We start from the raw sequence: 57,671 nt of genomic DNA on the forward strand, positions 1-57,671 counted from the left end.
CGCCTCGAGTTCGGCGTCCCGTTCTCGGTACGGGTTCACCACCTCCCCGGGTGCTCGTTTGCGCTTGTGAATCGTGATGGCCCTGGTGGTGATCGTGGCGGGCATGTTCCCGGCCAGGCCGGCCAGCGCGGCCGGGGCGAACACCGGGAACTCGCGGACCTTCATGTTCTTCGCGTCGCCCTCGCAGCGGTCGACGGTCGCACCACGCTTGTACCCGGAGTTGAGCAGGGCCCGTAGGTCTTCGGTCTGCGGCGAGGAGGTACGTCCGAAGATCGCGTCCACCTCGTCGTAGAAGAACGACGGTGGCAGCTCCCCGGCATCGGTCGACTGTGCGATACGCCGGTAGATCGCCGCGGTGGTCGCAGAGATCGTCAGCTTCGGCTTGTGGGCGAGCAACGCACCGAGCTCAAGGTCCCTGGTCTTTCCCGATCCCGGTTCAGGTGAGGAGAAGATGATCCGCGGAGAGATATAGAAGGCGGTACTGGCGTGCGTGTGTGCGATCCACAGCGCATACGCCGGCGCGCAGTACTCGTTCGGATACACGCTGTAGAACCGCAGGAACGCCATCACGTCGTCGAGGACACCGGCACCGTTGACCGGAGCGATACTGTCGTCGGTGCAGTCGATTTCGGGGGTGTAGACCACCTATGCCACCTCCCCACGAAGTCGAGAAAGTCGCTCAGAATGCGATACAGCGTCCGTTCCGGCGAGACGGAGCATCGGCAACAGATCGCCTTCGGGCATCGTGTCGGCAGCCTCGACGAGCGACTTCCCCAGCAGCTCGTAGCGGCGACGGTAGGCGTCGGAGACCACTGCGCGGGCGTACGTCGCCGGAGCGAGATGGTTCGAGGCGGCGCCGGAGGTGATCGCGTCGAGGAGGATTTTCTTCACCGCGGTGCCGGAGTCACCACCGAGTCGGCCGGAGCGCTGCAGCTGGTCGCTGACTGCGGTGCCGTCGTGCGGTTGGCCGGCGCCGACGAGCCAGCGGATTGCGAACAGGATCACGCGGGCATTCGGGTCCTCGAGGTCGTCGTCGGCGATGAGGGGAAGCACCTCCCGTACGTCTTCGGTGGTGGCCCACATGAGGGAGCCGAGGAGAAGCACTTCGGTTGTCGGGTCCGGTCCGATCGGGCGGATAGCTCGGGTCACTCCATGCTTCCCTTCTGGCACTTCGGGCCGACATGGGCGGCACGGGATTTTGGGGCGACAAGCCAGCGGCCGCAGACGCGGCACTTGGTGGCGATACGGGCACCGTAGAGACGGGCTTCGGCGTCGATGCGAGCCACAGGATCGGGCTCCGGAGGGGTAATGTTGTGTTGACGCATCGGGCGTCCTTTCAGGGATCGATGGGGGCCGGGAACCACGGAAATTGGTTCCCGGCCTTGCTCGTCCGCGGCGTGCGGGGCTCCGCATCGAGCTGGGTCGGGACACTCGGTCAGGTCACGGGCTTCGCCTCCGCATCGCGGTAGTGGCGTCCTCTCCGAAACCGTCACGGTCGGTGACTTGCCGGTCGACGATGTGCGCGAGGATCAGGGCCACGTTCTCTGCGAAGAGGGCGACGATGAGGAAGAGCTCGAGGTCGGTCACTGTCCGGCCTCCGTGATGTACTGGTACGCCGCCATGATCGCGTTCGTCACCTGTTGGAAGTCCTCGAGCTGGTCGGGGAGGATGCACAGGTCGTGGAACATTTCGCCGCCCTGCATCCCGGTCGAGTCGATGGTGATTTCGACTTCGCTGTGAGGCCGCCCCTGTTCGATACTGTCGTGTCGCCACACTTGGGCGGTGAACACGCCGCGGGTGACCTCGGCGAGAAGGAAGTTGTGCCCGTCGCGCCAATCGGCATCGGGTCCGAGGGTTTCAAGATTCTGGTAGACGGTGGGGATCGGGTCGGCGAGGATCCCCTCGGGTGCGTCGTCGATGGTGTCGGCTGCGGATTCGTCCTCGGGCACCGGCTGGTCGGATCGAAGGATTTGGTACTCGACTTCGAGGCCGACCGTGGTGGTCATGCGTACGTAGTCGCCGGTGGTGACGGTGTATTCGATTGCGTCCCAGCCGAACCGCCGGGTCACATCGGCGTTGATCAAGGCGATCGCGCCGGGGAAGTCCTGGGCGTGGGCGACGATCTGCTGTAGCCCGGCGACGATCAGTCGCACCATGTAGCTCTGGGGGTCGGTAGACTGCATGTCAGAATCTCCTGCTTCCTGGTTGGTGGATTCGTTGCCCTCGATGCCCTGCCCGGCATCGGGGGCGTTCTCATTCGGTCGCTCGGTGTAGTCGTGTTCGACTCCGAGCAAGTGGTGCAGCCTGCGGGGGTAGTCGCACCGCTGGCAGGTCGGTTCGTCGCCGAAATAGCTGGCCATCACGCAGCGCCGGGACGATCGTCGGTGCGCTGCATGGTGTTCTGGTCGATCCACTCGTAGACATCGGCCCACTTGTAGAAGATCCGGCGATTCAGCCGAACGAACTTCGGTCCAGTCCCCCTATACCGCCATTGCGCAAGTGCGGCTTCAGTCATGTTGAAGAACGCCGCCACCTCTTTCGCTGGTGCGATGAGCGGAGTATTCCCGTCACTCATGCCGTTTCCTCTCACTGGATTTCTAGCGACGTCACAAGTAGATCAGTGAGGCGAGGTGCTGTCAAGTCGCGAGATTTCTAGTACCGTGTGACTGTGACCGAAACGAAGCCATTAGCCGAGGTTGTTGGCCAGAACGCCCGCGCTCACCGGATTCGCCATGACGCGAAACTCGATGACGTAGCGCGTGTAGCCAGGCACTACGGCTTGAAATGGAGCACGGGGCGAGTTGGGGACCTCGAGGGCGGAAGAATGCCCGCTACGTTGCCGACCTTGTTCGCGGTCGCACTCACACTTGGCGAGGTGACCGGAGAACCTATATCGATCGCGGATCTCACGTGGTTCGACGGTTGGATCGAAGTGAATCCGGGGCTGAAGGTCCGCGGTGACGCTCTTACACGTGCATTGCAAGGAGAGCCGGCCCGGTTGATGGCGAGAGATGTTATGGAACCGGGGGAAGCCAAGCAGATCGTGCAAAAGGCGATCGAGCAGATGCGCGCAGACAATGACCTTCTTCAAGGAATTGGCGCCAACCTGCGAATTGACGATCTGCAGAGAGCTGTCCACGACGCGGGGGTGACAGAACATCGAGTTGCAAAAGAGTTGGATGTGACTCAGAACGTGCTGGCCACGCTGTCGCTGCATCTTTGGCAGTCGACCTTCTCGGAGGAACGCGACCGCAGGGCAGGTCCCGATTCCAACGCGCAGAGGAAGGGTCAGATCACCAGGCAGATGAAGGACGAACTGAGATCAACTCTCGCAGGACTGCGCCGTGGCGACGGTCAGTAGCTACGACACCGCCAGCGGGAAACGCTGGGAAGTCCGGTACCGCACCCCAGAGCGCACCACCACCCGGAAACGCGGATTCACCTCGAAACGGCAGGCACAGGACTTCGCTGCCACGGTCGAGGTAGAGAAGATGACGGGGAGTTATGTCGCGCCATCGGCCGGCCGGGTGCTTTTCGGTGACGTCGCCGAAAAGTGGATCGCGAGCAAGGTCAACCTGTCGGCCTCGACCGCCTCGAGGTACAGGTCAGCGCTCGATGTGCACATCCTCCCTGCCTTCAAGACCACCCCACTTGCCGACGTCACACGAGAGCGGCTGCGGCGATGGGTAGCGAGCATGGCAGAGACCAGCTCGGCCGCGACCGTACGGAAGAACGTCGGCGTCTTATCGCAGATCCTCGACCAGACGGTCGAGGACTCGAGGATCGTGTCGAATCCCGCGGCCGGCCTCGACCTGCCCCGCATCGAACACGAGGAACGCCGATACCTGACGCCCCACCAGGTCGATCTGCTGGCGAAGGCAGCGGAAAGTCACGCCGTGCTCGTCTACACGCTCGCGTACTGCGGTCTGCGGTTCGGTGAGGCCGCCGCGCTCACCGTTGCGGACGTGAACCTCGACCGCGGCCGGCTACGTATCCACAGGTCTGCGACTGTCGTCGACAGCAAGGTCGTGGTGTCGAGCACGAAGTCGAACAAGGGCCGCGATGTACCGCTCCCCCGGTTCCTAGCGGAGATGCTGGCGAAGCACACCGAGAGCATGAGTCCCGAGCAGTTGGTGTTCCCCGACAGTCGCGGCGGACACCTCCGTGCGAACAACGTCCGGCGACGATGGTGGAACGACGCGGTAAAGGCATCCGGTGTCCCCGAGGGACTGACACCGCACGAGCTACGACACACCGCGGCCTCGCTGGCGATCAGCGCCGGAGCGAGCATCAAAGCGGTACAGCGGATGCCCGGTCACAGCAGCGCGGCGCTCACCCTCGATCGGTACGGGCACCTGTTCGACGACGATCTCGGAATGGTGGCTCAGCGGCTTCACGATCTCGCTCGACCACACTCCACGTGACACTGCTCGAGAACCGAGTGTGTCCAAACTGTGTCCAGAAACGCGGAGAGGGTATTTTCCCCGATTGGGGAAAATACCCTCTACCTGCACTTTTACTTGTGGAGCCTAGGAGATTCGAACTCCTGACATCTGCCTTGCAAAGGCAGCGCTCTACCAACTGAGCTAAGGCCCCGTCCGCCGCGTCAGCGACTGGGAACCGCGTGCCATTCGTCTTCGCTCCGAAGCATGCGAGCGATTCCGAGAACGATCAGAATCCCGGTTCCCACGAGTGCGAGAACCCTCATTCCGATCATCCTTTCGGCACGGGAGTGGGCCTAGGAGGACTTGAACCTCCGACCTCTTCGTTATCAGCGAAGCGCTCTAACCGCCTGAGCTATAGGCCCTCGAACCGAGATGGAACACTACCCCACCGGGGTCGCCGGAAACAAATCGCCTCGGCGGGGCAGCGTTCCGGCAGGTCAATCCGGGTCGGCGAGGGTGGCCTGAACGCCGCCTACGAGATCGGTGCAGAGGTTGTAGATGAACGCACCGAGGGTCGCGAGAGCCGTCAGCAACACCGTGTTGGCGATGCCGATGATCGTCGCGTAGCCGAACACCTGGCCGGCCGAGACGAGCGCACCGCTACCGACGTCGGAGACGATGTCGGTGAACGCACTGTTGAGGCGTTCCCATACCCCCATGCCGGCCAGCACGCCGTAGAGTAGGCCGACCGCGATCATCCACACGAAGAACAACGACACCGAGATCACCGACGAGATCTTCAGCATCGACCAGGGGTCGATACGGCGGATCTGCACGGTGGCCCGCAGCGGTCCGGCGGCGGGGATCGCCGTGGGCACCGCGGTGGTGGCGGGGGCGCTCACCTGCGGGGTCTCCCCCGTGCTCGGCGAACCGGTCGACGGATGCTTCACTGCGGACAGATCCGGCAGGTCCTTGGCGAGATCCTTGCGTTCGATGTGCCGTGTCGGGCCGTCGATTACCGCGGACTTCGCCTTCGCTGCAGCAGCCCGGTCGCGCGTCCCGCGCGCGGCGTCTCCGCCCCCGGCCGGGCTAGCTCCTCCGGCGGCATTGGGAGCCGCTGTGCCGGTCACGACGGGACGCGTCGACGGCTCCGGGCCTCCGGCCGCAGAGCCCTTGGCCGAGGCCCCAGCGGGGCGCTGAGGCGCTCCACCCTGCTTGGACAGACCCTGACCCACACCCGGAACGTTCGTCTGCGGAGCGTTCTGCGGGGAGCCCGACTGCGCCGACGCCGCTCCCCGCTGCCAGGGAGGGGTCGGGCCGCCGGAGCGGGGCATCTGGGCGGTGCGTTGCTGACCTGTGGCCGGCTGATCGGCCGCAGCCGATCCGTTCTTACCGTCCGCTGAGGCACCACCGGACTTCTGGGAGCCGCCCTGAGCAGGCGTGTCCTGCGCCGCCTTCGCCGTCGGCTCGGCCTTCCGGCCTGCTGCCGGCGGCTGGTCGGCCGGACCCTGCACGGGTGCCGGGTCCGCTGCTCCCGCTGCGGGAGCGGACGAACCCTCCGCCGGTGCCCCAGGAGCCTGCGAAGGCTGGGCCGGTGACGACTGCGACGGCCGGTTCTCCGGCGCCGGTTTCTGCTCCGAGGCCGGGCCCTGCTGCGTGCCCTTGTTCTCGGGCTTCACCTCGTTCTCTGTACGGTCCTCCGGCTTCCGACCGGTTTGCCCGCGATCGGCCCCGTTCGGTCCCTGGGGAGTGCTCACTTACGACTCCTTAGCTCCGGCTGCGTCGGCTTCGTCCGGCTCGTCGGCGTTGCGCGCGATCGCGAGCAATGTATCGCCCTCGGCCAGGTTCATGAGCCGCACGCCCTTGGTCTGACGGCCTGCCTTGCGCACCTGCTTCGCCGCAGTGCGGATGACACCGCCGCTCGAGGTGATGGCGTACAACTCGTCGTCGTCCTCGACGATGCGCGCCCCGACCAGGTTGCCACGCTTGCGGTCGTACTGGATGGTCAGAACACCCTTACCGCCGCGACCTTGGACCGGGTAGTCCTCCATCGGGGTGCGCTTGGCGTAACCACCCGAGGTCGCGACCAGCAGGTACGTGCCCTCCTTGACGACGTTGAGCGAGAGCAGCTTGTCCTCGCCGTTGAACCGCATGCCCTGCACACCGGAGGTCGCGCGGCCCATCGGACGCAGCGCCTCGTCGGTGGCCGAGAAACGGATCGACTGGCCCTGCTGCGAGACGAGCAGCAGATCGTCCTCGGCGGAGCACAACACCGCGCCGACGAGCTCGTCGTCGCCGCGCAGGTTGATCGCGACGATGCCGCCCGAACGGTTGGAGTCGAAGTCCGACAGGCGCGACTTCTTGACCAGGCCGTTGCGGGTCGCGAGCACCAGGTACGGCGCATCCTCGTAGGTTTTGAGGCGGATGACGCCCTGGATGCGCTCGTCGGGCTGGAAGGCCAGGAGGTTCGCGACGTGCTGACCACGCGCCGTGCGATTCGCCTCGGGCAGCTCGTACGCCTTCGCGCGGTAGACGCGGCCCTTCGTCGTGAAGAACAGCAGCCAGTCGTGCGTGGACGTCACGAAGAAGTGCTTGACGATGTCGTCCTGCTTGAGCTCGGCACCCTTGACGCCCTTGCCGCCGCGCTTCTGCGAGCGGTACAGGTCGGTGCGCGTGCGCTTGGCGTAACCGGTCTCGGTGATGGTGACGACGACGTCCTCACGTGCGATGAGGTCCTCGTCGTTGACATCACCGTCGGCCGCGACAAGCCGCGTGCGGCGCTCGTCGCCGTACTTGTCGACGATCTCCTTCAGCTCGTCGCGGACGATGGCGCGCTGCCGCTCCGGACGGGCCAGGATGTCCTTGTAGTCCTCGATCTCGCGCTCGATCTCGGCGAGGTCGTCGACGATCTTCTGACGCTCGAGAGCAGCCAGGCGACGCAGCTGCATCGCCAGGATGGCGTCGGCCTGGATCTCGTCGACCGTGAGCAGATCGATCAGGCCGGCGCGCGCGATGTCGACGGTCTGCGACGCGCGGATGAGCGCGATGACCTCGTCGAGCGCGTCGAGGGCCTTGACCAGGCCGCGCAAAATGTGGGCGCGTTCCTCGGCCTTGCGCAGCAGGTACCGCGTACGCCGGACGATGACCTCGATCTGGTGGTTGACGTACAACCGGATCATCTGGTCGAGGCGCAGCGTGCGCGGCACCCCGTCGACGATCGACAGCATGTTGCAGCCGAAACTCGTCTGCAGCTGCGTGTGCTTGTAGAGGTTGTTGAGAACCACCTTGGCCACCGCGTCGCGGCGGACAGTGACGACGATGCGCATGCCCACGCGGTCGGACGACTCGTCGTGGATGTCGGAGATGCCCGCGATCTTGCCGTCGCGGACCTGTTCGGCGATCGACGTGATGAGGTTGTCCGGGTTGACCATGTACGGCAGCTCGGTGATGACGATGCTGGTGCGGCCCTTGGAGTCCTCTTCGATCTCCACGACGCCGCGCATCTTCACCGATCCGCGACCGGTCGTGTAGGCATCGTGGATGCCCTGCGTGCCCGTGATCAGGCCGGCGGTCGGGAAGTCCGGTCCCTTGATCCGCTCCATGACCGCGGCGAGGGTGGTCTCCTCGTCGGCCTCGAAGTTGTCGAGCGCCCAGTAGATGGCCTCCGCAACCTCCCCGAGATTGTGCGGCGGGATGTTGGTGGCCATACCGACCGCGATACCGCCCGAACCGTTGATCAACAGGTTGGGGATACGGCTGGGGAGAACCGTCGGTTCCTGCGTGCGGCCGTCGTAGTTCGGCTGGAAATCGACCGTCTCGTGGTCGATCTCCCGCAGCATCTCCATCGCGAGCGGCGTGAGCCGGCACTCGGTGTACCGCATGGCGGCGGCGCCGTCGTTGCCGCGGGAACCGAAGTTGCCCTGGCCGTCGACGAGTGGATAGCGCATCGACCACGGCTGCGCCAGACGCACGAGCGTGTCGTAGATCGACGCGTCGCCGTGCGGGTGGTAGTTGCCCATGGTCTCGGCGACCGCGCGCGCCGACTTCACGTACCCGCGGTCGGGGCGGAAGCCGTTGTCGAACATCGCATAGAGCACGCGACGGTGCACCGGTTTGAGACCGTCACGCACGTCGGGCAGAGCACGGCCCACGATCACGCTCATCGCATAATCGATGTAACTGCTCTGCATCTCCTGCTGGATGTCGACGGGCTCGATGCGGTCGTGCCCCGGCCCCTCCGGAGGCAACGTGGTGTCGGTCATGAGCTCCTTCTTCTACTCGGCTCGCACGCCCGGCTCCGGCCTTCGGCCCGACGGACGTCTCGCAACCACACGAGTCTATAGGTGCAGGTCAGCCGATGCCGAGAAGGACAGGCACTTCACAGCCCGAGATCTGTCCGGAACCGAGTTCTCACATGTGGGATCCGGTGACCGGGTCGCGGTCCACCTGCCGTTCCGCCTCCGACGCCCACTGCCCGAGCCGGGCGTCGCGCACGGCGTCCTCCGGGTCGGAGGCGAGCAGCAGCGCGGTGATCGGCACGGCCAGGACGATGATGCCGAGGACGAACGCAGGGAACAGCAGCGACATCACAGTCATGCCTTCGGGCGCGGGCAGGCTCGGATCGAGGGTGACCCGCACGCCGGCCATGCCGGTGTAGTGCAGCGCCACGACCGCGCATCCCATGACGAAGGCCGCGACGACGCGGATCTCGAGACGACGCGTGCGGCGGGCCAGTGCGAGCGCGGCCGTGGAGGCGACGACACCGATGATCACCGAGGCGATCACGTACCCCGTCTCGTGTTCGATCGCGCCCCGGATGCGGATGGCGTACATGCCGCTGTAGTGCATCATGCTGACGGCGGCGCCCATGAGCAGACCGCCGATGAGCAACCGCACCGATTCGGGAATGCGGTGCTTGCTGACGTCGTGCACGTCGGCGATCCGCAGACCCACGAGGGTCGCGACGACGGCGAGCACGACAGAGAAGACCGTCGGTGCCAGTTCGTATCGGATGGTCGTACCCGGCACGGAGAAGCCCATCATGCCGATGAAGTGCATGAGCCAGATGCCCACGCCGCCGATGGACAACGACGCCATGAGGAGCCACCAGTTACCGCTGCGCCGCGGCTCTTCGAGCGACCGCCGGACACAGGACAATCCGACGAAGGAACCCATCACAGCGGTGGCGTAGGAGAGGAGGAAAACCCACATCCCCATGGAGAAGTGGTGTACGTCGTGCGACACGTGAGGTCCTCACAGCGGCGCGCTGTCACCACCGCGCTCGGAGGGCACGCGCCACGACCTACCCGATGCGGGCTGCACCCCGACTTTCCAGCAGCGTAAGCGAGCTTATCGCGCTGTGGGTGTTCACATCACATCACCGTTTCACATGTCGCCCGTAAGGACGGGAGACCGTCTCGGGGCCGTCCCCACCGAGCCAGATCGCCATCTCCCGCTCCTGCTCGAGGTCCTGTGTGCTCGCCGATGCCATCAGAGCTACGACCGGCACCGCGAGCAGCGCGACACCGATGATGAATCCAGGGAACAGCAGGGTCATGATGGTCATCCCCTCCGGATTCGGAGCGGACGGATCGACGGTCACCGCGATCCCGGCCATGCCCGTGTAGTGCAGTGCCACCACGGCGCATCCCATGACGGCGGCGGCCGGGATCCGCACGGCCGGCCGTTCCGCGACCCGCGACAGCCACAACGCGACGATCGACGCGACGACACCGATCGCGACGGACGCCGCGACGTACGACCGTCCCTGCTCGAGTTCGCCCTGGATCCGCACCGCGGCCATGCCGCTGTAGTGCATGCCGGCGACCGCGAAGCCCATGATCACGCCGCCGACGAGAAGCCGGACATCCGACGGCAACCCACGGATCCACTGCACGTCGGTGTCGAGGATCCGCAATCCGACCAGCGTGGCCGTCACGGCGAGCGCGACCGACAGCAGCGTCAGTCCGAGGTCGTAACGGATCGCGGAACCGGGTACGTCGAAGCCCATCATCCCGATGAAGTGCATCAACCAGATTCCGACGCCCCCGATGGACAGGGCTGCCATGAGTGTCCATCGGGTCCGGGCGACCGACGTCCATGCGTTCGCAGCCTTGCGCGCGCAGGACAGACCGGCATAGCACCCCACTGCGGACGTGATGTAGGCGAGTGCGAAAAGCCAACCGCCCATGGAAAAATGGTGAACCTCGTGCGACATGTTGCCCCCCCAGGAAGCGGCACGCACGGCACATCGATCCGTGTCGTGCCGAGTAGACCGACAGCGACCCCCGACGCTGCACAGAAGACTACTCCACTTCCGGGATTTCAACCAGATATGTTGACTTACAACATGTTCGGACGATATTCAGAAGGTCCGACCGTCGACGGGATCTACCGGGCCGTCGGCCGCCCACCGCTCGGATTCCTCTTCCAGTTCCGCCGCAAGACGATCCGGGGCCTGGAGCACCAGGACGATCGGAACGGCCAGCAGCAACAGGCCTACGACGAAGAGCGGGAAGAGAATGGAGAAGACCTCGATCCCACCGGAAACCACCACGGCGGGGTCGATCTCCACACGGACCGACGCGGCGGCGAGGAAGTGCACCGCGATCACGGCGACGCCGGCCAACGCGCTGCTCAGCAGGCGCTTGGGCCACGTGTCCGCCGTCTTCACCTGGGCCAGGAAGCCCACGGCCGTCGCGATCGCCAGCCCCACCGCTGCGGCGACCCAGAGCGGATCGAAGGTCAGCGATCCCTGGATCCGCACCGCTGCGAGGACCGAGAACGGCGCGCCCGCAAGGCCGGCGCCCAGCACGAGAGCACCCGTGACCGTCCGGGCGAGGGTGGCGGGAGCGTTGTCCGGGATCGCGACGAGCAGCGCCACGTACACCGACACCAGCGCGACGAGCATCGAGAACACGATGGTGACGGTGTCGAACCGCACCACACTGTCCTCGACGTTGAAGCCCGCCATCGGAAGGAACATAGCGAGCCAGACACCGACGCCACCGCTCACCAGGGCAGCGAGAATCATCCAGTACGAACGCAATCGGTCGCTGGAGGTGGTACGGACCCGTCGAGCACCGGTGACCCCGATGAACACCCCGATCGCCGAGGTCAGATAGGCGAGGACCGTGACCCACGAGCCCATCGTGAAGAGTTCGAGGCCCTCCCCCATTACTGGGTCACCGGCTGGTGCAGCTTCCGCAGAGCGTATTCGGTGACGGTGACCAGGGCCTGCTTCGCCGACTCACGTGCTCGCGCATCGATCGACACGATCGGCACATCCGCCGAGATCGCCATCGCCTGACGGATGTCCTCGAGCGGGTACCGGGGAGCATCGTCGAATTCGTTGATGGCGACGATGAACGGGAGATTGCGCGCCTCGAAGAAGTCGACGGCGGCGAAGCTCTCATCCAGGCGACGCGTATCGATCAGCACGATCGCCCCGATGGCGCCGCGGATCAGGTCGTCCCACATGAACCAGAAGCGGTGCTGTCCGGGCGTGCCGAACAGGTAGAGGACGAGGTCGTCGGCCAGACTGATACGACCGAAGTCCATGGCGACCGTGGTGGTCGCCTTCTGCGGTGTCGCAGAGAGGTTGTCGACGCCGTCGCTGGCGTTCGTCACGAGCGCCTCGGTACGAAGCGGCACGATTTCCGACACCGTCCCGACCAGAGTCGTCTTACCGACGCCGAAGCCTCCGGCGATCACGATCTTGGTCGAGGTCACGCGCTTCGTGGCGTTAGAGTTCGCGAAGTCCACTGAGGACCCTTTCAATCAGCTCACGACGCTCCGCGTCGCTCGAATCGTCTTTCAGCGTGGCCAGGATCTGTACGTGTCCGGCTTCGACGAGATCGGCGACGAGCACGCGTGCCACGCCGATCGGCACCCCCACGCGCGCGGCGATCTCCGCGACGGAGGGTGATTCCTTGCACAGCTCCAGGATCGTGGCATTGATGTTGTCCAGATCCCGGGACCGATCGTCGGTTCCCGGAATGGCCTGGATGAGCGCCTCCAACGCCAGTTCGACCGCAGGACTCGTACGTCCCGAAGTCAGGGAGTAGGGCCGGACCAGACTGGGCTGATCCGGCACGGACTCCGGCTTCCGCGATTCCATGGCCACCTCGACGTCAGGACCCTAGACCGACCCGCGGGGTGGCTTCGACCGAAGCACCCACTCGATCGACCAAGAGCGCCATCTCGTAACCGACCTGTCCGATGTCGCACTCGGAGGCGGTCAGAGCCGCCAGGTGCGAGCCGTCGCCGACGCTCATCAGCAGCAAGTAGCCGTGCTGCATCTCCACGACGGACTGCAGCACACCCCCACCGTCGAACAGCTGCGACACACCGTTGGACAGGCTGGCCAGACCCGAGGTCACCGCAGCGAGCTGCTCGGCACGATCCACCGGGAGGTGGGCGCTGGCGGCCATGAGCAGACCGTCGGCGGACACGAGCACGGCATGCGAGACACCCGGGACTTCGCGCGCGAAGTTGGAAACCAACCAGTCCAATGGACGAGCTGCGTCGGATCCATGATCAATATTCATCGAACTCCCTGTTCGTCGTTCTCGCGATTGCTGGAATTCGCCGAGGCGCGTCCGTTGCGGACACCCTGCTGATGGCGGCTCAAGTTGGCCCGGATGGCTTCCGGGTCTCGACGTCGAATGGTCCTCGGCAGCTCACCCGTTGCCGGTGCCCGAACAGCACCCGGCACCAGACGCTCGCCGGGAGCGCGCCGAGGAAGACCCGCGGTGGTGTGCTCCTCCACGGGGGACTCGGTAGCACGCTGTGCGGCTTCCCAACCCGCGTCCGCCGCGGAGTGCCACTCCCGCTTCCTGCGGTCCTCCGGAAGGCTCGTCGGGTCGACGAGCCAGTCCGACATCATCGTGGTGAAGATCGGGGTGTTCGCCGGCTGCGGACGGGCCGACGCGAGGTCGGACCGCGGCTGGAAGAACGATGCGGTCTTCGCCGAGTTGGTCCGGTAGCGATGGCGGGCCGCCTGCTGCGCGTCGCTGTGCGGCGAGACGGAGCCACCGTCGGCGATGCTCGGGCCGGAGACCGCTGCGGCCGAATCGGGTTCGGAAGCGTTGGTCGACGCAGCGGGTTGCTGCGGAAGCCCCGGCGTGCTGCCCGGCTGACGACGCGGCAGACCGGGCGTGCTTCCCGGACGACGCTGCGGGAAACCCGTCGAGGGTTCCTGCTGCCGACGGTCCGCATCCTGCTCGGGGGCGCGCTGTGCGTCCGGCGCGGGGGCGCGCTGTGGCAGGTCGGGACGGTTCGGTGTGTCCGAGCGACCCGCGGCGTCGCCACCTGCGAGCGGTCCCGCCGACGGCTGTTGCTGCGGCCGGTTCTGCGGAACGGACGGGGACGATCCGGAAGCCCGTCCCGGCAGGCCGGGAGTCGCGCCCGGCCGACGCTGCGGAAGACCGGGGGACGCGGGTCGCTGCTGCGGGGCGGGTGCACGATGCGCCGAACCCTGCTGGGGCTCACGGACCGGCAAGGACTGCGACTGCGACTGCTGGGAGTCCGTCGGCGACAGGCCCGGTGTGGCACCGGGACGACGCTGCGGAAGACCCGAAAGCCCATCCTGGCGAGACCGATCGGCGTCGGGTCGTGGCCCGGCACCGTTGCGGCCGTCGCCGTTGCGGCCGTCGAGCGGGTGACCGTTGGTCTCGTCCGGCCCGCGACGAGGACCGCGCGGAGGCAGCGACGACGCGAAGGCTGCTGCGGCGTCCGGCTCGATCCGGCGCGGCTGCGGCGACCGGGGTGGAGTCGGGAGACCAGGCGTCTCGCCCGGCTGACGCGTGGGCAGACCCGGAGTTCCACCCGGGCGACGCTGCGGAAGACCCGACGGGCCGAACTCGCGGGATGCCGGCGGTGCCTGATTGTCGCGCTGCGGCTCGTCGCGTCGCTCGTCGTCGTAGGACGGCTCCGCATCCCATGCGGCGGAAGCGCTCTCGTCGACATCGGCGGCGTAACCATTGTTCGCGTAGCCGTTGTCGTAGGCATCGTCGGACTCGTCCGCACGGACATCGTCGGCGGAGTCGAGCGACTGCGAGGACGCGTACTCGTGCCGGTCGTCGGCCGCGGGCAGACCCTGCGGGGCGACGGGCGCCGAGAGCGCCTGCCGTGCCGAGTACTCCTCCGCTTCGATCTCGATGCGCGGCTGGGGACCGGTGTGCGACAACGCCAACGGGGAGACCAGCAGGACGTCCGGGATGTGGACGCTCGCGGTGATACCCGGGTTGCGCGCGGTGTCGAAGGTCGGGCGCAGGCGCACGGTGAGACCGTGCCGCTCGGCCAGTCGCGAGACCACGAACAGACCCATGTGGCGTGCGGTGTCGGGACCGACCTCGCCGCCCTTGGCGAGACGCTGGTTGATGGACTCGAGTTCGTCGGCCGGGATACCGATACCGCGGTCGGCGATCTCGACGAGCAGGCCACCGTCGACGGCTCGCGCGAAGCTGAAGGTGACGTTGCTGTCGGGCGGCGACGCGCGCAGCGAGTTGTCGACCAGCTCGGCGAGCAGATGCACGATGTCGGTCGCGACCGCGCCGCTGAGGGCACCGTCGGGAGTCGAACCGATCTGCACGCGCTGGTAGTCTTCGACCTCCGACATCGCGGCGCGCAGGATGTCGCCGAGCTGCACGGGCGCGGAGTGACCGCGGCGCGTGCGGGTACCGGAGAGAATCAGCAGGTTGTCGCCGTTCCGGCGCATACGCGCGGCGAGGTGGTCGAGGCGGAACAGGCTCTCGAGTCGGGCCGGATCCTTCTCCTCGTACTCGAGTCGTTCGATGAGGCCGAGCTGCTGCTCGACGAGCGACTTGGAGCGACGTGCGAGTGTCTCGAACATGTCGCTGATCTGCAGGCGGAGGTGTGCCTGCTCGCCGGCGAGACGCAGTGCCTGCCCGTGCATGTCGTCGACGGCGCGGGCGAGCTGACCGATCTCCTCGGTGGTGTGCACCGGGACTCGGGTGAACTCGATATCCTCGATGTTGTCGCCGACCTTGATGCGGTCGATGGCCTCGGGCAGCTCCTGCCGCGCGACCTTCAGCGTGCCGTAACGCAGGCGGCGGATCGGGCCGACCAGTGAGCGGGACACGAGCAATGCGAGCACGAGGGCTGCGAGCAGGGCTGCGAGCACGATCGCGGTGTCGCGGAGAGCGGCCGAGCGGGTTTCCGCGGCGCGGTCCTGAATCGTGGTGCTGACCTGCGACGACGCTTCGTCGATGATGGTGCCGTAGATGTCGACACTGTCGAGCAGCGACGCGCGGATGTCGAGGATCGGGAGCGGACCGGAACCGGCCGCGTCGACCATGTCGGCACGTTCCTGGACGCCGGCCCGCAGTTCGGCGATCTGCTGATCGGCCATCAGGTAGGAGCGGGCGAGCAGGTCGAGCATCGCGAGCTCGGCGCCGGAGGCGGACACCAGCGCGGTGCCCGGCTGGGTCGGGTCGTCGATCAGCTGGAGCAGACCGAGAACCTGACCGAAGAGGTAGCGCTGCGAGTACCACGCGTTGATCAGCTGGTCGCCGTAGCCGATGATCTCGCGATCGTCGACCTCGCCGAGGATGGCCTCGACGACACGGTTGAGGCTGTCGCGCACCTCGTTGGTGACGGCACCGATCTCCTCGATCGGCACCGGACCCGCCTGAATCTTCGTGTAGAGCGACTGGGCCGTGGCGGCGGTGCGGCTGAGGTCGGCGGTCACGGCGGGATCGAGCTCGGGGTTCTCCGTGATCGCGGCGATCGTGCCGAAAGCGTCACCGAGAGCCGCCATTTCCTCGGGGGTCGCCGTTCCGACCGCGGCATCCGCGGTGGCGGTGGCGAACGCCGTCGAGAAATCCACGATGTCCGGCACGGCTGCGACCTGATCGGCTGCGGACGAGAAGTGGACGGCGTTGCTGAGCTCGTTCTCGACCCGAAGACCACCGAGGACCATTGCCACAGTCACGGGGACAGCGAGAACGGCGGTGACCTTCCTGCGAAGACCCCACCCCTCGATGTTCCACCACCGCTGCTGGGGCGGCGACTTGTCACTCATGGATCACAGCTCTCCTTCCACCCCGTCCGCGCCGGGCGACGAACACCAGTCGGCACTGCACTCCGTTGAGCGCGTTTTCGATCGAGTGCAGTCGAACGAGACGTTTCGGGTGAGGGCACCATATCGGGACATACAGCGGATACGGAAGAGTGAGTTCTTCCCGTACCCCGCGCTGCCCCAGCCCCCTCGTCGGCAGCCACACGTACAGATGGCCGATAGAAGTGTACTCACGAGTAACGAAGAAGGCTAACGGCCCTGCCCACTTCCGGGCGCACGACATGCGAATCCCCGCCGTGATGTACGACACAGCGGGGATTCGCATGCAGTTCTCCGGCGCTGCCGGCCGTGATCAGACGTCGAGGAAGCGGACATCCTTCGCGTTACGGGTGATGAAGCTCCGTCGTGCCGCGACGTCCTCACCCATCAGAACGCTGAACAGCTCGTCGGCGGCAGCGGCGTCGTCAAGGGTCACCTGACGCAGGACGCGGACGCTCGGATCCATGGTGGTCTCCCACAGCTCTTTGGCGTTCATTTCACCGAGGCCCTTGTAGCGCTGGATGCCGTCGTCCTTGTTGATCCTCTTGCCGGCCTTCAGACCCGCCTCGAGCAGGGCGTCGCGCTCGCGGTCGGAGTACGCGAACTCCGGCTCGCTGCGCTGCCACTTGAGCTTGTACAGCGGCGGCTGCGCCAGGAAGACGTGGCCTTCCTCGACCAGCGGCCGCATGAAGCGGAAGAGCAGCGTGAGCAGCAGCGTCGCGATGTGCTGACCGTCGACGTCGGCGTCGGCCATCAGGACGATCTTGTGGTACCGCAGCTTCGAGATGTCGAATTCCTCGTGGATGCCGGTACCGAACGCCGTGATGATCGACTGGACCTCGGCGTTCTTGAGGACCTTGTCGATCCGGGCCTTCTCGACGTTGATGATCTTGCCGCGCAGCGGAAGGATCGCCTGGTACATCGAGTCGCGACCCGACTTGGCGGAGCCACCCGCGGAGTCGCCCTCCACGATGTAGATCTCACACTTGCTCGGGTCCTTCGATCGGCAGTCGGCGAGCTTGCCGGGCAGACCACCGATGTCGGTCGCGCTCTTGCGGCGGACGAGCTCGCGCGCCTTACGAGCGGCGACACGCGCGTGCGCCGACGACACGGCCTTGGTGACGATCGTCTTCGCGTCGGCCGGGTTGGCCTCGAACCAGTGCGAGATGTGCTCGTTGCACGCCTTCTGCACGAAGGACTTCACCTCGGTGTTGCCGAGCTTGGTCTTCGTCTGGCCCTCGAACTGCGGCTCAGCGACCTTGACGGAGATGATCGCCGCGAGACCCTCACGGATGTCGTCACCCGTGAGGTTCGGGTCCTTCTCCTTGAGGAGTTTCTTGTCCTTCGCGTAGCGGTTGACGACCGTGGTCAGCGCCGCACGGAAGCCTTCCTCGTGCGTACCGCCCTCGTGGGTGTTGATGGTGTTGGCGAAAGTGTGGACGGACTCGGAGTAACCCGAGTTCCACTGCATCGCGACCTCGAGTTCGTGGCCGGTGCCCTTGGCGGTGAACCCGACGACGGAGTTGTGGATCGGCGACTTCGTGCGGTTGATGTGGCGCACGTAGTCCTCGAGACCACCCGGGTAGTGGTAGGTGCGGACCTTGACCTTGTGCACCTCGGGCTCGGTTGCCTCGACGGCCTGGTCCTCGGCGGTCTTCGGCGCCTCGGCGGTCTCCGGGACGTCCTCGTCGGTGACCTCTTCGGGAGCGACCCGCTCGTCGGTGAGAGTAATGGTCAGTCCCTTGTTGAGGAACGCCATCTCCTGCAGGCGACGCGCGACGGTCTCGAAGTTGAACGTCGTGGTCTCGAAGATCTCCGGGTCCGGCCAGAAGCGGACGGTGGTACCGGTCTGCTTGGTGGCCTCACCGCGGACGAGCTCGCCCGGCTTCGAGGCGGTATACGTCTGCTCCCAGTGGTAGCCGTCGTTGTCGATCTCGACCTCGAGGGTTGTGGACAGGGCGTTCACCACGGAGATACCGACACCGTGCAGACCGCCGGAGACGGCGTAGGCATCGGAGTCGAACTTGCCACCCGCGTGGAGCTGGGTGAGGACGACCTCGACGGTGGGCACACCGGAGGCGTGCATACCGACGGGGATACCGCGACCGTCGTCGACGACCTGGACACCGCCGTCGGCGAGGAGGGTGACCTCCACCTTCGACGCGTAACCGGCCATGGCCTCGTCGACGGAGTTGTCGACGACCTCCCAGATCAGGTGGTGCAGGCCACGCTCTCCGGTGGAACCGATGTACATACCGGGGCGCTTGCGCACCGCCTCGAGACCCTCGAGGACGGTGATGGACGACGCACCGTACTCACTCTTGTTGTTGTTCGACTTCTGGGCAGCCACGGGTGGGTAGCTCTCCTTCTCCGATCGGCCCCGCGCACGCGCGCGACGCATTCCTGTCCATCCTACGTGCCCGTGAGCCTTGCGCCGGGGCGGACACGAAAGCGGGCGTTCCGTACCGCTGACGTCCCCGTAGCGGCCTCTTCGCGACCCGGACAACGTGATTTCCTACGCGCTCCGATTTTCGCCCCTCGTACGGGCCGGGAGCGAGCCCGGGATCACCCGTAGGTGTCGCGCGGTCCGCGGCCGCGGATGTGGCGTTCGCCTTTCCGCCAGCTCGGAGCCGTCGGGCCGGTGATCCGCAGTTCCTTGACCACCCCGTGCCCCACGGCCGCGGCGATCTTGGCGAGAATCTGCGATTGCATCATCCGCAGCTGGGTCGCCCAGGCGGTCGACTCGGCCGAGACGTGCAGGATCCCGTCGCGCAGTGTGGTCGGCTGGGCATGGCTCGCGATGTCGTCGCCGACGACCCGCGCCCAGCTTCCCATGACGGTGCCCTCGGACACGTGCGCCGACCAGCCCCGCTGTTTGGACAGCGACTGCGCGAGCGAACCGAGGGTCTGGGGATCGCGGTCGTCCGGCCCGGGCCCCGACCAGCCACGACGTCGGCGTTTCGGGCGCAGCGGCCCGCGCGACGCGCGTCCCTGGCCGACGGCCTTACCGCTCGCCTTGGCGGCAGCTCGAGCCTCCTCGAGCGCGCGGCGGGCCAGATCGATGCCCTTCGGCTCCGGCTCGTCCGCGCTGCGCTCCGGCCCGGCACCGCGTTCGGGACCTGCTTGTTCGTCGTTCATCCGACCTCCCCGGTGAGCGGGTCCGTCTCCCGTTGCACCGATCCCAGCACAGAGATACGACCTTCTTCGGTGTCCTCGGCATGCACGGGGTATCGGGCGCCGTTCAGTTCGGCCGGCACGTCCTCCGGCACGGCCGCCGTGATCAGCACCTGTTCGGCGGTCGCGGCGACCTCGGCGAGGGCGGAGCGGCGCCGTCGGTCGAGTTCGGCGAAGACGTCGTCGAGCATGAGAACGGGATCGGTGCCGTCGGTGCGGAGCAGGGCGAATGCCCCGAGCCGCAGTGCGAGCGCGAACGACCACGATTCGCCGTGGCTCGCATAGCCTTTCGCGGGTTCGGCACCGAGCGTCAGGTCGAGATCGTCGCGGTGGGGTCCGACGAGGCAGACGCCGCGTTCGATCTCCTTCGACCGCACCTCCGTGAGGCGGTGGAGGAAGACGGTCTCGAGAAACTCCCGGTCGTCGGGCGCGGGCGTGCGGGCCGGGTCGGAGAACTCCGGCGGCAGCGCGTCGGCCAGGCTGCTGCGATAACGCAGGCTCGCCGGACGCGACTCGGGTGCGATCGACCGGTACGCCTCGGACACGTGCGGGGCCAGTTCGTGCAGCAACGCGATGCGCGCGGCGAGCAGCTCGGCTCCGTGGGCCGCGAGATGACCGTCCCACACGTCGAGGGTCGCCAGAGCGCCCGCCCCGTCGCTCGAGCGACTCCCTCGCCGCAGTGCTCCCCCCGCGGTCTTGAGCAGGGCGGATCGCTGGCGCAGCACCTTGTCGTAGTCGGCCCGAACCCCGCTCATCCGCGGGAAACGCGTGCTGAGCAGTTCGTCGAGGAACCGCCGGCGATCACCCGGGTCGCCGCGCACGAGCGACAGATCCTCCGGGGCGAAGAGCACCGTGCGGAGGATGCCGAGGATCTCTCGAGGACGCCGGGCGGGCGACTGATTGATCCGCGCCCGGTTCTGCTTGCCCTCGTTGATCTCGATGTCGATACCGAGCTCACGACCGTTGTTGACGACCAGCGCCCCGGCGAACGCCCGCGACGTGCCGGCCCACAGCAGCGGGCCGTCGGAGGACACCCGGTGCGACGACAGCGTCGACAGATATCCGAGGGCCTCGAGCAGATTGGTCTTCCCGTGTCCGTTGCGCCCGACGAAGACCGTCGCCCCCGGAGTGAGGTCGACGGAAACCGTTCTCCACGAACGGAAGTCGCGCAGCGAGAAGGTGCGAACGTACACGGGGGTCCAGTCTCGGGGCCGGTCAGCCCGGCAGGCGCACCGGCATCAGAAGATAGGTGTAATCGCTGTCCGGAGCGGCGAACGTACCCGAGGAATCCGGCACGGGCTCCTCGTCGAGCGCCGGCCGCAGCACGGCCGGACGACTCGAAGTGGTGAACCCGAACGAGACCTTGTCGGTGTGCAGCGACGTCAGACCGTCGAGCAGGTAGCCGGGGTTGAACGCGATGATCAGCGGCTCACCGAAGAACTCCGCGGGATGCGATTCCTCGGCGCGGCCGGCGTCGTCGCCACCGGCGGACAGCATCACGCTGCCCTCGGTGAACTCGAGTCGGACCTGCGCACCGCGCTCGGCGACCAGCGCGACACGCTTGATCGCGTCGACCAACGGTGCGATTTCGACGGTCGCCATCGCGGTGTGCTCGTTGGGGAGCAACTGGCGGAACTTGGGGAATTCGGCGTCGAGCAGGCGCGTGGTGGTGCGGCGACCTTCGGCGACGATGCCGAGCAGGCCCTCGGCGCCCACCGACGACCCGCTGCCGAGCGCGAGCTGGACCGGGGAGTTGGACGACCCGCCAACAGTTTTCGCGGCCTCGGAGAGGGTCTTTGCGGGCACGAGCACGGCCGAGCTGGTGGACTCCGCGGTGGGCATCCACTCGAGCTTGCGCACTGCGAGACGGAAACGGTCGGTGGCAGCGAGCACCATGTCGGTGCCCTCGATCTCCACTCGGATGCCCGTGAGCATGGGAAGCGTGTCGTCCTTGCCGGCGGCGACGGCGACCTGGCTGATGGCCTCGGCGAACAGATCGCCGGAGAGTGCACCGGTCTGCTGCGGGAGCGCGGGCAGCTGCGGGTAGTCCTCCACAGGCATGGTGGGGAGCGAGAACTTGGCGCTACCGCACGTGATGAGCACACGGGTGCCGTCGAGCACGACATCCACAGGCTTGTGGGGCAACGCGCGGGTGATGTCGGCGAGCAGCTTGCCGGACACCAGCACCTGACCGGGGGTGATGACCTCGGCCGAGACGTGGACCTGCGCGGATACCTCGTAATCGAAGCCCGAGACCGTCAGCCCGCGTTCGTCCGCTCCGAGCAGGACACCGCCCAGGACGGGAACGGGGGGTCGCGACGGAAGGCTTCGGGCAACCCATGCAACGGAATCAGCGAAGTCCTCGCGAGGCACACGAAACTTCATACTTCCCAGCTCCATCGCCCGGTGGATCCCTTCGATCGTGGTCTCGACAAGTCTACGAAGTCTGTCACAGAACCCCGACACCGATGAGAGCGGAGCCGGGGGATGCGGGTCCACGTTATGCCTTCCCTCGCTGCTTGGAAAGCCGGGAGGCTCGAGGCGTGAGCCTCATTCGAGGGCCTGTGGACCGACGCTCTCCACACACCTGTTTTGAAAGAAGATTTCTGAAGAGAACTCACAGAAGTAGTAATAGGGCCTGTGGAATCTGTGGACGAACGACCGTCTAGGCTGGTGGGGCAACGTTCTCGAGGGCGTCGAACTCGAGGATGAACTCGAGGAGTTCTCGAGGATGAATGTGGATTCCTCGAGACTGTTCATTCTTTGTCCACCGTTCGTCCACAAAGATCCCACGTTCTGCACACCCTTGTCCACAGGTGTGGGGACCGGAAATTTCTCGAGATACGGGACAGGGAGCGCCCTGTGGACGCTCCCTGTGGATGGAAACTCGAGGCTCGAGGAATCAGCGCTTGGACCGCTGTTTGATACGCGCGGTGAGCTCCTGCACCTGGTCGTAGACCTTGCGACGCTCGGTCATCTCCTTGCGAATCTTCTTGTCCGCGTACATGACTGTGGTGTGGTCGCGACCGAAGGTCTGCCCGATCTTCGGCAGCGACAGGTCGGTGAGCTCGCGGCACAGATACATCGCGATCTGGCGGGCCTGCGCCAGCGGCCGTGCCTTTCCGGGCCCGCACAGGTCGTCTATCGACGTCCCGAAGTACTCCGCGGTCACAGCCATGATCGTGGCGGCATTGATCTCGAGAGCCGAGGAATCCGGCATCAGATCCCGCAGCACGACCTCGGCGAGGGTGAGATCGAGCGGCTGCCTGTTGAGCGACGCGAAGGCCGTCACACGGATCAGGGCACCCTCGAGTTCGCGGATATTGCGTTCGATCCGGCTCGCGATCAGCTCGAGCACGTCGTGCGGCACGTTCAGACCGTCCATGCGCGCCTTCTTCGACAGGATCGCGATGCGCGTCTCGAGTTCCGGCGGCTGGACGTCGGTGATCAGGCCCCACTCGAACCGGGTCCGCAGTCGTTCCTCGAGCGTCGCGAGCTGCTTGGGCGGCCGGTCGGACGAGACGACGATCTGCTTGTTGGCGTTGTGGAGGGTGTTGAAAGTGTGGAAGAACTCCTCCTGGATGCCTTCCTTGCCCTCGATGAACTGGATGTCGTCGACGAGGAGGATGTCGGTCTCGCGGTAGCGCCGCTTGAACGCGACCTTGCGGTCGTCGCGGAGGCTGTTGATGAAGTCGTTCGTGAACTCCTCGGTGGAGACGTACTTCACCCGCATGCCCGGGAAGAGGCGCTGTGCATAGTGGCCGGCGGCGTGCAGCAGATGGGTCTTCCCCAGGCCCGAGGCGCCCCAGATGAACAGGGGGTTGTAGGCGCGCGCCGGTGCCTCGGCGATGGCCACCGCCGCGGCGTGCGCGAACCGGTTCGACGCACCGATCACGAAGGTGTCGAAGGTGTACTTCGCGTTGAGGCTGCTGCTGCCGATGGGCGGCGTCTCGGGCGGCGGGGGCTGGGTGAAATAGGACGGCCACGACTCGCGGACGGCGGTCATCGCCTCCCGGTCGTCGTCGACCTCCTCGAGTTCGCCGTGGTCGGCCTCGAGCATGTCGTGCTCGCGCGAGGAGATCAGGCGTCGCCGATAGGCCGCACCCTCACCGGGAAGCATGCCGTCCCGGGTGAATCCCCCGTCCATCGGCCCGACGCCGTCCCTGGCCACAGCCCCGTCCCGCGCGCCGGCGACATCCCGGGGCATCGGAGGGTCGCGACGCAGATCACGGCTGCGGGGCTCTGCCGTGCGCGGGTCACGGCTGCGGGGCTCTGCCGTGCGCGGGTCACGGCTGCGGAGCTCTGCCGTGCGCGGGTCACGGCTGCGGAGCTCTGCCGTGCGCGGATTCACAGGCTGTGCATCTTCCGGCAGACCCTCGAGGGGGAGCGTGTCGCGGGGTTCGGCGTAGGGATCCTCGGCGGGGTCGTCCATGCGTTCCCGCGGTTCGACACGCACACCGAGACCCTCGACCCGGTGACCGAGGTGCCGGTTGAGGGTGCGGAGGATGGGTTCGCGCAGATCGCGTTCGATCGATTGCTGGGCGAGGGTGGACGGCACCGAGAGCAGCGCGAATCCCTGTGCGAGCGTGATCGGTTTTACCAGCGCGAGCCATGCCTTCTGGCTCTTCGTCAGCATTCCGTCGTCGATGGTCAGCTCGGATACGACGTCCGTCCACACATCGGCCAGCGCGTTCGGCTCGTCGCTCACGCAGCTTCCCTCCCTTTGGTCACCGGTTGTCCACACGATTATCCACAGGTGTGGACAACCGGGGGAATCACCCGGTGGATGTGTGGATGGGAGGTGTGTATTCGCTCGGCGGGGCTCGTGGGCCCGGGCGGTCTGCGGGGATCAGTGTGACACACGGTGCGACGCGGTCCGACTCCGTGTTCGGTGAACGCGCCCGGAGAAGCTGCGCGACGACGCCCGAAGAGGCGCGGGGCAGCAGGCCGTCACCGGCCGGCACATCGTCGTCGAACGGAGCGAGACGCGGGACTGCACAGGTAGTCGCGATGCGCCGTCGAAGACATGGCCCAAAGCGTACCCGAGCTGTGCTCCGGATCACATATCTTCTCGGCGAGTAGTTTTCGCCGAACAGGTCCGGCGTGTCGCGTTGATCGGCGCTGTTCGTCGCGGTTTGATTTCGCGCCCGCGTCCGAGTAGCCTCGAACAGTCACTCATACCGAGGTGACGGGTTCGTCCGGCTCGAGTCGAGCAATACGAATCCTGCGAATTCACGTACACGTTGGACGACGGTGCTTGCCGCGCCGTCGCAGAATTATCGAGGAGTGTCGACCGTGGCCAAGGGCAAGCGGACGTTCCAGCCGAACAACCGACGCCGCGCGCGCGTTCACGGCTTCCGTCTCCGGATGCGCACCCGTGCGGGTCGCGCGATCGTTTCGGCGCGTCGCCGTAAGGGCCGCGCTTCTCTCACCGCCTGATTCCCTAACGGGAGCTCGGGGTGCTACCTGAGCCGTATCGACTGCGGCGCCACTCGGATTTCTCGGATACCGTCCGCCGAGGGCGTCGTCAGGGGCGGCGGGATCTGGTCGTTCACGTTCTCGAACGCGATCGCACCGAGTCCTTGGTGAGTGTCGGCGGTCCGCGTTTCGGACTGGTCGTGAGCAAGGCTGTCGGGCCGGCGGTGATTCGACATCGAGTCGCACGCCGGCTTCGTCATATCTGTGCAGGTCTCGTCGAGGCTCTGCCCTCCGAGACCGACATCGTGCTGCGCGCACTACCCGGCGCTGCCATCGCGGATTCCCGTGAGCTCGACAAGCAGGTGCGGTCGGGTCTCACCCGCCTCGGACTGCTCGACGCCGGTGCTTCCGCCTCGCATGGGAGTGCTCGCGCATGACCGAGCCCGAGCGGAGGTCGTGGTGGCGGTCCCTGCGGTCCGCCCCGGCCCGGGCATTGATCTTCTGTATCGAGCTCTATCGCACCTATGTGTCGCCCACACGGATGCCGACCTGTCGATTCACCCCGACTTGTAGCGAGTACGCCGTGGAGGCGCTGCGCACGCGGGGTGTCGTCGTCGGTGCGGTCCTGGCATCGGTGAGACTGCTCAAGTGTGGCCCCTGGCACCCTGGTGGGTGGGATCCGGTACCCGAACGGAAACATCGGTCGTCCCCAGTGGGTACCTGACCAGCCGAGACCCGAGACCGACGCCTCTTCGTGGCGATCATGGACGACCAGAGGAGTACATAGAGCCGTGCTCGACTTCATCTACTATCCCGTGTCCTGGATCCTCTGGGTCTGGCACAAAGTCTTCGCCGCGATCCCGTTCCTAGGACCGGACAGCGGTTGGACCTGGGCGCTGTCGGTGGTGTTCCTCGTGTTCACCCTGCGCGCGATTCTCTACAAGCCCTTCGTCAAGCAGGTTCGCACGACCCGCCAGATGCAGGAGCTGCAGCCGCAGATCAAGGCACTTCAGAAGAAGTACGCCAAGGACCGGCAGCGCCAGGCACTCGAGATGCAGAAGCTCCAGAAGGAGCACGGCTTCAATCCGTTGATGGGCTGTCTGCCCGTTCTGCTGCAGGTCCCGGTCTTCATCGGCTTGTTCCACGTGCTGCGCTCGTTCAACCGCACGGGTACCGGCTTCGGCCAGCTCGGGCTGACTCCGGAGGAGAACGCGCAGATCGGCAACTATGCGTTCAGCCCGGAGGACGTCCAGTCGTTCCTGAGCGCCCGCCTGTTCGGTGCTCCGATTTCGTCGTGGATCACGCAGCCGATGGCGTCGCTCGAGGCGTTCGAGCCTTTCGGCGGCATTCCGACGCGCTGGCAAATTGCCGCCGTCGCGGTGCCGCTCATGATCGTCGCCGGCGTCGCCACGCACTTCAACGCTCGTGCCTCGGTCTCCCGCCAGAGCGCGCAGGCCGCCGCGAACCCGCAGGCCGCGATCATGAACAAGCTGGCCCTGTACGTCTTCCCGCTCGGTGTGCTCGTCGGTGGTCCGTTCCTGCCGATCGCCGTCATCATCTACTGGGTCAGCAACAACATCTGGACCTACGGACAGCAGCACCTCGTCTTCCGCCGTATCGACAAGGAGGAAGAGGAGAAGAAGGCTGCGGCTCTGGCCCGCCGGAACGAGAACGCACCGAAGCCGGGTGCTCGCCCCGACAAGTCCAAGAAGAAGGGTTCGGCCGCAGCGGCAGCGTCCGACGCCGCGGTCGACGAGACCGGCGAGGTGTCGCTGCAGAAGGACGCCGCGGCCGGCGACGGCTCCCCTGCGGCTTCGAAGTCCGGTGCGTCCGCTCCCAAGCCGGGTAGCCGACCCAAGAACTCCAAGCGCAAGCGGCGCTGACCGAAGTAGAAGAGAGCTGAATATGGCCAGTGACCTGGACAAGGTGGAAGAGGACCTCGCGGTGGCACCCGAGGAGCGCGACACTGCGGCGGACGCCGATCTCGATGACGACTACCTCATCGAAGAAGGCGAGATCGCCGGCGACTACCTGGAGCAGTTGCTCGACGTTCTCGATTTCGACGGTGACATCGACCTCGACGTCGAGGGCGACCGCGCAGTCGTGAGCATCGACGGCGGTAAGGATCTGACCAAGCTGGTGGGTCGCAACGGTGAGGTTCTCGACGCTCTGCAGGAGCTCACCCGTCTCGCCGTGCAGCAGGCGACCGGCGAGCGCAGCAAGCTCATGCTCGACATCGCCGGGTGGCGTGCAGGCAAGCGTGCCGAGCTCTCCTCGCTCGGCGCGTCGGCCGCGAAGCGCGTGCTCGAGACCAGCAAGCGCGAAGAGCTCGAGCCGATGACGCCGTTCGAGCGCAAGATCGTGCACGACGCCGTCGCGAAGATCGACGGTGTGTCCAGCGAGAGCGAGGGTGCGGAACCGCACCGCCGTGTGGTGATCGTCAAGGATTGAGTCGGCCGTGCCGACCGAAGAGGGACTCTGTGTCGTCAGGGTCCCTCTTCGCCTTTTCGTAACTGATGCTGTGGGTCCCGATGTTGTTTCGGGTGAGCCGACAGGAAAGGATGTTTCACGTGGAACAGCACGAGGCGGAACTGTCGGCGGTCGCGCAGCGGGTCTTCGGGGATCGGACCGAACTTGCCGAGCGGTACCACCATTCGTTGTCGACGGCAGGTGTCGAGCGGGGGCTCATCGGGCCGCGTGAGGTGCCGCGCCTGTGGGAACGACATATTCTCAACTGCGCCGTGGTGGGCGAACTCATCCAGGAGGGTGAGACAGTCGTCGACGTGGGCAGCGGTGCCGGTCTGCCGGGTATTCCTCTCGCACTTGCCCGTCCCGACCTCCAGGTCACGCTCGTCGAGCCGCTTCTGCGCCGCACCGTCTATCTGGCGGAGTTCGTCGAATCCCACGGGATCGAGAACATTCTCGTGGTCCGTGGCCGTGCTGAGCAGCCGAGCGTCCTCCAGGAGGTGGGCGGCGCAGACGTCGTGACTTCCCGTGCCGTCGCACCTCTCGCCAAGCTCGCCAAGTGGTCGCTCCCCCTCGTCCACGAGGGAGGCCGGATGCTGGCGTTGAAGGGTTCGTCCGCTCGAGAAGAGATCGACCGCGATCACGACGAACTCGCTCGCCTCGGTGCCGGCAATCTCGAGGTGCTCGAGTGCGGAGGCAATCTCCTTCCGACACCCACGATCGTCGTGAAGGCCGAGCGGATTCCGCGGCCGGCGCGGCGTCGCAAGAAGCGCTGAGCGAATCGCCTGGCACGACGATCGCCCCGACACCCTCCCCTCCCCTACCGGGTCGGGAGGGTGTTGCCGTTTCCGAGACATTCTTTCCGACTCGAGGAATCTACTCGAGTACATTACCGGTGCAAAACGGTTGTTTCGGACGTTGTCACACCAGACCCGATCACCCCATGACGTTTCGTCACTGTGATGTTTCAGATTCCCTGAAATGTGTTTATCAAACGAATTATCTTCCTTTGCACTACGATTGAAACTCACTAATGTGAATAGCATTGCGGACCAGAGCATTTCAGTCTGGGTGTTCGCGGTTCTCGAGCCCACTCGTATGGGTCGGGATTGTTTCACGTGAAACCACCGAGCCGCTCCTCCGCCTGTTTCACGTGAAACAACTCCGCTCTCCGTTTCACGTGAAACGTCACCCGGCCATGTCGCCGACGGAACCTAGAATGCGGATGGGATACTGAACCAACTGAGAATGCGTGCGCGTGGTCGGAAGGCCGGGGACAGCTCCGGGCCCGGGACTCGCATTCTCCCTTCGGCGCCTCGACCCGGTCTTCGAAGTCGCGACCGGGAAGCGACGAGGATGTAGCGTGCGAACCGAGCGGATCTACGTGTAAGGAGTGTTCTATGACGGGTGGATCTGAATCCGCTGTTTCACGTGAAACCGGAGGCGCCGAGGACGACTTCTCCCCCGTACCCTTCGACGGTTTCTCCACCGTCGACACCCCGATCGGCGCGGCTGCTCATCGCGCCACCCAGGTCCTGCATCCGAGCGACGCCAACGCACTGCCCAAGCCGCGCGAGCGTCGCGTCTTCACGATCGCCAATCAGAAGGGCGGGGTCGGTAAGACCACCACGGCGGTGAACATCGCCTCCGCCCTCGCCGTGCAAGGATTGTCGGTCCTCGTGGTCGACCTCGATCCGCAGGGCAACGCGAGCACCGCCCTGGGCGTGCCGCACTATTCCGGTGTGCCCTCGAGCTACGAGATCCTCCTCGGCGAGATCAATGCCGCCGAGGCCGTGCAGCAGAGCCCGCACAACGAACGCCTCTTCTGTATCCCCGCCACGATCGATCTCGCCGGTGCCGAGATCGAACTCGTCTCGATGGTCGCGCGCGAGAACCGCCTCCGGAACGCCCTTACCAAGGAGGCCCTAGGCGACCGCGAGTTCGACTACGTGATCATCGACTGCCCGCCGTCGCTCGGTCTGCTCACGGTCAACGCGCTCGTCGCGGCGAAGGAAGTTCTCATACCCATCCAATGCGAGTACTACGCACTCGAAGGTGTCGGGCAGCTCCTGCGCAACATCGAGCTCGTCCAGTCGCACCTCAACCCCGAACTGCACGTCTCCACCGTCCTCCTGACGATGTACGACGGTCGCACCAAGCTGGCCGATCAGGTCGCCGCAGAGGTGCGTGCGCACTTCGGCAGCGCGGTGCTGCGTTCGGTCATTCCCCGCAGCGTGAAGGTTTCCGAAGCTCCCGGTTACGGGATGACCGTTCTCGACTACGATCCTGGATCGCGCGGCGCGATGAGCTACCTCGACGCCGGGCGCGAGTTGGCGGCACGCGGGGTACACGAGAATCAGGGGAACGGATGAGCGCGACACGTAAAGGCGGGCTCGGTCGAGGTCTGGCAGCGCTCATCCCCACCGGTCCCCCGGTGGATGCAGAGCAGAAGCCCACGGCCGCCCCGAGTTCCACTGCCGCCGCCCCCACGGCCACCGCTCCCACGGCCACCGCTCCCACCAATACCGCGGCTCCGGCCGTTCCTGCGCCGGCCAAGTCCGCACCGGCCGCGGGTGAACCGTCGAAGCCTGCTTCGGGCGGACAGTCCAAGTCGGCTGCGTCGCGTCGCCCCGGCTCGTCGGTCCTGAACCTCCCGTCCTCGGGTCTGGGCATGGCAGCCGCCGATCTCATCATCGGCGACGGCAGGACGCCGGCGCCCGCGTCCCCGGCGGAGCCTGTCGAGGACGACGCGGCACGGGCGTCCGGAGCGGCATCCGAAAGCGAACCCCTCCCCTCCCCCACCGGAGCGGTGTACCTCGAGATCCCGATCGACCGGATCGAGCCCAACCCGAAGCAGCCGCGGCAGGTCTTCGACGAGGAAGCGCTCGCCGAGCTCGTCCACTCCGTCCGCGAGTTCGGGCTCATGCAGCCGGTCGTGGTCCGCCGTCTCGAAGGCGACCGATTCCAGCTCGTGATGGGTGAGCGTCGCTGGCGTGCCGTCCAGGAGGCAGGCCTCGGCACGATCCCCGCGATCGTCCGCGACACCGAGGACGAATCGCTGTTGCGCGACGCGCTGCTCGAGAACATCCACCGGGTGCAGCTCAACCCCCTCGAAGAGGCCGCGGCCTATCAGCAGTTGCTCGAGGAGTTCGAGGTCACCCACGAGGAACTCGCGAGTCGGCTCGGACGGTCGCGGCCGGTCATCACGAACATGATCCGGCTGCTCAAATTGCCGGTCGCGGTGCAACGACGCGTGGCGGCCGGAGTGCTGTCGGCCGGGCACGCGCGTGCCTTGTTGGCGCTCGAGGCCGGTGCCGACGCTCAGGAGGCACTCGCCGCACGCATCGTCGCCGAGGGCCTGTCCGTGCGGGCGACGGAAGAAGCCGTCGTGCTCGCCAACCGCAACGAGACCCCCGACGCTCCGCAGCAGAAGCGTCGGAAGCCCATCCAGATGCCGGGGCTGCAGGACGTCGCGGAGCGCCTGTCGAACTCCTTCGACACGCGCGTGACCGTGAGCCTCGGCAAGCGCAAGGGCAAGATCGTGGTGGAGTTCGGTTCGGTCGACGACCTCGAACGCATCGTGAAGATGATGGAGTCTCAGACCGACCTTTCTTGACTCCTCGTCGGAGCAAGACAACAGTCTGTAGACGAAAGACGTGGAGGCGAGCTATCCCGTGTCGACCCGAGTATCACCGCTCACGTTGAGTGGGATCGAGCAGTTGCCTGCTCATGCGCGACGGTGCGTTTTCTGGGAGCTGGATCCCACCTCATCGCCCGACGTTCAGCAATTCGCCGACCCCGAATTCGAGAAGGAAGCATGGCTGTCCATGGTCCTTCTCGAATGGGGGTCGTGCGGCCAGATCGCGACGATCGGCGACAAGGCCGCCGGGTGCGCGCTCTACGCTCCGCCGGGCATGGTTCCCCGCGCGCGGGCCTTCCCTACCGCGCCCGTCAGCGCCGACGCGATCCTGCTGACATCCATGCGGACCGAACCGCACGCGGACGAGCCGGATGTCGGAGCCGACCTCATCCGCGGTGTCGTCGCCGATCTCGTCCGTCGTAACGTCCGTGCCATCGAGGCCTTCGGGATCCGACGTACCGCCGACGTAGAAGCGAGCGATGTGCCGCACGCGACGGCCGCACTCGGGTGCTCCGACACGGAGTGCATGATCGACGCAGACTTCCTCGAGGACATGGGCTTCGAGGTCGTCGCCCCGCACTACCGCTACCCGCGGCTGCGTCTCGAGCTCGACCGCGACCACGAGTGGAAGTTCGCCGTGGAGGCCGCCCTCGATCGGCTCCTCGAGGAGTCCTCTCTCACCGTCGCGGATCTGACCGCAGGTTCGGCCGTCGGCGCCCACTGACGTACACCGGACGCCGACGAAAAAGGACCGCCCCGCAGACTCTGCGGGGCGGTCCTTTTCTCGTCTACGGGCCGGCTAGCGACTGTCGGAGATGGACAACTCTTCGGCAAGCAACTCGGCGAAGGTGTACGTGCCGGTCGGCTGGTCGTCCTGGCCGAGCAGGTACAGCCGCTTCACCGCGATGAGGATCGCCTCGGCGATGATGTCGCGGCTGCGCGGATCGGCGAGCAGCGCGGCGTCCTGCTCGTTGGTGAGGTAACCGAGATCGATCTGCACCGTCGGCATGTTCGTCAGGCGCAGCAGATCCCAGGTGCGGCCGTGGCTGCGGCAGTCCTGCAGGCTCGTGCGGGCGACGATCTCGCGCTGGATGTAACCGGAGAGCACCTGTCCGATCATCGACTCGGACCCGTGCGAGTTGCCGTAGTGGAAGCTCGCGATGCCGTTCGCGGCGGGGCTGTGGCTCGCGTCGCACCGCAGCGAGATCATGAGGTCGGCACCGAACGCGTTGGACGTGCCCGCGCGTTCGACGTCGGTCGGATTCACGTGGTACGGCCGCGACAGGAAGGTCTCCATGCCCGTCGCCGCCATCCGGCCCTCGAGCCGACGCGCGAGATCCCACAGGATGTCGGCCTCGGAGATCGGGCCGTGGGGGCTCGGCACGATGATGCCGTGGGTGTTGCCGCCGAGACCCGGGTCGATGACGATGCGCTTGCCGCTGAGCTGCGGACCGGAGCGGCGCACGATCTCCTCCTCGGAGATCGCGTGGGGCGACCCGCCCGACACGCGCGTGCCGAGCAGTTCGAGCGAGCGCAGTGTCTCGGCACCGCAGATGCCGTCGGAGGCGAGTCCGATCTCGCGCTGGAAGGAGCACAGACCCTCGTGGGTCTTCGGACCGAAGTAGCCGTCCACGCGGTCGACGTAGAAGCCGAGATCCTGAAGACGGGTCTGCAGGGCCGCGACGTCGTCGCCGTAGAGCGGAGCGGAGAGCTGATACATCAGGGTGCGCGCACCGAGCTTGTACGACGCTTCCTTCAAGGAACGGTAGGTCGCGGGGCCTACGGTCCCGTCGACGAGCAGACCGCGCTGCTGCTGGAACGCGCGCACGGCTCCGTCGAGTTCACGATCGAAGGGGACGTCCGATCCCATCCAGTCGCCCGACTCCTCGGGCTCGTTGTGCAGGAAGCCCAGGCCGGCCAAGGTGCTCCGGATCTCGGCGACCGCCGGACCGTGGTCGCCGTGACGAAGAGGGCGCATGTATCGGGCCTTTCCGTGCTGACAGGATCGGTGCCCGGCGTGAGGGCTGGGCAGCATCGAACGGGAGTGGGATGAAGGATGTGCCCGTGAAGACGGGCTCACGGGCACATCCGAGAGGTTGATCCTGGGACGGTACTACAGGACGTCCGCGAGATCCCGAAGCAACGCCGCCTTGCCCTTGGCCCCCACGATCGTCTTCGTCGGCTTGCCACCGGAGAAGAGGATCATCGTGGGAATCGACATGACCTGGTAGTCGCGTGCGGCCGACGGATTGGCGTCGATGTCGAGCTTGGCGACGGTCAGCTTGTCGCCGTGTTCGGCCGCGATCTCCTCGAGAACCGGAGCGACCATCTTGCACGGACCGCACCAGGTGGCCCAGAAGTCGACGAGGACGGGCTTCTCGGACTGCAGTACGTCCTCGACGAACGACGAGTCGGTGATGGTGACGGTGTTCTTGTCGGCCACGGATGTCTCCTGAATCTCGGGGTGGAATGTGGAACGGGGTGGTGGATCAGGCCTCGGCGAGCGTCGGCGCCTCGACCTCGCGGTTCGCGACGAGCCACCGCTCCGCGTCGATGGACGCCGAGCATCCGGTGCCGGCGGCGGTGATCGCCTGGCGGTAGGTGTGGTCGACGAGGTCGCCCGCGGCGAAGACACCCGGCACGGAGGTCGCGGTGGACGGCGCCGAGACCTTCACGTAGCCCTCGTCGTCGAGGTCGACTTGACCCTTGACGAGCGAGCTGCGCGGGTCGTGGCCGACGGCGACGAACAAGCCGGTGACCGGCAGGTCGCTGCGCTCGCCGGTGACGGTGTCCTCGAGGACGAGGTTGGTGACGCTGTTCTCGCCCTGCACCTCGGCGACCTTCGCGTTGGTGACGAAGCGGATCTTCTCGTTGGCGCGGGCGCGCTCGAGCATGATCTTCGAGGCGCGGAACTCCTCGCGGCGGTGGATGAGGGTGACGCTGCGCGCGAAGCGCGTCAGGAAGGTCGCCTCCTCCATCGCGGAGTCGCCACCGCCGACGACGGCGATGTCCTGGTCGCGGAAGAAGAAGCCGTCGCAGGTCGCGCAGGCGGAAACGCCGCGGCCGAGCAGCTGCGACTCCCCGGGCACACCGAGGTAACGCGGCTCGGCGCCCATCGCGAGGATGACGGCGTGGCTGCGGTAGGTCTCGCCATTGGCGACGACCGTCTTGACCGGGCCCGTGAGGTCCATCTCGTCGACGTCCTCGGTGCGCAGATCGGCGCCGAAACGCAGTGCCTGCTCGCGCATCTGGTCCATGAGCTCCGGGCCCATGATCCCGTCCTTGAAGCCCGGGAAGTTCTCGACCTCGGTGGTGGTCATGAGCTCGCCACCGAACTGCGTTCCCTCGAAGACGAGCGGGGTGAGTTCGGCGCGGGCCGCGTAGATGGCGGCGGTGTATCCGGCCGGTCCCGAACCGACGATGATGAGGTCGTGAATCGTGGGCGAGGTCGTCATGCGGCGGAGCCTTCCGGTTGGGTGAACGGGGGCGCGAGGACTGCGGGCGATCCGGTCGGAACCGGACGGCAGCCTACAGATACTGTCAACACCAGGGTAAACGGTGTTGTTCCCCTTCCGCCGTGCGTCCCGCCACAGACGCCCTGTACGGACCGGCCGGTCGCCCGACCGGCCCGCTCTCGATGCGAACCGGGACGGTCTCAGGCCGCGCCGGGCACGTCCCGCAGCGTCTCGCGGATCACGCAACGCGTGCCCGTATAGATGGTCGGCATGCACTTGTTGCAGTGGATACACAGACCTTCGTGTGCCGTCTTCTCCTCGAACTTGCGGACGAGATACGGATCACGCAGCAGCGCGCGGCCCATGGCGACGAACTCGAAGCCTTCGTCGAGCGCCGTCTCGATAGTGTCGAGCCGGTTGATGCCGCCGAGCAGGATCAGCGGGATCTTCAGTTCCTCCCGGAACTGCCGGGCCATGGGCAGGAAGAATGCCTCCTCGAACGGGAGCTTCGGGAAGATCTTCGGCCCGTAGACCTTCAGTCCCCAGCCGACGACCTTCGGCTGCGACGCCTGGAACTCCTTCATGGGGACGTCGCCGCGGAAGAAGTACATCCCGTTCAACAGCGAGCTCCCGCCGGTGAGCTGCATGGCATGGATGGTGCCGTCGGACTCGATGAGCTTGGCCATGGGCAGGGACTCGTCGAGCCACAGACCCTGGGGCACGCCGTCGGTCATGTTGAACTTCGCGATGACGGCCACCCCCTCCCCCACTGCCGTGCGGACGGCCTCGAGCACGCGACGCGGGAAGGCGGTACGGCCCTCGATGCTGCCGCCGTACTTGTCGGAGCGCTTGTTGAGATTCGGGCTCATGAAGGAGCTGAGCAGGTAGTTGTGCCCGAGGTGGACCTCGACGGCGTCGAATCCGGCCTCGACGGCGAAGCGCGCGGCGCGTGCGTAGTCCTCGACTACCCGATCGAGCTGCTCGAGTGTCGCGCCGCGGACGAGCCCCATGGCGGGGGCGCTGATGCGCGTGGACGGCGCGAGCGTCTTCATCTTGTTGGAGATCTGGTTGGCGACGAGTCCGGCGTGGCCGATCTGCGCGGAGGCCAGACCCCCGGCGGTGTGCACGGCGTCGGTGAGCCGGGTCAGGCCGGGGACGGAGTCGGCGTCGAGCACGAGGGTGTCGCGGTGGACGCGGCCGTCGTGGGAGACCGAGCAGTAGGCGACGGTCGTGAGGGCGGTGCCGCCGCGGGCGACCTCGGCGTGGAATTCGACGAGTTCGTCGCTGACGGCTCCTCGAGGCATGACCCCTTCGAAGGTTGCCGCCTTGACGATGCGGTTGCGGAGGGTGAGCGGCCCGAGTCGGGCCGGTTCGAACACGGTGGGTCGCGGCGAAGACATGCCCCTACTTTCGATGCCAGTGGTATCGTAATTGCGCTTCGACTATAACGCTCGTCACACTCCGCGCCAGATCGATTCCCACTCGGTCCCGACATCACGGATCCCATGCCCAGCACCGCTCCGGGGCGCCCCCGCGACCCCCGAATAGACAACGACGTCCTCACCGCCACCCGCGAGATGCTCCGCTCCCACGGCTGGGACGGGCTGAGCCTGCGGGCGGTCGCCGCCCGCGCCGGCGTCGGCCGCGCCGCACTCACGCGTCGGTGGCCGACCAAGGCCCACCTGGTGCTCGACGCACTGCTCGGTTCCGCACCCGATCTGACGCCCTACGACGGCATCGATCGCAAGGGCTGGATCGAATGGGTGGTCACCGGGAGCATCGAATTGTTCTCCCGGCCGGAGGTCCGCGCTGCGCTCCCGGGGCTTCTCGCGGCACTGCGGGACCACGACGACCTCCGCAACACGCTCTGGCGCACGTTCAGCGGCCCCAGCACCGCCCTGTTCGCCGACGGCGACGGCTCGGACGTCGAGATCGACGCCAAGGCCGTGCTCGTGATGGCAGCGGGGTCGGCGTTGTTCGCCGGCCTCATCGCCGCGGAGGACGACACACCCGCGCTGCGCGCGCGGATCCTGGAACTGTTGTCGACCGTGGCGTAGCGCCGGACCCGAGCGCCGGACCCGAGCGCCGAAAGGTCAGCCGATCGTCTTGCGCACCAATGTCGCGGGATCATCTGCGTCGCAGTCGGTTCCGACCACCAGAGCGGTGAGCGCCGGTGCGTCCGGTCCGCTCAACAGGACGAGGACGGCATCGTCGCCGGCGTACCGCACCGCGCGTGAACCGATCGGTGACCGGCCTTCGAAACCGTTCGCGTCCAAGCATTCTCGGAGACGATCGGCTCCACCGAGGAGACCGGGATCGGTGTCGCCGATCATCGCCCGCAGGGTGGAGGGTTCGAACAGGGCCTCGTCTTCCGCTGCCGCGACGGGAACACCGGTCGGGTCGTCGCTACCGAAAGCCGTTTCGCGCACGACCACCACGAGCAACACCGCCACTGCAGCCGCGACCGCGGCACCGGCCACCGCCCACCGGCGACGCCGTGCGATGCGGGACGGTGTGGACCGGACATCGGACCGGTCGTCGGATCGATCCTCCGCGAGCGCGGCACCGATACGCGCGGCGATCTCGGGCGGAATCGATTCTTTCGGTGGAGCGCCGCGCAGGGCCGACAACCGCGCCTGCGTCGCGTCGAGCCGCGCCAGATACACGACGGCCCCGGGATCGCGGCGCACGCGCGGCCACAACCGGGCGGCGAACTCCTCGTCGAGCACCCCGGCATGCAGATCGGCGAGCAACTCCGCGGAGTACGGCGGGCGCATCTCGGCGGAGTTCGACGGACGCATCTCGTCCTCGTTCATGCGCGACTCTCCTCCGCGGTTCGGCATCCCTCACCAGAGTAAGACGGAGGAGGATCACGATCGGTTCCCCTCGGAGCGAAGGTCGTCGAGAAGAACTGCGAGCCGGCTCCGCGCGCGGGCACAGCGACTCTTGACCGTTCCCTCCGGAACACCGAGACGTTGCGCCGCCTCCCGGACGGAGAAACCTTCCACATCCACCGCGACGACGGCTGCCCGCTGGTCGGGTGGCAGTGCGAACAGGGCGGATTCGATGTCGAGTGCGATCTCGGTGTCGTGGATGGGATCGCGCGGGGTACGCAGGTCGTGCGAATCGTCCTCGAACAGTGGGACGGTCACGCGGACACGATTGCGGCGGATGCGATCGAGGCACGCGTTGACGACGATCGAGTGCAACCAGCTGCGGACCGCGGCGTCCTCCCGGAAACCCGAAGCCCTCCGGTGCGCCGAGAGCAGTGCCTCCTGAAGCGCGTCGGCCGCGTCCTCGTTCGAGTAACTCGTCCGCCGCGCGACCTGCCACAGATGGTCGTGATGTCGTGCCAGCAAGGCGGAGAAGGCATGCCGATCGCCTGCGACGTGTGCTGCGAGCAGCTCGGCATCCGACACTGCTCCATCGGACGCCACCCCGTCCGACACGCTTCCGCCGTCGTCGACACCCCCGTCGGGCACGGCGATTTTTGCGATCCCCCCGAAAATTCGCACGCGCGGATGGTAGCCGATCCGGACGATTCCGCCCGGCTGTCCGCGGTCAGCGTGCGGCTTCGAATTCCACTTCGGAGAGGGAACTCTTGTTGCTTCCGCCGCTCGAGCTCAGATCGGTGATCCACACCAGCACGTGCGAAGTCTGGCCGTCCGCCTCGACCGGGATCGTGGTCTCACCGGAAGCCAGTGTGCCCGAACCGATCACCTGCGTCTGATCGAGCGACGTCGACTCGGACGGTGCGCTGCGCACCTCGACGACCGTGCCCGGCGTGTCGGTGGTGACCTTCACCGCGGACAGTTCCGACGCGTCGGCGAGCGTGAACAGAAGTCCGACACCGTTCTTCAGCGACGGGAACGGATCGAAGTAGGCATCGGTGCTCCACGAGGTGGACGGATCACCGTCGATCGCCTGCGACGCGGTGGCGGGCGAATCGGGTGTGCCCTGAGGCGAGAACACCGACACGGAGGTCGCGGAGACCGGAGCGCTCGCCGCCGGTCGCGGCGGCGCGGCCTCGACCTGCTCGTCGCCCGCCCCCTCCTCGGCGGGTGCCTCGGCAGTGGGAGTCAGACCGAACTCCTGACTCGTCAGCGGAGCATCGTCGGCATCGCCGGCGAGCAGGTTCGCGATCCACCATCCGATGAGCGCGAGCAACAGCACCGTCGTGGCACCGAGCGCGGCCAGGGCGATGAGCATCCGCTGCGAATGTTTCTTCTTCTGTTCCAGCGCTTCGGGATCCGCGAGTGCATGCGTCTCCGAGGCGGCAGCGCGCTGCCCGATCCGCAGTGCCGGGATCATCTCGGTCTTCTGATCGACGACCGACGCCTGGTCGAGGATGTGCTGCACGGTCGCGGCGGTCCGGATACCGCCGTCCTCGGACAGGGCACGCACCGCGACCGCCGAGATCTCGAACGGCACATCGGGACGCAGGACGCGCGGCTCCACCGGCACACCGTCCTTGCGGTCGGGCTCCGGCATTCCGCCGACGGTGGCACCGCTGTGGTGCGGGACGGGAACGCCGCCCGGAGCCGATGGCTCACCGAGCGGCCACCGTCCGGTGATGAGTCCGTACAGGCTCGCGCCGAGACCGCGCACGTCGGACATCGCGTCGGAATCGGAGAAGGTCGCGGGGAAGGCCAGCACGGCGTCACCCGCCACGCTGATGCGGATGCGATCCGGGTGGTCGATCGACAGGGCACTGCCCGCACGGTGCGACGCCTCGGCGGCGGCCGCGAGCGCGCGGATCGCGCGTGCTGCACCGATCGGCGACGGCTCGGTGGTGGACATCTCCTTCAGCGACCGGCCGGGAGTCCACTCCGAGATGACGATGCCGCCCGAGCTGCCGCGCACCACGTCGAGGACGCGGGCGAGTCCGGGCGAATTGATACGACCGAGGCGCAGGGTGCGCGAGAGCACGGCCTGCGGCGAGTCGGGGCCGGTGCCGTCGGCCGCGCGCTGTTCCGCGTCGACGAAGGTCAGCGCGACCTCGCGATCGAGCTTGACGTCGAGTGCCTGCCAGAAACGCAGACCGCGCGCGCCTCCGTGCGGGGCGAGCAGACGGTAGCGACCACCGGCGACCGAGGCACCGGCGATGAGATCGGGGCCGCGCATCGGACGGCGCGGCTGGGAGGCCGGGCCCGCGACACGCACCGGCGGGAGCTGCGGGGATCCGACGGGGATGACACCCGTGTCGAGGTTCGGATCGCGCGGCGGGCGCTTGCCGTCCTTGTCGGCAGACTTCTGCCGTGCGGCGGCATCGATGGTGGACTTGCCGGCAGCGTGGTCGTCGCTCACCCTCACTCCTTCGTTGTCGACTCGTCCACTTCCGGTGTGCAGACGCGGGTCGCCGCTGGGGGCCGCGAAGAACCGTGGTCGACGGCTCCCGGACCGTACCTGCTGCTGATCAGGGTACGGGAGTTGTCCGTGCGCATTGCTGCGACCGGGCACGTCCCTGATGGCGGGCATGACCTCTGTGATGGCGTCATAAGGTCCGACGCCGTACTCGCCGTAGTCGATACGCGGCAGGATGACGGTCTTCTCGGCATCCGATTCGGCGTAGCGCGGACGCGGGACGGGGGCGGGAGCCGGCGCCTCGTCGGAGGTGGTTCCGGTCTCGGGTCCGGAGGGGGCCTCCTCGACCGGGGCGGTGCCGCGCAGTGCCGCGACCTTCCGTCGCACGGCCGCTTCGATCGCGAGGATCTCGGGCACCTTGAGCAGGTACATCCCGACCAGCGCGACGAGCACCATGAGCACACCGTTGAGCCCGACCCGCACGAGCGAGCCGATGCCCCCGAAGCGGTCGGCAAGGACGTCGAGTTGCAGGAGACGGTCGGTGACGAGCACGACAATCGCCGCGGCGAGCGACGCGAGCACGACGTGCCAGACGGTGCGTCCGACGTTCGCCATCTGCAGGTCGCCGAGTGTGCGGTGCAGCAGATAGCCGCCGATGAACGCTCCGACGGTGAACGCGACGCCCGTGGCCGCGCCGAGGAGCAGCACCACCTGCTCGTCGTTCGCCGCGACGACGGGCGCCAGCGCGGACAGGCCGATCTTGACGGCGGTGATGCCGAGGATGATCCAGGTGGGGGTCCAGGCCTGTTCCCTGGCATAGAACACGCGCAGGTGGATGAGCACCAGCGCGTACGGGATGAGCGTGAACGCCGACCAGCTCACCGCCTGGCCGAGGCGTTCGGCGTTGCTGCCGCCGAAGTTGCCGTAGCCGTACAGCGCGGCGCCGACCTGCGAACCCGCGATCGTCAGGAAGGTGACGATCGGGATGAGCGAGATCATGGTGAGGCGGGTCGCGACGGACAGGTCGTCGACGACGGCCGGGGTGTCGTCCGCGGCGGCGTTGCGACTCAGGCGCGGCATGATCGCGGTGAGCACGGTGACCCCGAGGACGCCGTAGGGCAGCTGCAGCAGCAGCCACGCGTTGTTGTAGATCGCGGGACCTGCCTCGTCGGCGCCTGACGACACACGCGTGGCGAAGACCATCCCGGCCTGGCTGATCAGCACGTACAGCACGATCGCGGCGGCCATGCCACCGAACTGCCGGAGCCGGTCGTCGAGACCCCACAACGGCCTGAGATTGATGCCTTCGCGGCGCAGCGCGGGTACCAGGCACATCGCCTGCGTGATGACGCCGAGCAGCACGCCGATGCCGAGGACGAGCAGTTTCGGATCGCTCATCCGCACCGGATCGAGCGTGATCTCGCCCGGCATCAGGTAGTAGATCACCAGCACGGTGAGCACCACGAGGTTGTTGCACACCGGGGCCCAGGCGCCCGGCTTGAACACCTGCCGGGTGTTGAGGATGCCCGTGAACAGGCCCGACAACCCGTAGAACATGATCGCGGGCAGGAGCAGGTACGACAGCGTCGTGGTCAGCGACGTCGAGACCTTGCCGGACTCGTCGAGGAAGACGTGGGTGGTCAGGACCGGGGCCGCGGCCACCGCGAGAACGGTCGCCGTGCCGAGCAGCACCAGCGCCGCGGTGAACAGTCGCCGGACGAAGGCCTCACCGCCGTCGGGGTCCTCCCGCTCGGCCCGCACCAGCACCGGCACGACGATCGAGGTCAGGACGGCGCCGAGCACCAGCTCGGAGATCATGTTGGGGATCTGGTGCGCCACGGTGAAGGACGACGCGACGCTCGCACCGAGCAGGGTCAGGATGAGCAGCTGCTTGAGGAAGCCGGTGATGCGGCTGACCAGGGTCGCCACGGCGATGGAGCCGGTCGCCGCGAGCAGGCTCTGCGGCCTGCGGCGACCCGCACCGGCACCCGTGACGTCCGGTGAGGTGGTGGGAGAGTCCGACGGTCCCGGGTTCGGGTGTGTCTCCACGTCGTCCCGTGTGGAGTTCCCGGTCATTTCTCATACCCTTCGTCGGCTGGATCCGGCTCTCCCCGGAACCGGTGCAGAAGTCGCCTGCCCGCCAGGAACAGCAGGAGGGCTCCCGCACATCCCGTGACGACGGCGAGGATCTGGCCGTACGCATTGGAACGTACCGTCACCGTCGTCGAGCTGCCGAGAGGCAGGCCGGAGTCGGTGGTGAGTGCGAACTCCAACCGGAGGTTCCGCGAGTCGCTGATCTGAGCCGGCACCGTGAGGGTGCGGCTGCCGCGCGGCGGGAGCTGGGTCGGCCCGATATCGGTGATGTCCACCGTGTCGGGCGCGTCCACCTGCAGTCGCACGGTGATGCCCACGGGCAGGTCGTTGCGCGCGGTGAGCAGCAGCGGACTCTGTTCGGACGTCAGGGTGTAGACACCGCCGGTCGAGATGACCGTCACGGCGTCGTAGATGTCGTCGACGGCCTCCCGCACCTCGGAGGCGCGGTGCTCGCCGGTCGCGTAGGCACCGTCGGCGTCGGCACCGCGACGACCGGCCAGGCTCATCGCGCGCAGCAGGTCCTCGCGCAGCGGGGCGGTGAACTGCTGCGGGGTGAGCTGGGCCTGCGGGTCCTCGACCAGCGCCGTCTGGATCGCGTCGAGGCGGCCGATCTGTTCCTCGGCCTCGGACACGACCGCCGCGGAGGCGCCGTCGGTGATCGCCTGCTCGGGATAGACCAGCATCGAGGCCGTCGGGTCGTTCGCGGTGTTCGCGGCCGCGTCGACGAGCGCGGCGAGCGGTCGCGGCGTGGTCAGGCCCGAGCGGACGAGCGTGGAGAGCATCGACAGCACGGAGACGGCGTCGTCGGGCGATGCCGACCAGTTCTGCGGCGGCGCGAACAGCACCGATCGGCCCGCGGCCGGCAGTGCCGCCCCGGTGACCTCGCTGACCGTCGGCACCATGGCCGGCCAGGCCAGCGCGCCGAGGGCGTCCTGCAGGCGGGCCGTCGAGGAATCGCGGGAGAGGTCGTAGCGCGCCGAGGAGGGGACGAAGGACGGCGTCTGCGGGTCGGTGCCCATCCCGGCCAGTGCCGCGGACGCGGACGAGTCGAACAGGGCGGCGGTGAGGCCGGAGACACCGGAGATCCGGAAGCCGTTGCCGCCCGGCGCGGTGGACGGCGTCGACGACGTGCCCGCGAGCAGGGCGCGTCCGCCCTCGACGGCGTTGTCGGACACCAGAGCGGTCACCGGGCCGTCGGCGGCGAGCATCGATCCGGTCTTCTCGGTGAGTACGCCGGAGTCGGGCCACATCACGCCCGGGGTGGAGGTGACGCCGAGGATGGAGTCGACGATGGCCGCCGGTGATTCGAGCGCGGAGTCGGTCAGGGACGAGTCGGCGAGGTCGCCGAGCGCGGTCAGGTCGACCTGTGCGAACGGCACGGCCATCGTGCAGGTCGTCGCCGCGAGGGCACGCAACCGCTCGAGCCAGGCGACCGCGGCATCCGTGCCCGAGCCCGGACGCGCATCGCCGGTCGGTTCGTTCGGATCCTCGACGACGAGATAATCGCGCGTCATGTTCGCGACGGTCACGAGCAGGTCCGGGTCCACGGCCAGGCACAGTCCCTCGAGGACGCGGGGTTCGGTGCGGGCGGTGTCCTCGACGGCGCGCAGCAGACCGTCGAGCCTCCCGCCCTCGGTGAGCGAGGCCGCGAGGTCGTCGTCGACCAGGCGTACCGGCTCGGTGCCGGAACCGGCCACGCCGGCGGCGAGCCTCGGCCGATCGGCCAGTGGCCACAGCATCGTGACCGCGGCGGGGCGGGACACGTCGGGCGGTACGGCGGGGAACGCTTTCTCCTCGCGGTCGAGCCGGCCGTCGTCGGACGAGCGGGTCGTGCCCCGCGACCCGCCGTTCCCGGTTTCGGTCTCCTCGGTGACCTCGTCGCTCGCGGGAACCGCGAGCACGGGCAGCAGGAAGCGTGCGTCGTCGAGCCGGGCCGCCCCGCCGTATTCGGGGACCCCGTTGACGTTCACCAGCAGCGGGTAGACGCCGGGAGTGTCGATGTCGAGCGACGGCACGAGATCGGAGCGCAGCGGCAGTTCGAGTTCGAAGTCGGTACGTTCGCCCTGCCCCAGCCGGTCGGCGACCTCCTCGAACTCACCGACCGTGTCGAATCCGGCCTGGTCGAGGGACAGCGAGGTGCGCAGCGCTGCGGAGTCGGAGACCACCGGTGCGCGCTGCAGCCGCACCCAGACGTCCTCGACGTCCCGGTCGCCGATGTTCGCCACCGTGCCGCGGACCGTGACGACGGACTCGCTCGTGAGAGTCACCGTCTGCGGCGTCACCTCGTCGATACTCAACTCGAGGAAGCGCGGCTCGTCGGGGTCGGTCTGGGCTGCGGCCGGATTCGCCGAGGCCGTCGGGAGAAGAGTCGTCGGCAGAAGAGGCGTCACGCCTGCCGTTGTGAGGACGAGTACGAGCACGGCGAGCACCGCGGCGCCCGCCCGGGACACCACCACCGTCATCCGCGTGGGGCCCCCGGTTCGTCGGCATCGGGGAGTCGCGTGTGGTCCATCTCGGCGATGAGCTGATCGGCGATGTCGGCGAGCTTGCGTTCGTCGGCGTACGCCAGGCGGGTCCGCAGTTCGCGCAGCGGCACCCACGCCACCTCGGTGACCTCGACGTCCGCGTCGGAGAGTTCTCCGCCGAGATAACGCAGCAGATAGTGGTGCACGGTCTTGTGGACCCGGCGGCCCTCGGTGACGAACCAGTAATCGATGCTGCCCAGCTCGGCGAGCACCGAACTGCGCACGCCGGTCTCCTCGCGGACCTCGCGCATCGCGGTTTCCTCGGCGGTCTCACCCTGCTCGATGTGGCCCTTCGGCAACGACCACAGCAGGCGTCCCCGCCGGTCGGTGCGGCCGATCAGGGCTGCGCAGAGTTTCTCGGGCGGACCACCGAGTCCGTCGACCACCAGACCTCCCGCGGAAGTCTCGCGGACGGTCCGCATGCGAGGTCCGGGCGAAGCGGACGATCCGGGCGAAGCACCGTGTGCGGTCTTCTTTGCGCCCGCGCCACGCCGCCGCGAGCTGCGGCGGTTACGGTTGGCACGTTCGGCGGGCGACACCTCATAGATAGTAGATGGACCGACGTCGGTCCCGGCTCAACCACACGAACGCGCTGCTCGGTAAGGTGCAAAGACGTGAACTCCCCCACCGCAGAAACCGACCGTCGTACCCGGCTGCTCGCCGGAGCCGAGGCCACTCTGCGCGATCTGTCCGACATCCTCGCCCCGCTGGGGGCGCGATTCGCCGAAGCCGGACACGAGCTGTATCTCGTCGGGGGCAGCGTGCGCGACGCGGTGCTCGGTCGCCTCGGCACCGACCTCGACTTCACCACCGATGCGCGTCCGGAGGTCGTGCAGGAGCTGCTGCGCGGATTCGTCGACCACCAGTGGGACACGGGTATCGACTTCGGGACCATCAGTGCGGTGAAGGGACTCGAGCAACTCGAGATCACCACCTTCCGCAGCGACGCCTACGACCGTGTCACGCGTCACCCCATCGTGAAGTACGGCACGAGTCTCGAGGACGATCTCGTGCGCCGCGACTTCACCGTCAATGCGATGGCCGTGCGGATCGGACCGGACGGTGCGGGTGAGTTCGTCGACCCGCTCGGCGGCATGGACTCCCTGCTCGCCGGCGTGCTCGACACCCCGGCGAAGCCCGAGGACTCCTTCCACGACGATCCGCTGCGCATGCTGCGCGCGGCGCGGTTCGTCTCCCAGCTCGGCTTCGCCCTCACCGAGCGCGTGCACACCGCGATCGTCTCGATGGCCGACGAGATCCTGCGGATCAGCGCCGAGCGGGTGCAGGCCGAGCTCGACAAGCTGATCCTCGGCGACTATCCGATCGAGGGCATCGACACGATGGTCGAGACCGGTCTGGCGCAGCGGGTGATCCCCGAGATCCCCGCGATGAAGCTCGAGATCGACGAGCACCACCAGCACAAGGACGTGTACTGGCACTCGCTGACCGTCCTGAAGCAGGCCATCGACCTCGAGGACGGCGATCCCGATCTCGTCCTGCGGTGGGCTGCGCTGCTGCACGACATCGGCAAGCCCGACACCAAACGCAACGAGCCGCAGGGCGGCGTCAGCTTCCACCACCACGAGGTGGTCGGAGCGAAGCTCGTGCGCAAGCGCATGCGCGCCCTCAAGTACTCGAAGCAGATGATCGAGGACGTCAGCCGTCTGGTCTTCCTGCACCTGCGCTTCCACGGCTACGGCAGGGGACAGTGGACGGATTCGGCCGTGCGCCGTTACGTGCACGACGCCGGGCCGCTGCTGCCGAAGCTCCACAAGCTGGTGCGCGCCGATTGCACGACCCGCAACAAGCGTCGGGCCGCCGCGCTGCAGGCCACCTACGACGGTCTCGAGGAACGGATCGAGCGCATCGCCGCCGAGGAGGATCTCGCCAAGGTCCGGCCCGACCTCGACGGCAACGCGATCATGGAACTGCTGGGTATCTCCGCAGGTCCGACGGTCGGCAAGGCGTGGAACTTCCTCAAGGAACTGCGGCTCGACCGCGGCCCGCTCGAGCGCGACGAGGCCGAGGCCGCGCTGCTCGAGTGGTGGGCACAGCAGCAGGAGGCCTGACTCCGAACGTCTGATCTCACATCGTCGTGACGGCGGCGTGAGCCAGATGTCACCGCGTGCTCACCGCGGGTGACGCCACCGCAACACCGCTTCTCCAGCATGGACACCGGCGTAGTCGAGACGGTGTCGAGGAGTTGCGGGATGCAGGACGAGATCACCACGGTGAAATCCACCTGCTCCTACTGCGGTGTGGGATGCGGGATGCTCCTCGACGTCGCCGTCGACCCGGAGACGGGTGACCGACGCGTGGTGAGGGCATACGGAGACAAGGATCACCCGACCAACAGAGGTCGGTTGTGCACGAAGGGCGCGACCAGCGCGGAGATGCTCGCGGTCGGGGGCCGGCTCGATACGGCGTGGATGCGTTCCGAGCGGGCGGCCGAGGTCGCCCCGCTCCCCTTCGACGATGCGATCGCCGAGACCGCGCGGCGCCTGAACGATATCGTCTCGGCCCACGGCTCCGACGCGGTGGCTCTCTACGTCTCGGGACAGATGTCGCTCGAGGCCCAGTATCTCGCGACGAAGCTCGCGAAGGGATACCTGCGCACCTCGCACATGGAATCGAACTCGAGACTGTGCATGGCCGGCGCCGCGACCGGGTACAAGCAGTCGCTCGGATCCGACGGCCCGCCCGGCTCGTACGAGGACTTCGACCGCGCCGACGTCTTCTTCGTGTCGGGTTCCAATATGGCCGACTGCCATCCCATTCTGTTCCTGCGCATGATGGATCGGGTCAAGGCGGGAGCGCGACTGATCGTCGTCGATCCGCGGCGCAGCGCGACCGCCGACAAGGCCGACCTGTTTCTGCAGATCGCGCCGGGCACCGACCTGGCGCTTCTCAACGGTCTGCTGCACCTGATCGTCGAGAACGGACACGTCGACCGCGACTTCGTCGAGAAGCACACCGACGGCTGGGACGCGATGGAGTCCTTCCTCGCCGACTACCCACCGCACGTCGTCGCCGAAGTCACCGGTCTGGCCGAGGCCGACATCCGCACCGCGGCGCAGTGGATCGGCGAGGCCGGGGAGTGGATGAGTTGCTGGACGATGGGTCTGAACCAGAGCACCCACGGCACGTGGAACACCAACGCGATCTGCAATCTGCACCTCGCGACCGGGGCGATCTCCCGCACCGGCAGCGGGCCGTTCTCCCTCACCGGCCAGCCCAACGCGATGGGCGGCCGCGAGATGGGATACATGGGACCGGGTCTGCCCGGTCAGCGCAGTGTCCTCTCCGACGACGACCGCGCGTTCGTCGAAGATCGCTGGTCGCTGCCGCGCGGCACGCTGCGCACCGAGGGCGGCGCCGGCACCGTCGACATGTTCGAGCGCATGGCCGCCGGAGAGATCAAGGCGTGCTGGATCATCTGCACCAATCCCGTGGCGTCGATCGCGAATCGGTCCACCGTTCTCGAGGCACTCGGGAAGGCCGAGCTGGTGATCGTGCAGGACGTCTATCGCGAGACCGAAACCGCTTCGTACGCAGACGTTCTCCTACCCGCAGCTCTGTGGGCCGAATCCGAGTATGTCACCGTCGGATCCGACCGTACCGTCAATCTTCTACAGCAGGCCGTCGAACCCGTCGGTGAGTCGCTGCCCGACTGGGAGATCATCGCGCGGGTCGCTCAGGAGATGGGTTTCGGCGACGCCTTCGACTATTCGAGTGCCGAGGAAATCTTCGAGGAGATCACCGGATTCGCGAATCCGCAGACCGGCTACGACCTGCGCGGCATGACCTACGATCGACTGCGGGAAGGGCCCGTGCAATGGCCGTGCCCGCCGGAGTCGGCCGCGACACGGCACCCCGTCCGCTATCTCAACGACGGGACGAGCCGGACCCCGGTGGTGCGCGAGGACGGTTCCCGTCCGCGACTGGCGTTCGCGACCCCCGACGGCCGCGCTCGTTTCTTCCCTCGCCCGCACATGCCCGCCGCGGAAATGCCGGACGACGACCACCCCTTCGTCCTGAACACCGGACGCGTCCCGCACCAGTGGCACACCCTCACCAAGACCGGGAAGGTCGAGAAACTCACCAAACTGAATCCCGGACCGTTCGTCGAGATCAATCCCGATGATGCACAGCGACTGTCGATCGTCGACGGCGACCGGGTCGAGATCGCATCGCGGCGCGGCCGGGCCGTGCTGCCGGCCGTCGTCACCGACCGGGTGCTGCCCGGGAACTGCTTCGCGCCCTTCCACTGGAACGACCTCTTCGGCGACGATCTCGCCATCAACGCCGTGACGAACGACGCCGTCGACCCGGCATCCCTGCAGCCCGAATTCAAGGTCTGCGCCGTGTCGGTGGAGAAGGTCGCGGGTGCGGTCGAACCGGTGCTCGAGAGCGGTTCGGTGCTCGACCGTCTCGAGTCTGCGCTGGGACTCGGGACGATTCCCGCACCCACCTTCGACGACGCCGAACGAGGTTATCTCGCAGGTCTTCTCGCCGGACTCAGGACGGCGGAGATCACTGCCGCGCCGACCCTTCCGCCGACCGCGCCGTTCCCGGCCGACAAGCGGGTATGGGTCGACGGACTGCTCGCCGGGATGTACGCGCACTCGGCCCCGGTTCCCGACGCGACGCCCACCGAGGCGGTGCCGGACGGGCCGGTCGTCGTGGTGGCCTGGGCGTCGCAGACGGGCAACGCCGAATCCTTCGCGGCGAGTTGCGCACAACGGCTCCGCGATGCCGGTCGGGCCGTGCGGCTGAGGGGGCTGAACGAACTCGACGTCGCCGCGCTGGCCGACATCGACGACCTCGTGGTCGTCACGAGCACCTTCGGCGACGGCGACCCACCCGACAACGGCGGGTCGTTCTGGCGGTCGCTCGCGGCGGACACCGCGCCCGAACTGAGCGGAACACGTTACGCAGTAATTGCTTTCGGCGATTCGAGCTACGACGATTTCTGCGGCTTCGGGCGCCGTGTCGATGACCGTCTGAGCACTCTCGGCGCGACCCGCCTGGCCGAGCGCGTCGACTGCGAACCCGGAGAGGACGAGCGCGCGCAGAACTGGCTCGACGCCCTCGTACCGCTGCTGGGAGGCTCGACGACCCCGGTCGCATCGGCTGCTCCCGCGGCCCCTGCCTATACCCGCAACTCGCCGCTCGTCACCCGGATCACCCGCAACATCGCACTGAGCGGTGCGGGTTCGGCGAAGGACGTGCGTCAGTTCGGATTCGAGATCTTCGATCCCGCATTCGAATACGAGGCCGGCGACGCACTCGGGGTGATGCCGACGAACGGCCCGGAGGCCGTCGACGAATGGTTGCAGGTCACCGCCCTCGACCCGGAGACCGCCGTCGAACTCGGCGACCGCCCCACCGTGCCGCTGCGCGAGGCCGCGACCCGGCACCTCGACATCACCCGGGTGACACCGGAACTGCTCCGGTTCGTGCAGAAGCAGAGCGGCAGTGCCGAACTCACGAAACTTCTGCGACCGGGCAACAAGATCGAGCTGCAGCAGTGGCTGTACGGGCGGCAGGCGATGGACGTCATCGCCGAGTACCCGTTCAAGGCGCCCTGGGACGAATGGAAGGACCTGCTCGGCCGTCTGCGTCCGCGCCTGTACTCGATCTCGTCGAGCCCGAAGACGAACCCGCGCGAGGTACAACTGACGGTGTCGGTGGTGCGCTACGAATTCGAGGGTCGCTCCCGGGCAGGTGTGTGCTCGTCGTTCCTCGCCGATCACAGCAAGGGTGTGGACATCCCGATCTTCGTGCAGCGCAACGAGCACTTCCGGCCACCGGCACCCGAGACCGACATGATCATGGTCGGTCCCGGTACGGGCATCGCACCGTTCCGCGGTTTCCTCCACGACCGTCGCGAGGCCGGGCACACGGGCCGCAACTGGTTGTTCTTCGGCGACCAGCGGTCCGAGACCGACTATCTCTACCGCGACGAGATCGAGTCGATGCACGCCGACGGTTTCCTCACCGAACTGGGACTGGCCTTCTCCCGCGACCAGCGGCAGAAGATCTATGTGCAGGACCGGATGCGCGAGCACGGGGCGCAGGTGTGGAAGTGGCTGCAGAACGGTGCCCACTTCTACGTGTGCGGCGACGCCGGACGTATGGCAAAGGATGTCGACGCGGCCCTGCGCGAGGTGGTGCAGGCGCACGGGCGGCTCGACCGCGACGACGCCGCGGCGTACGTCGAGCAGATGGCCGCCGACAAGCGGTACGTCCGCGACGTCTACTGATCTGCTTGCCGGTCCGCAGATGCGGATATAACGTGTCGTTCATGACGCATGTGCGGAGACACGCGTGACCTCGCTCCGGATCCGCGACGCCGCGTCGTTGCTGGGGGTCAGCGACGACACGGTCCGTCGCTGGATCGACCAGGGGCTGCTGCGCGCCGGCAAGGACTCCGCCGGACGCAAGACCGTCGACGGTCGCGAGCTGGCGGAGTTCGCCCGCGCTCAGGCCGATGCGGGTCCCGATCCGCTCGGGGTGGGCAGTTCCGCCCGCAACCGCTTCGTCGGGCTGGTCACGCGCGTCGTCTCCGACACCGTCATGTCGCAGGTGGAGATGCAGTGCGGCCCCCACCGCATAGTCTCGCTCATGAGCAGCGAGGCTGTGAACGAACTCGGTCTCGAGCCGGGCAGCATCGGGGTGGCCGTCGTCAAGGCGACCACCGTCATCGTCGAGACACCCGGAGCGACCGAATGAGGCGCCGGGCGCTCGCCGCGTTCGCTGCCGGTCTCACCGCTGCGGCACTGACGTCGTGCGGCACCGGTGGCAGTGACTCGGATGTCCTCACCGTCTATGCGGCGGCCTCGCTCCGGGCACCGTTCACCGAGATCGCCGAACGATTCGAGGACGCGAACCCCGGAGTGTCGGTGGAATTCTCGTTCGCCGGCTCGTCCGATCTCGAGACCCAACTCGAGCAGGGCGCACCCGCCGACGTCTTCGCCTCCGCCGACACCCGGACGATGGACGCCGCCGTCGACGCCGGACTCGTTGCCGGTGAGCCGATCCCGTTCGCGACCAACACGCTCACGATCGTCACCGAACCCGGGAACCCGAAGAACGTCACCTCGCTCGACGATCTCACCGGCGACGGTCTCTCGGTGGTCGTGTGCGCACCCCAGGTGCCGTGCGGGGCGGCCACCGAGCGACTCGAGGACACCGCCGGTGTCGAGCTCGCGCCGGTGTCCGAGGAGTCGTCGGTGACCGACGTGCTCGGCAAGATCACCTCCGGTCAGGCCGACGCCGGTCTGGTCTACGTCACGGACGCGATGGGGGCGGGCGAGAAGGTCGCCGTCGTCCCCGTCCCGGAAGCCGCAGAGATCGTCAACATCTATCCCGTTGCACCACTGTCGAATTCCCGAAATCCCGGTCGCGCCGACGCCTTCGTGCACTTCGTCACCGGCACGGGCGGTCGTGCCGTCCTGGCCGACGCAGGATTCGGTGCACCGTGACCGCGACGGGACTGCCCCGGTGGTTGTTCGTTCCCGCGGCACTCGGGTTGCTGTTCGTCGTCGTGCCCCTGGTGTCGATGCTGCTCACCGTCGACTGGACGACCTTCCCCTCGCTGGTGACATCCCCGGCGTCCCTCGACGCGCTCGTCCTGAGCCTGCGCACCTCCGCGGCGGCCACGATCCTGTGCATCCTGCTCGGCGTGCCTCTCGCAATGGTGCTGGCGCGCAGTAGCTTCCGGTGGATATCGGTGATCCGCGGGTTCGTCCTGCTGCCGCTCGTGCTGCCCCCGGTCGTGGGCGGTATCGCCCTGCTCTACACCTTCGGTCGTCGCGGACTGATCGGTGAGCACCTCGATGCGCTCGGGATCCACATCGCCTTCACCACCACCGCGGTCGTGCTCGCGCAGACCTTCGTCGCACTGCCCTTCCTCGTCACGAGTCTCGAAGGTGCGCTGCGCAGTGCGGGTTCACGCTACGAGGACGTCGCGGCGACACTCGGTGCGCGTCCCACGACGGTCTTCCGGCGCATCACCCTGCCCCTCGTGCTGCCCGGCCTGGTCTCCGGTTCGGTACTCGCATTCGCCCGCGCACTGGGCGAATTCGGCGCGACCCTCACCTTCGCCGGCAGCCTTCAGGGTGTGACGCGCACGCTGCCGCTCGAGATCTATCTGCAGCGGGAAACCGATCCCGATGCCGCCGTCGCGCTGTCGCTCGTGTTGATCCTGGTGGCCGTCGTGATCGTCGTGGCCGTGTACTCGCGGCGGAAGGACCGCCCGCTGTGAGCCTGACGGTGCGGGCCCGGGTCGCCGCACGCGATGTCGACGTCGACCTCGAGGTCGCGCAGGGTGAGATCGTCGCGGTGCTCGGCCCCAACGGAGCCGGCAAGTCGACGCTGCTGGGAGTGGTCTCCGGTCTGCTGCGTCCCGATGCGGGTCGCGTGGAACTCGACGGTCGCGTCCTCACCGATACCGCGACCGGCATCGCCGTCGCTCCGCACGACCGGTCGGTGGTGCTGCTCGCCCAGCAGGCGCTGCTCTTCCCGCACCTGACGGTCGCGGACAACGTCGAGTTCGCACCGCGCAGTGCGGGTGCGGGTCGGCGTGAGGCCCGTGTGCGCGCCGAGAGGTGGCTGCAGGAGGTCGATGCCGCAGCACTCGCCGATCGTCGTCCGCACGAGTTATCGGGTGGGCAGGCGCAACGGGTCGCACTCGCACGTGCCCTCGCGGCCGAACCGCACCTGCTTTTGCTCGACGAGCCGATGGCCGCGCTCGACGTCACCGCGACACCGGTGTTGCGGTCGTTGCTGCGACGCGTCCTGCGCGACAGTGGACGCACGGGCCTGCTCGTCACCCACGACCCGCTCGACGTGCTCGCCCTCGCCGATCGGGTGATCGTGATCGAGGCCGGGCGGATCGTCGAGGACGGGCCGGTACGCCGGGTGCTGACCCGGCCGCGCAGCGCCTTCGCCGCCCGCATCGCGGGGAGCAATCTCGTCACCGGCATCGTGCGAGCCGAGGCGCTGGAATCCGCGGACGGTCTCGTCCACGGCCGCGTCCACGACGACTGCGTCCCGGGTACGGCCGCCGTCGCCGTCTTCGCGCCGTCGGCGGTCGCCGTCTACACCGAAGCCCCGCACGGGAGCCCGCGCAACGCCCTGAGGGTGAGGATCGCGGAACTCGAGGCGCAGGGTTCGTCGGTGCTCGTGCGATCGGATACGGGTATCGCCGCGGAGATCACGACGGCGGCACTCGCCGACCTCGACGTCCATCCGGGCGACTCCGTATGGTTCGTCGTCAAGGCCACGGAGGTGGGGATCCATCCGGCCGCGCTGAGCGCGTGATCGCTACTGCCGCGTGCGGCGCACGACGAACACGGCGACGAGCCCGATCAGGTAGACGACCCCACCTGCGACGGCCAGCTCGGGTGTGCGCCCGTCGGGGTCGATGACGAAGGCCGCCACGACGATCGCGCCGAGGAAGGCGATGTTGAAGACGGTGTCCTGCAGCGCGAAGACCTGACCTCGGCGCGCGTCGTCGATATCGATCTGCATCGCGGCGTCGCCGGTGAGTTTGATGGTCTGACCGGCGAGGCCGAGCAGAAAGGCCGCGACGAGCAACGGTCCGGCCGACACGGTGGTGACGAACGCGAACTGCACGATCGCGGCGGCGATCAACCCGACTGTGACGGTGCGCGGCCGGCCCAGCCGCGGGATCAGGATCGGTGCGAGCACCGCTGCGAGGAGCATGCCGGTGGCGGTACAGGCGACCGCGACACCGAATCCGGAGAATCCCGCGAGCAGGTCGGAGCCATTCTCCTCGGCACGCAGGACGAGCACCATGATGAGCGTGTCGACGCCGAACACGATGCGGTGCGCGCCGATTCCGAGCATCGCGATCGTCACGCCAGGAGCTTCGAGGACGGCTCCTGCACCGGTCCGCAGACCCGACAGGACGGTGGGGATCACGGCCCGGGGACGTATTCCCTCGGGGCCGAGGGCATTCGCGGCGAATCCCGCTGCGGCGACCGCACCGACGAGCGAACCGCTCACTCCGAGGAGGACGGCCGTCCCGGAGCCAGTGTCGCCCGCGCCCACGAATCCTATGGTCGCGACCGCCGTGGCGGCCCCGACCGCCGAGACACCCGAACCGACCGTCGCCAGAACGGAATTGACCGGGACGAGCCACGACTGGGCGACCACGTGTGGGAGCGAGGCCGAGACGCCCGCCAGGACGAATCTGCTCACACCGACGGCGGCGAGCGCGAGCAGCATGAGTGGGGTCTGCGGTCCCCCGAGGAGCAACACGGCCGCCGCTGCCGCGATGAACACTCCGCGGAGCAGGTTGGCCCAGACGAGGACGAGGCGCCGGTCCCACCGGTCGAGCAGGGCGCCGGCGAACGGACCGATCACCGAGTACGGCAACAGCAGCACCGCGAAGCCTGCCGCGATCGTCACCGGGTCGGTGTGACGTTCGGGGTTGAACAGGATCGCCCCGCCGAGTGCGGCCTGGAACAGTCCGTCACCGAACTGGCTCGCGAACCGCACTCCGGTCAGTCGTACGAGACCCGGCGAGTTCCGCAGGGCGGTTGCGGTCGATCGCCACGCCCGCTGCCTGGACTGCTGCCCGGAGTCTCGCACAAGCACGACACTATCGGCTCCGCCACCATTCGACGGTGCGGGCGGCCGCCTCGTCGAGCGGGGTGGGCGACAGGCCGAGTACCTGTTCGGTGCGGGTCGAGTCCATGACGAACGGGGCATCGAACTGGTAGAGCATCTCGGCGAGTTCCTTCATGTCCCGGTTCACGTGGCCGCCGGCCCGCACCAGCCAGGACGGGATCGTCCCCACCGCGGGCGCGGGCAGGCCGGCCGTCCGCGTGAAGGCGGTGGCGATCTCGCGCTGTGCCACGGCCGGTCCGGTGGGTGCGTGGATCACGGTGTTCCACACGGTCGGCTCCCCCGCTGCCGCGATCATCGCCGCGGCCAGGTCGGGAACGTAGGTGAACGAATGCGGGACGTCGGCCGAGCCGAGCACCCGCACCTTCTTCCCGGCGAGCACGGTGGGCACCATGCGTTCGCCGGCCATCGCGTTCAGTACCCGCGGACCGAAGAAGTCCGACGCGACCACGCTCACCGTCGGTGCGCGATGCGCTGCCCGGGCGGCGAGGAGCTGCCGTCGGACCCCGCGCTTGCCGGTGTCGGCCTCGCGGGGCGAGTCCTCGGTCATGACCCGGTCGGGTTCGCTGTACGAGTAGAGGCTCTCGGGGAAGACGACGACCGTCTTCTCCGACAGGTTCGCGGCGGCGTCGAGAACGACCCGCTCGGCGACGGGGAGTTCGCGTGCCCACACGTCGGCGCGGTAGGCCGACCCGTGGACGCACATGTACACCGCGTCGGCAACAAGTCCGTCTTCGTCGACGAGTGCTGCGGCCGCGGCCTCGGGATCCGTGACGTCGACACGCAGGCGTTCGATGCCCGCGCGTTCCGGTCCACTGCCCGATCGGGTGAGAACGCGCACGCGATGTCCTTGTGCGGCAATCTGTTCGGCGACGGTCCAGCCGACGGGTCCGGCTCCTGCGACCACCTGGAGATGCGACATGATTCCTCGCTTCGGAAAAGTGTGAGCACTGCTCTCTGATGACGTCAGACGATCCTCCGTGCAGCCGCGCTTGTCAAGAGCAGTGCTCTCATTTGTTGACGGTGCTCTCTGTTCGACGGCAGAATGGTCCGGTGACGACACCACGGGCGCGCGCACGCGCACAGACGATGGCCGACATCCTCCGGATCGGCCGCGAGCATCTCGGCACCCACGGAGCGGCGGCGCTGTCGCTGCGTGCCGTCGCCCGAGACCTGGGCGTCGTCTCCTCCGCCGTCTACCGCTACGTCTCGAGCCGCGACGAGCTGCTCACCCTGCTCGTCGTCGACGCCTACGACGAACTCGGCGACAGTGTCGACCGTGCCGTCGACGCAGTCGACCCCTCCGATCACCGCGAACGGTTTCTCACCCTCGGCCGGGCGGTGCGCTCGTGGGCGCTGGCCGAACCGGCCCGCTACGGGTTGCTGTTCGGCAGTCCGGTGCCCGGTTACGCTGCCCCGGCCGAGCGCACCACCGCACCCGGTATCCGCGTGGTCCTGCGACTGGCCCGGATCGTGGACGAGGCCCACGCCGCGGGTGTATTGGACGACACGGCCGCTGCCCCACCTCCGGAGAGCCTGGGGGAACCGCTGGGCCGGATCCGGGACGAGTTCTCCCTCACGGCCCCGGATTCCGTACTGGCACGCGGTCTCTGGGTGTGGCCGTCGTTGTTCGGGTCCGTGAGCTTCGAGGTCTTCGGGCAGTACGGCCCCGACACTTTTCCGGACCGCGAGGTCCTGTTCGAACATCATCTCGCCCTGTTGGCACAGACCGTCGGGTTCCACCCCACGCGCCGGTGACGGCGGTGACAGAATGGCTGACGTGGCGCAGCATCAGGACGAACCCGAGGACCGCACCGCACCCTCGACACCCAGGGTGCGGGCCGGAAGCCTGCTCGTCTCCGCCACCGATCTCACCGAGCCGACCTTCCGCCGCACCGTCGTCTACATCATCGAGCACACCGATGCCGGCAGCTTCGGTGTCGTCCTGAACCGCATCAGCGACACCTCCGTCGACGCCATGCTGCCGCAATGGTCGTGGCTCGCCGCCGAACCGAAGACCCTGTTCGTAGGCGGTCCCGTCCACCGCAGTTCGGCGCTGTGCCTCGGCACGCTGCGGGTGGGGGCCGACATCACCGACGTCCCCGGCATCCGCCACGTCGACGGCCGAGTGGTGATGATCGACCTCGATGTCGATCCCGGGCACATCGCCCACTACGTCGAGGGTGTGCGGATCTTCGCGGGATACGCGGGGTGGAGCGCAGGTCAGCTCGACGGCGAACTACGCAACGACGACTGGATGGTGGTCTCGGCACTGCCCACCGATGTGCTCGCCCCCGCGCACCTCGACGTGTGGGCGAGGGTGCTGCGCCGGCAGCCGCTGCCGATGGCGTTGCTCGCGACGCACCCCATCGAGGTCGAGCGCAACTGAGCCCCCTCGGGCGACCGGGACCGGTCAGCGGGCGTCGGCGAGAGTGTTGAGCGCGCCGGCCATCTCCTCGGCCCTCGTTG

Annotated in this window: 52 protein-coding genes and 2 tRNA genes (2 of these 54 cut by a window edge); 20 read left to right on the forward strand and 34 right to left on the reverse strand. The window is 67.4% G+C overall.

Annotated elements, in window-relative coordinates; genetic code table 11:
- The 6 genes from A5767_RS15835 to A5767_RS15850 form a co-directional block, all read right to left on the reverse strand.
- A protein-coding gene (locus tag A5767_RS15835; protein ID WP_064852666.1) for a DUF3631 domain-containing protein crosses the window boundary here: on the reverse strand, positions 1 to 645 show its 5' portion. 504 nt of this gene lie to the left of the window's left edge; 645 of the gene's 1,149 nt are visible here — the first part of the coding sequence; its start codon is at positions 643 to 645; the stop codon falls past the left edge of the window.
- The gene (locus A5767_RS15840; RefSeq protein ID WP_156665167.1) at positions 646 to 1,149 is read right to left on the reverse strand and encodes a DnaB-like helicase N-terminal domain-containing protein; all 504 of its coding nucleotides are present in this window, start codon (positions 1,147 to 1,149) and stop codon (positions 646 to 648) included.
- Complete coding sequence (locus tag A5767_RS23780; protein ID WP_231913202.1) at positions 1,146 to 1,325, reverse strand: DUF6011 domain-containing protein; 180 nt, start codon at positions 1,323 to 1,325, stop codon at positions 1,146 to 1,148. The genes A5767_RS15840 and A5767_RS23780 overlap by 4 nt, the downstream gene beginning before the upstream one ends.
- 115 nt (positions 1,326 to 1,440) lie before the next feature.
- Positions 1,441 to 1,587, reverse strand: coding sequence for a hypothetical protein (locus A5767_RS23170; protein WP_156665168.1), 147 nt, complete (start codon positions 1,585 to 1,587; stop codon positions 1,441 to 1,443).
- The gene (locus tag A5767_RS23785) at positions 1,584 to 2,363 is read right to left on the reverse strand and encodes a hypothetical protein (protein ID WP_231913203.1); all 780 of its coding nucleotides are present in this window, start codon (positions 2,361 to 2,363) and stop codon (positions 1,584 to 1,586) included. Before A5767_RS23785 ends, A5767_RS23170 begins: the two co-directional genes overlap by 4 nt.
- The gene (locus A5767_RS15850; RefSeq protein ID WP_064852668.1) at positions 2,360 to 2,575 is read right to left on the reverse strand and encodes a helix-turn-helix transcriptional regulator; all 216 of its coding nucleotides are present in this window, start codon (positions 2,573 to 2,575) and stop codon (positions 2,360 to 2,362) included. The genes A5767_RS23785 and A5767_RS15850 overlap by 4 nt, the downstream gene beginning before the upstream one ends.
- 93 nt (positions 2,576 to 2,668) lie before the next feature.
- On the opposite strand from A5767_RS15850, the gene A5767_RS15855 reads away from it, so the two are divergent.
- Positions 2,669 to 3,361 (forward strand): hypothetical protein, encoded by a 693-nt coding sequence (locus A5767_RS15855; protein WP_156665169.1) that lies wholly within the window; start codon positions 2,669 to 2,671, stop codon positions 3,359 to 3,361.
- A gap of 130 nt (positions 3,362 to 3,491) precedes the next feature.
- Entirely contained in the window at positions 3,492 to 4,424 is a 933-nt protein-coding gene (locus A5767_RS15860) for a tyrosine-type recombinase/integrase (RefSeq protein ID WP_442978767.1), read from the forward strand.
- 99 nt (positions 4,425 to 4,523) lie between these two features.
- On the opposite strand, the gene A5767_RS15865 is transcribed toward A5767_RS15860, so the two are convergent.
- The 16 genes from A5767_RS15865 to dnaA all read right to left on the reverse strand — a co-directional run bounded on the left by A5767_RS15865 (position 4,524) and on the right by dnaA (position 24,349).
- Positions 4,524 to 4,596: transfer RNA gene (locus tag A5767_RS15865), tRNA-Ala, on the reverse strand.
- Between the two features lie 137 nt (positions 4,597 to 4,733).
- Positions 4,734 to 4,807 (reverse strand) — tRNA-Ile (locus A5767_RS15870).
- Positions 4,808 to 4,882: 75 nt separating this feature from the next.
- On the reverse strand, positions 4,883 to 6,142 hold the full coding sequence (locus A5767_RS15875) for a DUF3566 domain-containing protein (protein WP_064852670.1): 1,260 nt from the start codon (positions 6,140 to 6,142) through the stop codon (positions 4,883 to 4,885).
- Entirely contained in the window at positions 6,143 to 8,647 is a 2,505-nt protein-coding gene (gene gyrA, locus A5767_RS15880) for a DNA gyrase subunit A (protein WP_024102549.1), read from the reverse strand.
- 148 nt (positions 8,648 to 8,795) lie between these two features.
- Complete coding sequence (locus A5767_RS15885; protein ID WP_231913205.1) at positions 8,796 to 9,629, reverse strand: MHYT domain-containing protein; 834 nt, start codon at positions 9,627 to 9,629, stop codon at positions 8,796 to 8,798.
- Between the two features lie 133 nt (positions 9,630 to 9,762).
- On the reverse strand, positions 9,763 to 10,602 hold the full coding sequence (locus A5767_RS15890) for an MHYT domain-containing protein (protein WP_024102548.1): 840 nt from the start codon (positions 10,600 to 10,602) through the stop codon (positions 9,763 to 9,765).
- Between the two features lie 147 nt (positions 10,603 to 10,749).
- On the reverse strand, positions 10,750 to 11,562 hold the full coding sequence (locus tag A5767_RS15895) for an MHYT domain-containing protein (RefSeq protein WP_006550920.1): 813 nt from the start codon (positions 11,560 to 11,562) through the stop codon (positions 10,750 to 10,752).
- Positions 11,562 to 12,116, reverse strand: coding sequence for a GTP-binding protein (locus A5767_RS15900; protein ID WP_024102547.1), 555 nt, complete (start codon positions 12,114 to 12,116; stop codon positions 11,562 to 11,564). The genes A5767_RS15895 and A5767_RS15900 overlap by 1 nt, the downstream gene beginning before the upstream one ends.
- 13 nt (positions 12,117 to 12,129) lie before the next feature.
- Positions 12,130 to 12,504: a DUF742 domain-containing protein gene (locus A5767_RS15905; protein ID WP_006550918.1), complete on the reverse strand. Its 375-nt coding sequence runs from the start codon at positions 12,502 to 12,504 to the stop codon at positions 12,130 to 12,132.
- A gap of 13 nt (positions 12,505 to 12,517) precedes the next feature.
- Positions 12,518 to 12,934: a roadblock/LC7 domain-containing protein gene (locus A5767_RS15910; RefSeq protein WP_006550917.1), complete on the reverse strand. Its 417-nt coding sequence runs from the start codon at positions 12,932 to 12,934 to the stop codon at positions 12,518 to 12,520.
- On the reverse strand, positions 12,931 to 16,431 hold the full coding sequence (locus tag A5767_RS15915; RefSeq protein WP_064852671.1) for an ATP-binding protein: 3,501 nt from the start codon (positions 16,429 to 16,431) through the stop codon (positions 12,931 to 12,933). Before A5767_RS15915 ends, A5767_RS15910 begins: the two co-directional genes overlap by 4 nt.
- A gap of 349 nt (positions 16,432 to 16,780) precedes the next feature.
- Positions 16,781 to 18,817, reverse strand: a complete 2,037-nt coding sequence (gyrB, locus tag A5767_RS15920) for a DNA topoisomerase (ATP-hydrolyzing) subunit B (protein ID WP_064852672.1) — start codon at positions 18,815 to 18,817, stop codon at positions 16,781 to 16,783.
- A 215-nt stretch (positions 18,818 to 19,032) separates the two neighbouring features.
- Positions 19,033 to 19,605 carry a DUF721 family protein gene (locus A5767_RS15925; RefSeq protein WP_019290471.1) on the reverse strand — a complete coding sequence of 191 codons (573 nt, stop codon included), beginning with the start codon at positions 19,603 to 19,605 and terminating at the stop codon, positions 19,033 to 19,035.
- The gene (recF, locus tag A5767_RS15930) at positions 19,602 to 20,834 is read right to left on the reverse strand and encodes a DNA replication/repair protein RecF (RefSeq protein ID WP_064852673.1); all 1,233 of its coding nucleotides are present in this window, start codon (positions 20,832 to 20,834) and stop codon (positions 19,602 to 19,604) included. The genes A5767_RS15925 and recF overlap by 4 nt, the downstream gene beginning before the upstream one ends.
- A 22-nt stretch (positions 20,835 to 20,856) precedes the next feature.
- Positions 20,857 to 22,041 (reverse strand): DNA polymerase III subunit beta, encoded by a 1,185-nt coding sequence (gene dnaN / locus A5767_RS15935; RefSeq protein ID WP_024102543.1) that lies wholly within the window; start codon positions 22,039 to 22,041, stop codon positions 20,857 to 20,859.
- 502 nt (positions 22,042 to 22,543) lie between these two features.
- On the reverse strand, positions 22,544 to 24,349 hold the full coding sequence (gene dnaA, locus A5767_RS15940; RefSeq protein WP_064852674.1) for a chromosomal replication initiator protein DnaA: 1,806 nt from the start codon (positions 24,347 to 24,349) through the stop codon (positions 22,544 to 22,546).
- Between the two features lie 587 nt (positions 24,350 to 24,936).
- On the opposite strand from dnaA, the gene rpmH reads away from it, so the two are divergent.
- The 9 genes from rpmH to A5767_RS15980 all read left to right on the forward strand — a co-directional run bounded on the left by rpmH (position 24,937) and on the right by A5767_RS15980 (position 31,889).
- Positions 24,937 to 25,080, forward strand: a complete 144-nt coding sequence (rpmH, locus tag A5767_RS15945; RefSeq protein ID WP_006550910.1) for a 50S ribosomal protein L34 — start codon at positions 24,937 to 24,939, stop codon at positions 25,078 to 25,080.
- A gap of 20 nt (positions 25,081 to 25,100) precedes the next feature.
- Positions 25,101 to 25,496, forward strand: coding sequence for a ribonuclease P protein component (gene rnpA / locus A5767_RS15950; RefSeq protein WP_024102541.1), 396 nt, complete (start codon positions 25,101 to 25,103; stop codon positions 25,494 to 25,496).
- On the forward strand, positions 25,493 to 25,783 hold the full coding sequence (gene yidD / locus A5767_RS22720; protein ID WP_006550908.1) for a membrane protein insertion efficiency factor YidD: 291 nt from the start codon (positions 25,493 to 25,495) through the stop codon (positions 25,781 to 25,783). Before rnpA ends, yidD begins: the two co-directional genes overlap by 4 nt.
- Before the next feature lie 67 nt (positions 25,784 to 25,850).
- Positions 25,851 to 26,942 carry a membrane protein insertase YidC gene (gene yidC, locus A5767_RS15955; RefSeq protein ID WP_064852675.1) on the forward strand — a complete coding sequence of 364 codons (1,092 nt, stop codon included), beginning with the start codon at positions 25,851 to 25,853 and terminating at the stop codon, positions 26,940 to 26,942.
- Positions 26,943 to 26,964: 22 nt separating this feature from the next.
- Entirely contained in the window at positions 26,965 to 27,510 is a 546-nt protein-coding gene (locus A5767_RS15960) for a Jag family protein (protein ID WP_006550906.1), read from the forward strand.
- A 110-nt stretch (positions 27,511 to 27,620) separates the two neighbouring features.
- Positions 27,621 to 28,301 carry a 16S rRNA (guanine(527)-N(7))-methyltransferase RsmG gene (gene rsmG / locus A5767_RS15965; RefSeq protein WP_024102540.1) on the forward strand — a complete coding sequence of 227 codons (681 nt, stop codon included), beginning with the start codon at positions 27,621 to 27,623 and terminating at the stop codon, positions 28,299 to 28,301.
- Between the two features lie 624 nt (positions 28,302 to 28,925).
- Positions 28,926 to 29,897, forward strand: a complete 972-nt coding sequence (locus A5767_RS15970; protein WP_006550904.1) for a ParA family protein — start codon at positions 28,926 to 28,928, stop codon at positions 29,895 to 29,897.
- Complete coding sequence (locus A5767_RS15975; protein WP_156665170.1) at positions 29,894 to 31,141, forward strand: ParB/RepB/Spo0J family partition protein; 1,248 nt, start codon at positions 29,894 to 29,896, stop codon at positions 31,139 to 31,141. The genes A5767_RS15970 and A5767_RS15975 overlap by 4 nt, the downstream gene beginning before the upstream one ends.
- Before the next feature lie 58 nt (positions 31,142 to 31,199).
- Entirely contained in the window at positions 31,200 to 31,889 is a 690-nt protein-coding gene (locus tag A5767_RS15980; RefSeq protein WP_064852707.1) for a hypothetical protein, read from the forward strand.
- A 75-nt stretch (positions 31,890 to 31,964) separates the two neighbouring features.
- On the opposite strand, the gene A5767_RS15985 is transcribed toward A5767_RS15980, so the two are convergent.
- From A5767_RS15985 to A5767_RS16000, 4 genes are all read right to left on the reverse strand, one after another.
- A complete protein-coding gene (locus A5767_RS15985; protein ID WP_024102537.1) occupies positions 31,965 to 33,143 on the reverse strand; it encodes an N-acetylmuramoyl-L-alanine amidase in 1,179 nt (392 codons plus the stop codon).
- Between the two features lie 135 nt (positions 33,144 to 33,278).
- Positions 33,279 to 33,608 (reverse strand): thioredoxin, encoded by a 330-nt coding sequence (gene trxA / locus A5767_RS15990; protein ID WP_006550900.1) that lies wholly within the window; start codon positions 33,606 to 33,608, stop codon positions 33,279 to 33,281.
- Positions 33,609 to 33,654: 46 nt separating this feature from the next.
- Entirely contained in the window at positions 33,655 to 34,620 is a 966-nt protein-coding gene (trxB, locus tag A5767_RS15995; RefSeq protein WP_006550899.1) for a thioredoxin-disulfide reductase, read from the reverse strand.
- 200 nt (positions 34,621 to 34,820) lie between these two features.
- Positions 34,821 to 36,020: an NADH:flavin oxidoreductase gene (locus A5767_RS16000; RefSeq protein WP_064852676.1), complete on the reverse strand. Its 1,200-nt coding sequence runs from the start codon at positions 36,018 to 36,020 to the stop codon at positions 34,821 to 34,823.
- Between the two features lie 105 nt (positions 36,021 to 36,125).
- Here A5767_RS16000 and A5767_RS16005 point away from each other — a divergent pair, with 105 nt between their 5' ends.
- Positions 36,126 to 36,677 carry a TetR family transcriptional regulator gene (locus A5767_RS16005; protein ID WP_006550897.1) on the forward strand — a complete coding sequence of 184 codons (552 nt, stop codon included), beginning with the start codon at positions 36,126 to 36,128 and terminating at the stop codon, positions 36,675 to 36,677.
- A gap of 36 nt (positions 36,678 to 36,713) precedes the next feature.
- Here A5767_RS16005 and A5767_RS16010 read toward each other — a convergent pair whose 3' ends face one another.
- From A5767_RS16010 to A5767_RS16030, 5 genes are all read right to left on the reverse strand, one after another.
- Positions 36,714 to 37,436: a hypothetical protein gene (locus tag A5767_RS16010; RefSeq protein WP_064852708.1), complete on the reverse strand. Its 723-nt coding sequence runs from the start codon at positions 37,434 to 37,436 to the stop codon at positions 36,714 to 36,716.
- Between the two features lie 54 nt (positions 37,437 to 37,490).
- Positions 37,491 to 38,039: an RNA polymerase sigma factor SigM gene (gene sigM, locus A5767_RS16015; RefSeq protein ID WP_060652478.1), complete on the reverse strand. Its 549-nt coding sequence runs from the start codon at positions 38,037 to 38,039 to the stop codon at positions 37,491 to 37,493.
- A 142-nt stretch (positions 38,040 to 38,181) separates the two neighbouring features.
- Positions 38,182 to 42,000, reverse strand: coding sequence for a murein biosynthesis integral membrane protein MurJ (gene murJ, locus A5767_RS16020; RefSeq protein WP_064852677.1), 3,819 nt, complete (start codon positions 41,998 to 42,000; stop codon positions 38,182 to 38,184).
- Positions 41,997 to 44,480 carry a DUF6049 family protein gene (locus tag A5767_RS16025; RefSeq protein ID WP_082937717.1) on the reverse strand — a complete coding sequence of 828 codons (2,484 nt, stop codon included), beginning with the start codon at positions 44,478 to 44,480 and terminating at the stop codon, positions 41,997 to 41,999. Before A5767_RS16025 ends, murJ begins: the two co-directional genes overlap by 4 nt.
- Complete coding sequence (locus A5767_RS16030) at positions 44,477 to 45,082, reverse strand: NUDIX hydrolase (protein WP_033098068.1); 606 nt, start codon at positions 45,080 to 45,082, stop codon at positions 44,477 to 44,479. Before A5767_RS16030 ends, A5767_RS16025 begins: the two co-directional genes overlap by 4 nt.
- Positions 45,083 to 45,157: 75 nt before the next feature.
- Between A5767_RS16030 and A5767_RS16035 the strand changes: the two genes are divergently transcribed.
- The 6 genes from A5767_RS16035 to A5767_RS16060 all read left to right on the forward strand — a co-directional run bounded on the left by A5767_RS16035 (position 45,158) and on the right by A5767_RS16060 (position 53,870).
- Positions 45,158 to 46,612 (forward strand): CCA tRNA nucleotidyltransferase, encoded by a 1,455-nt coding sequence (locus A5767_RS16035; RefSeq protein WP_019290485.1) that lies wholly within the window; start codon positions 45,158 to 45,160, stop codon positions 46,610 to 46,612.
- Positions 46,613 to 46,753: 141 nt separating this feature from the next.
- Complete coding sequence (locus tag A5767_RS16040; protein ID WP_064852678.1) at positions 46,754 to 50,809, forward strand: bifunctional nitrate reductase/sulfite reductase flavoprotein subunit alpha; 4,056 nt, start codon at positions 46,754 to 46,756, stop codon at positions 50,807 to 50,809.
- Between the two features lie 64 nt (positions 50,810 to 50,873).
- Entirely contained in the window at positions 50,874 to 51,278 is a 405-nt protein-coding gene (locus tag A5767_RS16045; protein ID WP_064852679.1) for a TOBE domain-containing protein, read from the forward strand.
- A complete protein-coding gene (gene modA / locus A5767_RS16050; RefSeq protein ID WP_064852680.1) occupies positions 51,275 to 52,030 on the forward strand; it encodes a molybdate ABC transporter substrate-binding protein in 756 nt (251 codons plus the stop codon). The genes A5767_RS16045 and modA overlap by 4 nt, the downstream gene beginning before the upstream one ends.
- Positions 52,027 to 52,812 carry an ABC transporter permease gene (locus tag A5767_RS16055; RefSeq protein WP_033098065.1) on the forward strand — a complete coding sequence of 262 codons (786 nt, stop codon included), beginning with the start codon at positions 52,027 to 52,029 and terminating at the stop codon, positions 52,810 to 52,812. Before modA ends, A5767_RS16055 begins: the two co-directional genes overlap by 4 nt.
- The gene (locus A5767_RS16060; protein WP_064852681.1) at positions 52,809 to 53,870 is read left to right on the forward strand and encodes a sulfate/molybdate ABC transporter ATP-binding protein; all 1,062 of its coding nucleotides are present in this window, start codon (positions 52,809 to 52,811) and stop codon (positions 53,868 to 53,870) included. Before A5767_RS16055 ends, A5767_RS16060 begins: the two co-directional genes overlap by 4 nt.
- A gap of 3 nt (positions 53,871 to 53,873) precedes the next feature.
- Here the strand turns inward: A5767_RS16060 and A5767_RS16065 are convergent, their stop codons facing one another.
- Positions 53,874 to 55,166, reverse strand: a complete 1,293-nt coding sequence (locus A5767_RS16065; protein ID WP_064852682.1) for an MFS transporter — start codon at positions 55,164 to 55,166, stop codon at positions 53,874 to 53,876.
- A gap of 10 nt (positions 55,167 to 55,176) precedes the next feature.
- The gene (locus A5767_RS16070) at positions 55,177 to 56,124 is read right to left on the reverse strand and encodes an NAD-dependent epimerase/dehydratase family protein (protein ID WP_064852683.1); all 948 of its coding nucleotides are present in this window, start codon (positions 56,122 to 56,124) and stop codon (positions 55,177 to 55,179) included.
- A 167-nt stretch (positions 56,125 to 56,291) separates the two neighbouring features.
- On the opposite strand from A5767_RS16070, the gene A5767_RS16075 reads away from it, so the two are divergent.
- Together A5767_RS16075 and A5767_RS16080 are read left to right on the forward strand one after the other, a co-directional pair.
- The gene (locus tag A5767_RS16075) at positions 56,292 to 56,960 is read left to right on the forward strand and encodes a TetR/AcrR family transcriptional regulator (protein ID WP_019290493.1); all 669 of its coding nucleotides are present in this window, start codon (positions 56,292 to 56,294) and stop codon (positions 56,958 to 56,960) included.
- Positions 56,961 to 56,973: 13 nt separating this feature from the next.
- Positions 56,974 to 57,591 (forward strand): YqgE/AlgH family protein, encoded by a 618-nt coding sequence (locus A5767_RS16080; RefSeq protein ID WP_019290494.1) that lies wholly within the window; start codon positions 56,974 to 56,976, stop codon positions 57,589 to 57,591.
- A 24-nt stretch (positions 57,592 to 57,615) separates the two neighbouring features.
- Here the strand turns inward: A5767_RS16080 and A5767_RS16085 are convergent, their stop codons facing one another.
- A protein-coding gene (locus A5767_RS16085; protein WP_064852684.1) for a DUF1648 domain-containing protein crosses the window boundary here: on the reverse strand, positions 57,616 to 57,671 show its final stretch. The gene runs 898 nt beyond the window's last position; the window shows 56 of its 954 coding nt (coding positions 899-954); its start codon lies beyond the right edge, outside the window; its stop codon occupies positions 57,616 to 57,618.

The sequence above is a fragment of the Rhodococcus sp. 852002-51564_SCH6189132-a genome, assembly GCF_001665495.1.
Taxonomy (GTDB): Bacteria; Actinomycetota; Actinomycetes; order Mycobacteriales; family Mycobacteriaceae; genus Rhodococcus; species Rhodococcus pyridinivorans.

Excerpts from the sequence above, each read along its gene's own strand:
- A5767_RS23780 (WP_231913202.1), bottom strand. The coding sequence starts at position 1,325 with ATGCGTCAACACAACATTACCCCTCCGGAGCCCGATCCTGTGGCTCGC.
- A5767_RS15850 (WP_064852668.1), bottom strand. The coding sequence starts at position 2,575 with ATGAGTGACGGGAATACTCCGCTCATCGCACCAGCGAAAGAGGTGGCG.
- A5767_RS15860 (WP_442978767.1), top strand. The coding sequence starts at position 3,492 with ATGACGGGGAGTTATGTCGCGCCATCGGCCGGCCGGGTGCTTTTCGGT.
- gyrA (WP_024102549.1), bottom strand. The coding sequence starts at position 8,647 with ATGACCGACACCACGTTGCCTCCGGAGGGGCCGGGGCACGACCGCATC.
- A5767_RS15890 (WP_024102548.1), bottom strand. The coding sequence starts at position 10,602 with ATGTCGCACGAGGTTCACCATTTTTCCATGGGCGGTTGGCTTTTCGCA.
- A5767_RS15895 (WP_006550920.1), bottom strand. The coding sequence starts at position 11,562 with ATGGGGGAGGGCCTCGAACTCTTCACGATGGGCTCGTGGGTCACGGTC.
- A5767_RS15905 (WP_006550918.1), bottom strand. The coding sequence starts at position 12,504 with ATGGAATCGCGGAAGCCGGAGTCCGTGCCGGATCAGCCCAGTCTGGTC.
- A5767_RS15910 (WP_006550917.1), bottom strand. The coding sequence starts at position 12,934 with ATGAATATTGATCATGGATCCGACGCAGCTCGTCCATTGGACTGGTTG.
- A5767_RS15915 (WP_064852671.1), bottom strand. The coding sequence starts at position 16,431 with ATGAGTGACAAGTCGCCGCCCCAGCAGCGGTGGTGGAACATCGAGGGG.
- A5767_RS15925 (WP_019290471.1), bottom strand. The coding sequence starts at position 19,605 with ATGAACGACGAACAAGCAGGTCCCGAACGCGGTGCCGGGCCGGAGCGC.
- dnaN (WP_024102543.1), bottom strand. The coding sequence starts at position 22,041 with ATGGAGCTGGGAAGTATGAAGTTTCGTGTGCCTCGCGAGGACTTCGCT.
- yidD (WP_006550908.1), top strand. The coding sequence starts at position 25,493 with ATGACCGAGCCCGAGCGGAGGTCGTGGTGGCGGTCCCTGCGGTCCGCC.
- A5767_RS15960 (WP_006550906.1), top strand. The coding sequence starts at position 26,965 with ATGGCCAGTGACCTGGACAAGGTGGAAGAGGACCTCGCGGTGGCACCC.
- rsmG (WP_024102540.1), top strand. The coding sequence starts at position 27,621 with ATGTTTCACGTGGAACAGCACGAGGCGGAACTGTCGGCGGTCGCGCAG.
- A5767_RS15970 (WP_006550904.1), top strand. The coding sequence starts at position 28,926 with ATGACGGGTGGATCTGAATCCGCTGTTTCACGTGAAACCGGAGGCGCC.
- A5767_RS15975 (WP_156665170.1), top strand. The coding sequence starts at position 29,894 with ATGAGCGCGACACGTAAAGGCGGGCTCGGTCGAGGTCTGGCAGCGCTC.
- A5767_RS15985 (WP_024102537.1), bottom strand. The coding sequence starts at position 33,143 with ATGCGCCCTCTTCGTCACGGCGACCACGGTCCGGCGGTCGCCGAGATC.
- trxB (WP_006550899.1), bottom strand. The coding sequence starts at position 34,620 with ATGACGACCTCGCCCACGATTCACGACCTCATCATCGTCGGTTCGGGA.
- A5767_RS16000 (WP_064852676.1), bottom strand. The coding sequence starts at position 36,020 with ATGTCTTCGCCGCGACCCACCGTGTTCGAACCGGCCCGACTCGGGCCG.
- A5767_RS16005 (WP_006550897.1), top strand. The coding sequence starts at position 36,126 with ATGCCCAGCACCGCTCCGGGGCGCCCCCGCGACCCCCGAATAGACAAC.
- A5767_RS16010 (WP_064852708.1), bottom strand. The coding sequence starts at position 37,436 with ATGAACGAGGACGAGATGCGTCCGTCGAACTCCGCCGAGATGCGCCCG.
- murJ (WP_064852677.1), bottom strand. The coding sequence starts at position 42,000 with ATGACCGGGAACTCCACACGGGACGACGTGGAGACACACCCGAACCCG.
- A5767_RS16025 (WP_082937717.1), bottom strand. The coding sequence starts at position 44,480 with ATGACGGTGGTGGTGTCCCGGGCGGGCGCCGCGGTGCTCGCCGTGCTC.
- A5767_RS16040 (WP_064852678.1), top strand. The coding sequence starts at position 46,754 with ATGCAGGACGAGATCACCACGGTGAAATCCACCTGCTCCTACTGCGGT.
- modA (WP_064852680.1), top strand. The coding sequence starts at position 51,275 with ATGAGGCGCCGGGCGCTCGCCGCGTTCGCTGCCGGTCTCACCGCTGCG.
- A5767_RS16070 (WP_064852683.1), bottom strand. The coding sequence starts at position 56,124 with ATGTCGCATCTCCAGGTGGTCGCAGGAGCCGGACCCGTCGGCTGGACC.
- A5767_RS16075 (WP_019290493.1), top strand. The coding sequence starts at position 56,292 with ATGGCCGACATCCTCCGGATCGGCCGCGAGCATCTCGGCACCCACGGA.
- A5767_RS16080 (WP_019290494.1), top strand. The coding sequence starts at position 56,974 with ATGGCTGACGTGGCGCAGCATCAGGACGAACCCGAGGACCGCACCGCA.